General features: G+C 69.1%; 51 protein-coding genes and 1 tRNA gene (2 of these 52 cut by a window edge). 34 read left to right on the plus strand and 18 right to left on the minus strand.

Annotation, left to right across the window (positions count from 1 at the left end):
- On the plus strand, positions 1-1,449 hold the 3' portion of the coding sequence (locus C1746_RS05010) for an outer membrane protein assembly factor BamB family protein (protein ID WP_162867410.1). It extends 201 nt beyond the left edge of the window; only the last 1,449 of its 1,650 coding nucleotides appear in the window; its start codon lies beyond the left edge, outside the window; the stop codon is at positions 1,447-1,449.
- Between the two features lie 38 nt (positions 1,450-1,487).
- Here the strand turns inward: C1746_RS05010 and C1746_RS05015 are convergent, their stop codons facing one another.
- From C1746_RS05015 to msrB, 3 genes are all read right to left on the minus strand, one after another.
- Positions 1,488-1,940, minus strand: a complete 453-nt coding sequence (locus C1746_RS05015; protein WP_116713574.1) for a pyridoxamine 5'-phosphate oxidase family protein — start codon at positions 1,938-1,940, stop codon at positions 1,488-1,490.
- A 62-nt stretch (positions 1,941-2,002) separates the two neighbouring features.
- On the minus strand, positions 2,003-3,052 hold the full coding sequence (locus C1746_RS05020) for an HpcH/HpaI aldolase/citrate lyase family protein (RefSeq protein ID WP_116713575.1): 1,050 nt from the start codon (positions 3,050-3,052) through the stop codon (positions 2,003-2,005).
- 104 nt (positions 3,053-3,156) lie between these two features.
- Positions 3,157-3,582, minus strand: coding sequence for a peptide-methionine (R)-S-oxide reductase MsrB (msrB, locus tag C1746_RS05025; protein WP_116713576.1), 426 nt, complete (start codon positions 3,580-3,582; stop codon positions 3,157-3,159).
- Between the two features lie 70 nt (positions 3,583-3,652).
- On the opposite strand from msrB, the gene C1746_RS05030 reads away from it, so the two are divergent.
- From C1746_RS05030 to C1746_RS05055, 6 genes are all read left to right on the plus strand, one after another.
- A complete protein-coding gene (locus C1746_RS05030) occupies positions 3,653-3,940 on the plus strand; it encodes an MGMT family protein (RefSeq protein WP_205711718.1) in 288 nt (95 codons plus the stop codon).
- A 4-nt stretch (positions 3,941-3,944) separates the two neighbouring features.
- Positions 3,945-5,021 carry a 5'-3' exonuclease gene (locus tag C1746_RS05035; RefSeq protein WP_116713578.1) on the plus strand — a complete coding sequence of 359 codons (1,077 nt, stop codon included), beginning with the start codon at positions 3,945-3,947 and terminating at the stop codon, positions 5,019-5,021.
- Positions 5,022-5,098: 77 nt separating this feature from the next.
- Positions 5,099-5,773, plus strand: coding sequence for a DUF2461 domain-containing protein (locus C1746_RS05040; RefSeq protein ID WP_116713579.1), 675 nt, complete (start codon positions 5,099-5,101; stop codon positions 5,771-5,773).
- Between the two features lie 93 nt (positions 5,774-5,866).
- Entirely contained in the window at positions 5,867-6,229 is a 363-nt protein-coding gene (locus C1746_RS05045) for a hypothetical protein (RefSeq protein ID WP_116713580.1), read from the plus strand.
- Positions 6,229-7,815, plus strand: a complete 1,587-nt coding sequence (locus C1746_RS05050) for a GMC family oxidoreductase (RefSeq protein WP_116713581.1) — start codon at positions 6,229-6,231, stop codon at positions 7,813-7,815. Before C1746_RS05045 ends, C1746_RS05050 begins: the two co-directional genes overlap by 1 nt.
- 106 nt (positions 7,816-7,921) lie before the next feature.
- Positions 7,922-9,985: a CHRD domain-containing protein gene (locus C1746_RS05055; protein ID WP_116713582.1), complete on the plus strand. Its 2,064-nt coding sequence runs from the start codon at positions 7,922-7,924 to the stop codon at positions 9,983-9,985.
- Here C1746_RS05055 and pdxR read toward each other — a convergent pair.
- Positions 9,982-11,391, minus strand: a complete 1,410-nt coding sequence (gene pdxR / locus C1746_RS05060) for a MocR-like pyridoxine biosynthesis transcription factor PdxR (RefSeq protein WP_205711719.1) — start codon at positions 11,389-11,391, stop codon at positions 9,982-9,984. The two genes, C1746_RS05055 and pdxR, sit on opposite strands and share 4 nt — an antisense overlap.
- A 28-nt stretch (positions 11,392-11,419) precedes the next feature.
- Here pdxR and C1746_RS05065 point away from each other — a divergent pair, with 28 nt between their 5' ends.
- Genes C1746_RS05065 through C1746_RS05075 form a run of 3 tightly spaced genes read left to right on the plus strand, consistent with a single transcriptional unit; the run spans position 11,420 to position 13,054 of the window.
- Positions 11,420-12,112 (plus strand): AzlC family ABC transporter permease, encoded by a 693-nt coding sequence (locus C1746_RS05065; RefSeq protein ID WP_116713583.1) that lies wholly within the window; start codon positions 11,420-11,422, stop codon positions 12,110-12,112.
- Entirely contained in the window at positions 12,109-12,399 is a 291-nt protein-coding gene (locus C1746_RS05070) for an AzlD domain-containing protein (RefSeq protein ID WP_116713584.1), read from the plus strand. Before C1746_RS05065 ends, C1746_RS05070 begins: the two co-directional genes overlap by 4 nt.
- 43 nt (positions 12,400-12,442) lie before the next feature.
- Positions 12,443-13,054 carry a PH domain-containing protein gene (locus tag C1746_RS05075; protein WP_116713585.1) on the plus strand — a complete coding sequence of 204 codons (612 nt, stop codon included), beginning with the start codon at positions 12,443-12,445 and terminating at the stop codon, positions 13,052-13,054.
- On the opposite strand, the gene C1746_RS05080 is transcribed toward C1746_RS05075, so the two are convergent.
- Positions 13,055-14,671 carry a copper amine oxidase gene (locus C1746_RS05080; protein ID WP_116713586.1) on the minus strand — a complete coding sequence of 539 codons (1,617 nt, stop codon included), beginning with the start codon at positions 14,669-14,671 and terminating at the stop codon, positions 13,055-13,057.
- Between the two features lie 137 nt (positions 14,672-14,808).
- On the opposite strand from C1746_RS05080, the gene C1746_RS05085 reads away from it, so the two are divergent.
- The 7 genes from C1746_RS05085 (at position 14,809) to C1746_RS05115 (ending at position 23,572) form a co-directional block, all read left to right on the plus strand.
- On the plus strand, positions 14,809-16,227 hold the full coding sequence (locus C1746_RS05085) for a cation:proton antiporter (RefSeq protein ID WP_162867411.1): 1,419 nt from the start codon (positions 14,809-14,811) through the stop codon (positions 16,225-16,227).
- Positions 16,228-16,301: 74 nt separating this feature from the next.
- Positions 16,302-17,444, plus strand: a complete 1,143-nt coding sequence (locus tag C1746_RS05090; RefSeq protein WP_116713588.1) for a phospholipase D-like domain-containing protein — start codon at positions 16,302-16,304, stop codon at positions 17,442-17,444.
- A 139-nt stretch (positions 17,445-17,583) separates the two neighbouring features.
- Positions 17,584-19,167, plus strand: a complete 1,584-nt coding sequence (locus C1746_RS05095) for a hypothetical protein (protein ID WP_205711720.1) — start codon at positions 17,584-17,586, stop codon at positions 19,165-19,167.
- A 10-nt stretch (positions 19,168-19,177) separates the two neighbouring features.
- Positions 19,178-19,645: a hypothetical protein gene (locus C1746_RS05100; RefSeq protein WP_116713589.1), complete on the plus strand. Its 468-nt coding sequence runs from the start codon at positions 19,178-19,180 to the stop codon at positions 19,643-19,645.
- A 53-nt stretch (positions 19,646-19,698) separates the two neighbouring features.
- A complete protein-coding gene (locus C1746_RS05105; protein WP_162867412.1) occupies positions 19,699-20,517 on the plus strand; it encodes a serine/threonine-protein kinase in 819 nt (272 codons plus the stop codon).
- A complete protein-coding gene (locus C1746_RS05110) occupies positions 20,514-22,280 on the plus strand; it encodes an FHA domain-containing protein (protein WP_116713591.1) in 1,767 nt (588 codons plus the stop codon). The genes C1746_RS05105 and C1746_RS05110 overlap by 4 nt, the downstream gene beginning before the upstream one ends.
- 2 nt (positions 22,281-22,282) lie before the next feature.
- Positions 22,283-23,572, plus strand: coding sequence for a Glu/Leu/Phe/Val family dehydrogenase (locus tag C1746_RS05115; protein WP_116713592.1), 1,290 nt, complete (start codon positions 22,283-22,285; stop codon positions 23,570-23,572).
- Positions 23,573-23,597: 25 nt separating this feature from the next.
- Here C1746_RS05115 and C1746_RS05120 read toward each other — a convergent pair whose 3' ends face one another.
- Positions 23,598-25,070 carry a sensor domain-containing diguanylate cyclase gene (locus C1746_RS05120; protein ID WP_116713593.1) on the minus strand — a complete coding sequence of 491 codons (1,473 nt, stop codon included), beginning with the start codon at positions 25,068-25,070 and terminating at the stop codon, positions 23,598-23,600.
- Between the two features lie 32 nt (positions 25,071-25,102).
- Positions 25,103-25,885: an NAD kinase gene (locus tag C1746_RS05125; protein WP_116713594.1), complete on the minus strand. Its 783-nt coding sequence runs from the start codon at positions 25,883-25,885 to the stop codon at positions 25,103-25,105.
- 140 nt (positions 25,886-26,025) lie between these two features.
- On the opposite strand from C1746_RS05125, the gene C1746_RS05130 reads away from it, so the two are divergent.
- The gene (locus tag C1746_RS05130) at positions 26,026-26,322 is read left to right on the plus strand and encodes a hypothetical protein (RefSeq protein ID WP_116713595.1); all 297 of its coding nucleotides are present in this window, start codon (positions 26,026-26,028) and stop codon (positions 26,320-26,322) included.
- Between the two features lie 92 nt (positions 26,323-26,414).
- Here C1746_RS05130 and C1746_RS05135 read toward each other — a convergent pair whose 3' ends face one another.
- Positions 26,415-29,795 (minus strand): cell wall-binding repeat-containing protein, encoded by a 3,381-nt coding sequence (locus C1746_RS05135; protein WP_162867413.1) that lies wholly within the window; start codon positions 29,793-29,795, stop codon positions 26,415-26,417.
- An 88-nt stretch (positions 29,796-29,883) separates the two neighbouring features.
- On the opposite strand from C1746_RS05135, the gene C1746_RS05140 reads away from it, so the two are divergent.
- From C1746_RS05140 to serS, 6 genes are all read left to right on the plus strand, one after another.
- Complete coding sequence (locus tag C1746_RS05140) at positions 29,884-30,171, plus strand: antibiotic biosynthesis monooxygenase family protein (RefSeq protein ID WP_116713597.1); 288 nt, start codon at positions 29,884-29,886, stop codon at positions 30,169-30,171.
- 56 nt (positions 30,172-30,227) lie between these two features.
- Entirely contained in the window at positions 30,228-31,145 is a 918-nt protein-coding gene (locus tag C1746_RS05145; RefSeq protein WP_116713598.1) for a DUF4446 family protein, read from the plus strand.
- Positions 31,142-32,068 carry a prephenate dehydratase gene (pheA, locus tag C1746_RS05150; RefSeq protein ID WP_116713599.1) on the plus strand — a complete coding sequence of 309 codons (927 nt, stop codon included), beginning with the start codon at positions 31,142-31,144 and terminating at the stop codon, positions 32,066-32,068. Before C1746_RS05145 ends, pheA begins: the two co-directional genes overlap by 4 nt.
- A gap of 89 nt (positions 32,069-32,157) precedes the next feature.
- Entirely contained in the window at positions 32,158-33,564 is a 1,407-nt protein-coding gene (locus C1746_RS05155; RefSeq protein ID WP_162867414.1) for a M23 family metallopeptidase, read from the plus strand.
- Between the two features lie 11 nt (positions 33,565-33,575).
- Complete coding sequence (locus C1746_RS05160; RefSeq protein WP_116713601.1) at positions 33,576-34,517, plus strand: mechanosensitive ion channel family protein; 942 nt, start codon at positions 33,576-33,578, stop codon at positions 34,515-34,517.
- Positions 34,514-35,776: a serine--tRNA ligase gene (gene serS, locus C1746_RS05165; protein ID WP_116713602.1), complete on the plus strand. Its 1,263-nt coding sequence runs from the start codon at positions 34,514-34,516 to the stop codon at positions 35,774-35,776. The genes C1746_RS05160 and serS overlap by 4 nt, the downstream gene beginning before the upstream one ends.
- An 18-nt stretch (positions 35,777-35,794) precedes the next feature.
- On the opposite strand, the gene C1746_RS05170 is transcribed toward serS, so the two are convergent.
- Positions 35,795-36,949 carry an acyl-CoA dehydrogenase family protein gene (locus tag C1746_RS05170; protein ID WP_116713603.1) on the minus strand — a complete coding sequence of 385 codons (1,155 nt, stop codon included), beginning with the start codon at positions 36,947-36,949 and terminating at the stop codon, positions 35,795-35,797.
- Between the two features lie 63 nt (positions 36,950-37,012).
- On the opposite strand from C1746_RS05170, the gene C1746_RS05175 reads away from it, so the two are divergent.
- Positions 37,013-37,537, plus strand: a complete 525-nt coding sequence (locus C1746_RS05175) for a type II toxin-antitoxin system PemK/MazF family toxin (protein WP_116713604.1) — start codon at positions 37,013-37,015, stop codon at positions 37,535-37,537.
- Here C1746_RS05175 and C1746_RS05180 read toward each other — a convergent pair.
- Positions 37,534-38,763 carry an MFS transporter gene (locus C1746_RS05180; protein WP_116713605.1) on the minus strand — a complete coding sequence of 410 codons (1,230 nt, stop codon included), beginning with the start codon at positions 38,761-38,763 and terminating at the stop codon, positions 37,534-37,536. The two genes, C1746_RS05175 and C1746_RS05180, sit on opposite strands and share 4 nt — an antisense overlap.
- 70 nt (positions 38,764-38,833) lie before the next feature.
- Between C1746_RS05180 and C1746_RS05185 the strand changes: the two genes are divergently transcribed.
- From C1746_RS05185 to C1746_RS05195, 3 genes are read left to right on the plus strand one after another with little or no spacing between them, the layout of a single operon-like run.
- Positions 38,834-40,549: a dynamin family protein gene (locus C1746_RS05185; RefSeq protein ID WP_116713606.1), complete on the plus strand. Its 1,716-nt coding sequence runs from the start codon at positions 38,834-38,836 to the stop codon at positions 40,547-40,549.
- On the plus strand, positions 40,546-42,099 hold the full coding sequence (locus C1746_RS05190) for a GTPase (RefSeq protein WP_116713607.1): 1,554 nt from the start codon (positions 40,546-40,548) through the stop codon (positions 42,097-42,099). Before C1746_RS05185 ends, C1746_RS05190 begins: the two co-directional genes overlap by 4 nt.
- Positions 42,096-42,998, plus strand: a complete 903-nt coding sequence (locus C1746_RS05195) for a hypothetical protein (protein ID WP_116713608.1) — start codon at positions 42,096-42,098, stop codon at positions 42,996-42,998. The genes C1746_RS05190 and C1746_RS05195 overlap by 4 nt, the downstream gene beginning before the upstream one ends.
- A gap of 126 nt (positions 42,999-43,124) precedes the next feature.
- Here C1746_RS05195 and C1746_RS22935 read toward each other — a convergent pair whose 3' ends face one another.
- A complete protein-coding gene (locus C1746_RS22935) occupies positions 43,125-43,253 on the minus strand; it encodes a hypothetical protein (protein WP_276309953.1) in 129 nt (42 codons plus the stop codon).
- Positions 43,254-43,446: 193 nt separating this feature from the next.
- On the opposite strand from C1746_RS22935, the gene C1746_RS05200 reads away from it, so the two are divergent.
- Entirely contained in the window at positions 43,447-43,947 is a 501-nt protein-coding gene (locus tag C1746_RS05200) for a hypothetical protein (RefSeq protein WP_162867415.1), read from the plus strand.
- A gap of 122 nt (positions 43,948-44,069) precedes the next feature.
- Here the strand turns inward: C1746_RS05200 and C1746_RS05205 are convergent, their stop codons facing one another.
- The 5 genes from C1746_RS05205 to C1746_RS05225 all read right to left on the minus strand — a co-directional run bounded on the left by C1746_RS05205 (position 44,070) and on the right by C1746_RS05225 (position 47,600).
- Entirely contained in the window at positions 44,070-44,510 is a 441-nt protein-coding gene (locus C1746_RS05205) for a hypothetical protein (RefSeq protein WP_205711721.1), read from the minus strand.
- 34 nt (positions 44,511-44,544) lie between these two features.
- A complete protein-coding gene (locus tag C1746_RS05210; RefSeq protein ID WP_116713610.1) occupies positions 44,545-44,796 on the minus strand; it encodes a GlsB/YeaQ/YmgE family stress response membrane protein in 252 nt (83 codons plus the stop codon).
- Between the two features lie 42 nt (positions 44,797-44,838).
- Positions 44,839-45,672, minus strand: coding sequence for an ABC transporter permease (locus tag C1746_RS05215; RefSeq protein WP_116713611.1), 834 nt, complete (start codon positions 45,670-45,672; stop codon positions 44,839-44,841).
- Positions 45,669-46,661 (minus strand): ABC transporter ATP-binding protein, encoded by a 993-nt coding sequence (locus C1746_RS05220; protein WP_116715576.1) that lies wholly within the window; start codon positions 46,659-46,661, stop codon positions 45,669-45,671. The genes C1746_RS05215 and C1746_RS05220 overlap by 4 nt, the downstream gene beginning before the upstream one ends.
- Before the next feature lie 75 nt (positions 46,662-46,736).
- Positions 46,737-47,600: an alpha/beta fold hydrolase gene (locus tag C1746_RS05225; protein WP_116713612.1), complete on the minus strand. Its 864-nt coding sequence runs from the start codon at positions 47,598-47,600 to the stop codon at positions 46,737-46,739.
- A gap of 78 nt (positions 47,601-47,678) precedes the next feature.
- Between C1746_RS05225 and C1746_RS05230 the strand changes: the two genes are divergently transcribed.
- Positions 47,679-47,767 (plus strand) — tRNA-Ser (locus C1746_RS05230).
- Positions 47,768-47,878: 111 nt separating this feature from the next.
- Positions 47,879-48,232, plus strand: coding sequence for a VOC family protein (locus C1746_RS05235; protein WP_116713613.1), 354 nt, complete (start codon positions 47,879-47,881; stop codon positions 48,230-48,232).
- Between the two features lie 87 nt (positions 48,233-48,319).
- Here C1746_RS05235 and C1746_RS05240 read toward each other — a convergent pair whose 3' ends face one another.
- On the minus strand, positions 48,320-50,902 hold the full coding sequence (locus C1746_RS05240) for a cell wall-binding repeat-containing protein (protein ID WP_162867416.1): 2,583 nt from the start codon (positions 50,900-50,902) through the stop codon (positions 48,320-48,322).
- 191 nt (positions 50,903-51,093) lie between these two features.
- On the opposite strand from C1746_RS05240, the gene C1746_RS05245 reads away from it, so the two are divergent.
- Genes C1746_RS05245 through C1746_RS05255 form a run of 3 tightly spaced genes read left to right on the plus strand, consistent with a single transcriptional unit; the run spans position 51,094 to position 54,228 of the window.
- Entirely contained in the window at positions 51,094-52,191 is a 1,098-nt protein-coding gene (locus C1746_RS05245; RefSeq protein WP_162867417.1) for an alpha/beta hydrolase, read from the plus strand.
- 25 nt (positions 52,192-52,216) lie between these two features.
- Complete coding sequence (locus C1746_RS05250) at positions 52,217-52,969, plus strand: esterase family protein (protein ID WP_116713616.1); 753 nt, start codon at positions 52,217-52,219, stop codon at positions 52,967-52,969.
- Between the two features lie 11 nt (positions 52,970-52,980).
- The gene (locus tag C1746_RS05255) at positions 52,981-54,228 is read left to right on the plus strand and encodes an ATP-grasp domain-containing protein (RefSeq protein ID WP_116713617.1); all 1,248 of its coding nucleotides are present in this window, start codon (positions 52,981-52,983) and stop codon (positions 54,226-54,228) included.
- Between the two features lie 43 nt (positions 54,229-54,271).
- On the opposite strand, the gene C1746_RS05260 is transcribed toward C1746_RS05255, so the two are convergent.
- A protein-coding gene (locus C1746_RS05260) for a S41 family peptidase (protein ID WP_116713618.1) crosses the window boundary here: on the minus strand, positions 54,272-57,671 show its 3' portion. It continues 173 nt past the right edge of the window; the window shows 3,400 of its 3,573 coding nt (coding positions 174-3,573); its start codon lies off the right edge, out of view — the gene reads right to left on this strand; it ends in the stop codon at positions 54,272-54,274.

Below are 57,671 nucleotides of genomic sequence, written 5' to 3' on the forward strand. Positions count from 1 at the left end.
CGCGTGGCCTTTCCGGGTGCCTCGACACCCACCGCCACGGACGTCGGCGTCGTCGAGACCGTCGACCTGCGGCAGGAGCCCGAGCCGGCCGAGGAGGAGGCCCCGATCTCATCGGGGTGGGAGACACCCGGGGTGCTGACCTTCCGCGGCAGTGCCACCCGCAGCTACCACGGCACCGGACCGATCCCCGACCAGGCGAGCCTCGCGTGGAGCTATCCCGACCGTGCGATGTGTGGCCCGTCAACAGTGGGGGAGGAGACGACCACGTGGTGCGGGACCGGCTGGACCGGTCAGCCGGCCGTCTTCGAGCGCGAGGGCCGTACCTGGGTGGTGTTCGGGGCCTACGACCACCACGTCCACTTCGTCGACGCCGCCACGGGCCTCGATCTGCTTCCGCCCTTCCCGACCGGCGACATCATCAAGGGGTCGGTCACCGTCGACCCTGATGGGTTTCCGATCGTCTACACCGGGTCGCGAGACGGCCGCTACCGGGCCATCGCCATCGATGGTGCGGAGGCCGAGGAGCTGTGGTCGCTGACCGCCGCCGACGCCACCGGGCCGACGCGGTGGAACGACGACTGGGACGGCTCGGGCCTGGTGATCGATGACCGATTGATCATCGGCGGGGAGAACAGCCGTGTCTTCGTCGTCCAGCTCAACCGAGACTGGGACGCCGACGGCCGCCCGACGCTGGACCCGGAGGTGCTGTGGGACGCCGCCGGCTGGGACACCGAACTGGACGAGGTGCTGGGTGACGGCAACGTCTCGATCGAGAACTCGGTCACGGTCGTGGACCAGACGGTCTACTTCTCCAACTCCGGCGGTCTGGTCCAGGGCTGGGATCTCGGTCCCCTGGATGAGGGGCAGGCGCCGGTCCAGACACTGCGCTGGTGGATGGGAGATGACACCGACGCCTCGATCGTCGCCGACGAGGAGGGGATGCTGTACGTCGCGGCCGAGTACGAGCGCTTCAACGACCGCTCTGCCGAGGTCGGGCAGGTGGTCAAGTTGGACCCATCGCGGCCAGACGACCCGCTGGTGTGGTCCTTCCACGACCCCGCTGCGGGGGCCGGTCAGGTCGCTGGCTCCTGGGCGACACCCGCGCTGTACGGCGACGTGCTGATCGCGAACACCACCGCAGGTGTCAGCTACGGCCTGGACCGTACGACCGGAGCGGTCCGGTGGGAGCTCTCCTTCCCCGGTCCGTTCTGGTCCTCACCAGTGGTCGTCGACGACGTCCTGATCCAGGGGGACTGCGCCGGCGACCTGCACGCCTTCGATCTGGACCCGGCAGTGGTTGCGGCCGCACCGGTCCATCGCTGGACGGTCAGCCTCGGCGGCTGCGTCGAGTCCACACCCGCGGTGTGGGAGGGCCACATCTACGTCGGCACCCGATCAGGACAGGTGCACGCGGTCTCGGGCGTGGACGGCGTCGTGACAGCGGGCTGACGGTCGCAGCACCCACGACCGAGTGGGCTCCGCGCCGCTCAGGTCGACGACGCGGACCAGCGCTGGACCCCTCCAGCGCCGTACTGCTTGAGCACCACCGCGCGTGAGGGTGTGACCGCGACGAAGCCGGTGCCAGGTGAGTTGTCCGGACCTCCCGGTGCGAAGGCGTTCAGGTCGTAGTCGAACACGTCGCCGTTCCAGAGTCGCCGCTTGGTGTCGGGGTCCGTGTGCATCTCCGCGGTACCCCACACCTCCACGCCGTCCCCGACCTCACTGACCTGCCAGTGGAGGGCCACCCGATCGTTGGCGCCCATGTTGCTCGCCTTCACGGAGTCGACGCCTGCCATGATCCACAGCGTGTCGCCCTCCCAGCAGGGATGGACCGGGACCACATCCGGTTCGCCGTCGGCGCCCACCGTGGCCAGGTGTGCCCAGGGGCTCAACTCCGTGGCGAAGGCCTTGACCTCATCAAGGCTGATCTGATCGCTCATGCTCGACCTCCTCGTCGTCCCCCGTCCGGTCGAGGAAGGCTACTGGCCGTGCATCAGGAGGTCTAGAGGTCGTAGGTCGCCGCCAGGTCCGGGTCCCGGGACGCCAGCTGCGACGCCAACTCCAGCACGACCTTGCACTGCTTCACGCTGGCGTCGTCCTCCATCTTCCCGTCCAGCATCAGGGCGCCGGTCCCGTCGCCCATGGCCTCCACGACCCGCTTGGCGTGCGCCACCTCCACTGGGTCGGGGCTGAAGACGGTCTTGGCAATGCCGATCTGGACCGGGTGCAGCGACCAGGCGCCGACACAGCCCAGCAGGTAGGCATTGCGGAACTGGTCCTCACACGCGGTGGTGTCGCGGATGTCGCCGAAGGGGCCGTAGTAGGGAAGTATCCCGTGCATCACGCAGGCATCCACCATGCGGCTGATGGTGTAGTGCCACAGGTCCTGCTGGTAGGTCGTGCGAGGTGCGTCGGCGTCGTCCGGGTCGGGGTCGGTCCGGACCAGGTAGCCGGGGTGGCCGCCGCCGACCCTGGTCGTCTTCATCCGCCGGTTGGCTGCCAGGTCGGCGGGCCCGAGAGAGAGGCCCTGCATGCGCGGCGACGCACCGCAGATCGCCTCGACGTTCGCAACACCGCGGGCGGTCTCGAGGATGGCGTGGACCATCAGCGGCTCGGTCAGGCCGGCCTTGGCCTCCAACTGGGCGAGCAGACGGTCGACGTAGTGGATGTCCTCCGGCCCCTCGACCTTGGGGACCATGATGACGTCGAGGGCCTCGCCGCCCTCGAGCACAGCGGCCGTCAGGTCATCCAGGCACCAGGGGCTGTCCAGCGAGTTGACCCGGGTCCACAGCTGGGTGTCGCCCATGTCGACGGTCTGGGCGACGTGGATCAGGCCGGCCCGCGCAGCCTCCTTGTCGGAGGCGGGGACGCCGTCCTCGAGGTTGGCGAGGAGCACGTCGACGGTCGGGGCGATGTCGGGCACCTTGGCCAGCATCTTCTCCACGGAGGGCGGGAAGAAGTGGATCATCCGGGACGGGCGGAAGGGCACCTCGCGGACGGGCTCCGGGGCACCGACGGCCAAGGGGCGGTAGAAATCTCGAGCGCTGCGCATGGCCGGGACGGTACGAAACGACCGACGCCCAGGGCAAAGCCGACGGCGCGGGGTGTGTCGCCTTCGCGTGCCGGGGCACGCAGACATGACACACCCCTGGACGGTCAGTCGGACTCGAGCTCCATCGAGACGGAGTTCATGCAGTACCTCGTACCCGTCGGGCCGGGGCCGTCGGGGAAGACATGGCCGAGGTGGCCACCACACCGAGCGCACACCGCCTCCGTGCGCACCATCCCGTGCGAGCGGTCAACCCGTTCCTCGACGGCGTCCGGCGAGATCGGCTCGGTGAAGGACGGCCAGCCCGAGCCGCTGTTGTACTTGGTCTCGGAGCGGAACAGCTCCGCGCCACAGCCCGCGCAGCGGTACAGGCCCGGGTCCTTGGTGTCCCACAGGGCCCCGGTGAAGGCCCGCTCCGTCCCGGCCTGACGCAAGACGTGGTACTGCGCCGGGGTCAGCCGACGCTGCCACTCCTCGTCGGTCAGCTCGACTCGGCCGCTCTCCGGAGAGGTCTTGGGGGTGACATCGGTCATGACTGGTCCTTTCCTTGCTGAGGGGGACACTCACGGTAGGTGCAGCGTGCTGTGCAACGATGACTATTCCGTGACATCCGACCCGCCACACTTGACCGAGTTCGCCCGGTCGGTGTACGCGGCGATCCGCACCGTCCCGCCAGGCACCTGTGCCAGCTACGGCGAGATCGCGCAGGAGGCCGGCCGACCCGGAGCGGCCCGAGGGGTCGGCAGCATCCTTGCGCAGTCCGGCGGGGCAGACCTGCCGTGGTGGCGCATCATCCGTGCCGACGGGTCCCTGCCCAAGGGGGCCGACCAAGAAGGCCGGTTGCGGGCCGAGGGCGTGACTATCATCAACGGGCGAGTACGGATGACGTGACGCGATGGGAGACCGCACCGGCATGGACTCGATGGCGCTGTTCGACACCGACCTGTCGGTCAACCCTGACGCCATCGCACCGCCGGCCCCGACGGCTGCGGCGACGCCGGCCCCTGCGCCAAGTCCGGTCCTGGGCGAGACGGTCCTCGCCGTCGACGGCAACTCGCTCGCCCACCGGGCCTATCACGCCTACGGCAACCGTCCGGAGGTCACCAACCCCGTCGGTGCCGGCCTCTACGGCTTCCTCGCCCTCCTGGCTGCGGTGGTCGACCTGGTGCGGCCCGCCGCGACGATCATCGGGTTTGACTGCCGCACGTCCTCGTTCCGCAAGGACCTGTTCTCCGAGTACAAGGGCCAGCGTCCCGAGAAGCCCGACGCGCTGGATGCGCTGCTCGACGAGATCCCCGTGGCCCTGGACGAGCTGGGCGCGGCCGTCAGGACCGAGCAGGGATATGAGGCCGACGACATCTGCGGGTCCGTCGCTGGAGCCAGCAAGCAGTCGGGCCGGCACTGCGTCGTCGCCACCTCCGATCGTGACGCCTTCGGGCTGGTCGGCGATGGCGTGGAGGTGCTCCGGATCCGCTCGGGGATGCACCGCGCCCAGCAGTACACCGCCCGCCGGTTCCGCCGCGAGCTCGGCATCACGCCAGGGCAGTACACCGAGTACGCGGCGCTCCGGGGTGACTCGAGCGACAACCTGCCGGGCATCCACGGGATCGGGCCGAAGCGGGCCCGAGATCTGCTGCGGCGCTTCGACACCGTCGCCGATGCGGTGGCCGACCCGCTCGGCTGTCGCAGCGTCCTCGGACCCGAGGTCGGTCAGGTGCTGATCGACGACCACGCCTCGTCGGACTCGGTCTTCCACCGCAACGTCCAGCTGATGACCATCGTGCAAGACCTGGACGTCGACTTGGATGATGGGCTGCCGACAACGCCGCCAACCGTGATCGATGAGTGCCTCCGGGAACGCCGGCTGGCCGGCCTCATCGGTCGGATGACCCTCTGCTTCGCCGATACCGCCCCGAACGCGCAGGCGCCACCTCTGACCGACGCCGACGTGCCCTCACTGGAGGTCGAGTAGCCGGGGCTGTCGAATTCGGGCCCGCAGGTTCGTCGTCGGTGGTAGGACCACTGCCACAACCACCGAGGAGCCCGATCATGTCCTTCGACGGCTGGCCACCGGCCATGACCCACTTCTACGCCGAACTCGAGGTCAACAACACCAAGGAGTTCTGGCAGGCCAACAAGACCACCTACGACGAGTCGGTCCGGGCGCCGATGGAGGCACTCGTCGCCGAACTCGAGGAGGAGTTCGGGACCGCGAAGGTCTTCCGGCCCTACCGCGACGTCCGCTTCAGCACGGACAAGACGCCCTACAAGACGGAGGTCTCGGCGGTGTTCATGACAGGCGATACGCCGGCGATGAGTACCAGTGGTCTCTACGTCCGGGCGAACGCGGATGGCCTTGGCGCCGGAGGGGGCTGCTACCAGATGGCGTCCGACCAGCTCGCCCGCTTCAGAGCGGCCGTGGAGCAGCAGTCGCTCGCCGACGAGCTGCGTGGTCTCATCAATGACCTGGAGGACGCCGGGTTCACGGTCAACTCCACCACCCTGAAGACCGCGCCGCGTGGCTGGTCCAAGGACCATCCGCAGATCGACCTGCTCCGCCGCAAGGACATCACCTTCATGCGCGAGGCCCACGTGGACACCCAGCCGGACCTGGTCCACACCGCAAGAGCCAAGGACTTCGTGGCCGAGACCTTCCGGCGGGGCCAGCCCCTGGTTGCCTGGCTGGACACCCACGTCGGGCCGACCACCAAGCCCCGGCGCTAGCGGGGCCAGATCGCACCATGGTGCACCTGCCCCACAGGGTGAGGTCCACCTGCAACATGTTCCTCCAGGGCGACGGGGGCTAGGCTCCCACCGATGGAACCGGCCAACGCGCGGAAGTACCTGGGGACGATCCGGATGGGACTGGGGGCGCTCTGGCTGACCCCTCGGGTGGGCGCCCGCTTCTTCGGCCTGGAACCGGAGAACGACGGAATCGCCTTCCTCGCCCGCCTCTTCGCCGCTCGGGATCTGGCCCTCGGTGCGGCGCTGCTGCAGGCCAGCGGCGCCGACGTCGCTAGGCAGGTCGACCTCGGCATCATGGTCGACAGCCTCGACCTGGCGGCGGTCCTCTTCGCCGCGCTCCGCAAGGACATCGGCGCCAGGACCCTCCTGCTGGCCGGCACCACCGCCGGAGCCGCCATCGCGCTGGGCCTCATGGGACGGGAGCTGGACAGCTGATGACCAGCACCACGGGATACGACTACGTCATCGTCGGGGCCGGGTCGGCCGGCTGCGTCCTGGCCGGCCGGCTGTCGGAGGACCCCGCCGCCCGGGTCCTGCTGATCGAGGCGGGGTCAGATGACACCCACCAGAACATCCACATCCCGGCCGCCTTCGCCACCCTCTTCAAGACCAAGTGGGACTGGAACTTCGAGACCGAGCCGGCCAAGCAGCTCCACGACCGCCGGATCTTCTGGCCCCGGGGCAGGATGCTGGGCGGCTCGTCCAGCCTGAACGCCATGATCTACATCCGCGGTCACGCCCGCGACTATGACCGCTGGCGCGACCACTGGGGCTGCACCGGATGGGGCTACGACGACGTCCTGCCGTGGTTCCGCAAGAGCGAGGACAACGCCACCCACGTCGACCGCTACCACGGCACCGACGGGCCCCTCCACGTGAACGAGCAGGTCGAGCCACGACCGATGACCCACGCCTTCGTCGAGGCCGCCCAGGAGGCCGGGCACGCGCTCACCCCCGACTTCAACGGCGAGACCCAGGAGGGCGCCGGGTTCTACCAGGTCACCCAGCACAAGGGCCGCCGCTGGAGCACCGCCGACGCGTTCCTCCGCCCGGCGCTGGACCGCCCCAACCTCGACGTCTGGACCGACACGCCGACCCACCGGATCACGTTCGACGGCACCACCGCGACCGGTGTGCAGGTCCGCCGCGAGGGTCAGATCCAGACCATCGCAGCAGGCGAGGTCATCCTCTCGGCCGGGGCCATCGGCTCACCCCACCTCCTGCTGCTCTCCGGGGTCGGTCCCGCCCACCACCTGGTCGACACCGGTGTCCCGGTCGTTGCTGACAGTCCCGGCGTCGGCCAGAACCTGCAGGACCACCTGACGGCCGGGCCCATCTACAACTCGCCCACCAGCGACAGCCTGCTCGGCGCGGACGACCCGGCCAATCTGCTCAACTTCCTCATCCGCGGCAGGGGTCCCCTCACCTCCAACGTCGGTGAGGGTGGCGTCTTCGCCAAGACCGACCCATCGCTGGACGTCCCGGACGTGCAGATGCACTTCGTGCCGGCGACCTACCTGGACGAGGGGCTGACCGAGCCGAAGGAGCATGGTCTCACCCTCTCCTGCTGCGTACTCCGCCCCCGGTCGGCCGGTTCGATCACGCTCCGAAGCGACAACCCCGAGTGGGCTCCCGCGATCGAGAGCAACTACCTCGACGACCCCATCGACGGCGACACGCTGATGGCCGGCTGGGCTCTGGCGGACGAGGTCCTGCACCAGCCGGCGCTGCGCCCGTTCCTGGGTGAGCGGATCGTCCCGTCGCCGTCGGCGACCACACCCGATGAGCTGCGTGATGCGACACTGCGGCAGGCGCAGACCCTCTACCACCCGGTGGGCACCTGCGCGATGGGGACCCACGAGGAGGCCGTGGTGGAGCCAGAGGGGCTGACGGTCCGTGGCGTCGACGGCGTCCGCGTGGTGGATGCCTCCGTCATGCCGGACATCGTCGGCGGCAACACCAACGCCCCGACGATCATGATCGCCGAGAAGGCAGCCGCCGCGATAGCCCGCAGCGGCTGACGGCGAGGGAAGGCCGGCCACGCCGGCCTTTCGCGGATGCGCTGAGCGGAGTACCGTTGTCGGCGGACTGGCGCTCGTCGCCGCAACCACCGCAGTAGGGCTGCACATGCGCACACGATTCTTCTCCACCGGACTCATCCTCACGCTGCTCGTCGGCCTCCTCGCCGCCGCTCCAGCCGCGGCCCAGGAACCTGACGCGAGCGTGGAGGTCGTCGACAACGACTTCTCTCCCAACGACGTCACCATCGATGTCGGCGGGACGGTGGAGTGGGAGTGGACCGGCAACAATCCCCACACCGTCACCAGCAACGATGATGCCTGGGAGGCCTCGCCCGTCCAGATGTCCGGCACCTTCGAGGTGACGTTCACCGAGCCGGGTACGTACGACTACTTCTGCAGCATCCACAGCGGTCAGGTCGGAAGCGTCACCGTTCGCGGCGACGAGGGCCCCGTGGGTCCGGTCGACCCCGAGAACGTCAGCGGTGACGACCCGGTCGAGACCGCGCTGTCGTACAGCGCGACCCTGCCGGACGGGTCCAGTGCCAACGCCATCATCGGGACCTCCGGCACGTTCCCCGACTCGCTGGCCTCCGGCTCGCTGCAGGGCTTCCTGGACGCGCCGCTGCTGCTGACGCCGACCGACGATCTGGACGACCGGGTGGAAGCGGAACTGCAGCGCCTGCAGGTGACCGACGTCACGATCCTCGGTGGGGTCGACGCCGTCTCACAGGCGGTGGAGGACGAACTGGCGGCGCTGGTCTCGCAGGTCACGCGATTGGAGGGCCCCACGCGCATCGAGACCGCGCTCGACATCGCGACGCAGCTGAACACCAGCCAGCCGGTCGACACCGTGATCCTGGCCCGCGCCTTCGGCGCTGATACGGGCGGCGGGCCCGAGGGCTCGGACGCCTTCGCCGACGCGCTCGGTGGCGGTGCCGTGGCCGCCCAGAACGAGATCCCGGTACTGCTGACCCGGACCGACGTGCTGGAGCCCGGCGTGTCTGCCTGGCTGACCGACAACCAGGTCCAGACGGTGATCATCGCCGGCGGAACGGCGGCCATCTCCGACGGCGTCGCCAGCGGGATCACCGACCTCGGCATCACCGTCGAGCGTCGCGGCGGCAGCAACCGCGTCAGCACCGCCATCCGGCTGGCGCTGGGTGGGGCGGAGCCGCTCCTGGAGCCGCTGGCTGACGTCACCCAACCCGCCACCGTGGTCCAGGGGGAGGGCGAGTTGGCCTGGGCCTCCGGCTTCGCGGCGGCACAGACCTCACCGGGCGGGATCCTGCTGGCGACCGGCGACATCATGCCGGCGGACACGCTCAACTCGGTGTTCGCGACAGGTGCGGTCAGATGTGGCGCCACGCTCAGCGACGAGCTGTGCGGCCAGGCGCAGGCCGCCGCGTCAGTCGACGGCAAGGTGCCGGCCCAGTACATCGCCGTGATGGACAGCGATCAGGAGACACCGCCGAACGACACCGGTGCATCAGGGACTGCTGCGATCTATGCGGCCGGTCCTGAGGGTCTGTGCTTCACCGTCCAGACGTTCGAGCTGTCGGGACCGATCACGGTCTCCCACATCCACGACGGCGACTTCGGCGTGGCCGGGCCGCCCACGATCACGTTCACGACCGCTGCCGCGGAGCTCGCTCCGGGGACTCGTACCGGCTGTGTCAACGGCATCCCCCAGGAGCCGCTGGCGGCGTTCACCGCCGATCCGGCAGCGCACTACGTCAACATCCACACCGACGCGAACCCGGGTGGCGAGATCCGGGGCCAGGTCTTCGAGCCCGAAGGTCTGCTGGTGGCCGGCCTGAACGGGGACAACGAGGTCCCCGAACCCGGTGACCCCGACGCAGAGGGTGTGGCCGTCGTCTGGGACACCGGTGTGGCCGACGAGCTCTGCTACGTCGTCGACCAAGGCGGCCTGACGCCGGCGGCATCGATGGCTCACATCCACCGCGGCGCAGCGGGTGAGAACGGCGACGTCGTCGTCCCGCTCGACCTCGGCGCCGGTGGCAACCTGTTCGCGCACTGCGACCGGGGGCTCGACACCGCCCTGGTCGAGGAGATCCTGACCACCTCGTCGGAGTTCTACGTCAACGTGCACAACGAGCCCTTCCCGGCCGGCGCCATCCGTGGTCAGCTGGCCGAGGAGTCTCGCGACTAGGAGACGCCGAGCGCCCGGGCCAGGCCGCCGATCCCTCGATCGATCTGGTCGGGGGTGACGTTCCCGTAGCCCACGACCCAGCCGGGTCGTTCGGGCGAGCCGGTGTAGTGGTCGGCAAGCGGCACCATGCCGACGGGAGCGGCGCCGCGCTTCACCGCGTCGGTCCACGGCGCGGGCCGGCCCCTCGGCGGATACAGCGCGGCGTGGATGCCGGCGGCCACGCCTTCGACGGTGTAGCCCGGAAGGTGGCGCTCCACGGCTCGGAGGAGCCTGGCGCGCCGCTCGCGATAGCGGCCGGTCACCCGCCGGACGTGCCGATCGATGGCTCCTGACTCGAGCAGGATCGCCAGCGCAACCTGGTCGATCGCGGGGCTCGCCACATCGGAGACGAACTTGAGGTCTTCGAGTGTCCCCACGGCCCACGCCGGAGCGACGACCCAGCCCAATCGAATGGCCGGGGCCAGGACCTTCGACACGCTGCCGCCGTAGACCACCCGGTCGGGCGCCAGTCCTTGCAGCGCGCCGACGGGCGAGCGGTCGTAGCGGAACTCTGCGTCGTAGTCGTCCTCCACCACCACGCCACCGGCAGCAGCCCACGCGAGCAGGTCGGCCCGTCGCTGCGGCGACAGCACGGCACCGGTGGGGAACTGATGCGCGGGTGTGACGACCACGGATCGTGCCGGGCTCGCGGCGAGTGCGTGGACGTCCAGCCCGTGCTGGTCGACGGCGATCGGCACGGTCTGCGCGCCCCCCGCCTGCATCGTCAGGGTCACTCCGACCGAGCCGGGATCCTCCACCGCCACCGGACCGGTGTCGTGCTCCACGAGCGCTTCGGCGATCAGCCGGCAGCCCTGTGCATACCCGGTGGTGACGATGATCCGGTCTGGTGGTGCGACCACCGCCCGAGTTCGGCCGAGATAGGCCGTCAGGGCTTCCCGCAGCCGGGATTGGCCACGGGCATCCCCGTAGGCCAGATCTCGGTCGGTCATCTCGGTCAAGGCCTGCTCGACCGCGCGGGACCACTCCCGCCGTGGAAACGACGCGAGGTCGGGAAGTCCGGGGTTGCGCGCCCGACTGCGGTCGACGCCGCGGCGGGCCGTGGTGGCCGCGCTGGCCACCTGACCGACCACGGTTCCCGACCCGGTCTGAGCCACGAGGTAGCCCTCGGCGGTGAGTTGCTCATAGGCCCGGACGACCACCCCGCGGGACACGCCGATGTCATCGGCCAGCGGCCGAGATGCCGGCAGCGTCGTCCCGACCGGCAGCCTGCCCGTTCGCACTGCCGCTCGGATCTCCTCGGCCAGCGCGGCCGAACGACCACGAGGTGGGGCCTGTGCAACTCGCTCGACCATCATCCGACGGCCGAAATTGGTCCCGTTGTTGGGAGACGATTCGGCATCACTCACGGGGCCATACTGCCCCTATCGTGATCGCATGACCACACCAGACCGCCACGGAGAGGTTCGCCCCGCCCTGATCGAAGCACTTCCCGTCGCCGCCGCCATCGGTGTCTTCGGCGTCATCTACGGTGCAACCGCTACCAGCGTGATGACGCCTGCCCAGACGGTGGCCAGCTCGGTCCTCATGTTCTCGGGCGCTGCGCAGTTCACGTTGATCGGGCTACTGGATGCCCAAGCGACGGCGGTCGCCGTCGTCATGGCCGTGGCCGCACTGGGGCTGCGACACCTGCCGCTGGCCGCGGTGCTGCTGCCCCGGCTCCCTTCGGGCCGCGTCGGCCGGGCCGGCTTGGCACTGCTCCTGGTCGACGAGAGCGCGGGTTTGGCCGTCGCATCACCCCGATCGGCGCGGTTGACCATGCTGACCGTCGGTCTGAGCGCCGGTGGCGCCTGGGTCGTCGGCACGATCGTGGGGGTGCTGGGTGGCAACCTGCTCGGCTTGGCAGGGGTGGCGTCGGCCGTGTTCGTGATCCTGTTCATCGGCCTCAGTGCGCTGACGACACGAGACCGCTCCGACGGCGTCCGAGCCGGGATTGCGGCCGGTGTCACCGCCGTGCTGCTGACGGTGGTGCCACAGGTCGGGGCCATCGGTGCGGTTGCCGTTGCGACCCTCGTCGCGCTGACCACGCGGCGGGGTGCGACGCGACCAGCGGCGGAGGTCGGCAGATGACCTGGCCGCTGCTTGGCGGGCTCGCCCTCGTGACCATCGCATCACGGGTCCTGCCGATGACGCTGTTGCCGACTCCGACGGGTCGAGCCGCGGAGGTGCTGGCCGCCCTTCCCGCCCCGCTCTTCGCCAGCCTGTTCGCGCTGTCGCTGGTGGGGGACGGACCCCCCGACGTGCCGCTGCTGGCCGCATCCGTGGCCGCGCTGGCTGGCGCCCGGAGCCGCTCCCTGCTGCTGGTCCTGCTGTGCGGGCTGGCCGGCTACGGCGCGGCCGGGGTGCTCGTGGGCTGATCCTGGTGGCCGGGCGCGTCGTGGGCTTCGTAGACTCCTGCTCATGGGCTACCCACGGCGGCTGCTGAACGACAACGAAGAGATCGTGCTGGACCTGAACCCCCATTGGCGGATCTTCCTGGCACCGGGGTTGCTGCTGCTCATCGCACTGGCGGCCCTCGTCGCCGTTCCCTCACTGATCGAGGATGCGGAGTCGTGGGTCACCATCGTGTCGGCGATACCGCTCGGCCTCGGACTGATCTGGTTCGCCTACCGGTACGCGACCTGGCGGACCACGCACTTCGTCGTCACGACGGACCGGGTGATCTACCGCTCGGGGATCATCTCGAAGGCCGGGCAGAACATCCCGCTCGAGCGGATCAACAACGTTGCGTTCAGCCAGACCGCCATCGAGCGACTGCTCCGCGTCGGCGACCTCGCGATCGAATCGGCCGGGGAGACGGGGCGGCAGACCTTCGAGGACGTGCTGAACCCCAGCAAGGTCGAGAACCGCATCTACGCCGAGATCGAACGGGCTGCTGAGCGGGACGACACGCGGGCGGCGCGCGCGGGCATCTCGGTGGCCGACGAACTCACGAAGCTCGAGGACCTCCGCCGCCGTGGCGTGATCACCGTCGAGGAGTTCGAGGCCCAGAAGGCCAAGCTGCTCAGCTGATCACTGCTGCCGGACGAAGTGGTCCACGGGGAAGTGGACCTGGAGCCGGACGCCCGTCGAGTGCCACAGGTCCGGCCCCTCGTCGGCCGTGTGGGGCAGGAACCCGCGGTACCACAGCACCACGTCCTGCCCGTCGATGGGCTCCTCCTCGTTCCCGGGGATGTAGTCCAGCGCCGGCCAACGCCACGTGCCGGCCTCCGAGTTGGCGTACTGCCGGCCGTAGACCCGGTTGGTGTCGTACAGCACCTCGGGGATCACGACGCCGGGCACGTTCCAGGTTCCGTCGTCGAAGGTCAGGTCGACCGTCACACCCGTCGCGCGGTCCCTGACCCGCCAGTCGTGCTCCACGGCCTCGGCCGCGGATCGGTCGAACTCGACCGGCTCGTCGACCAGGAAGCCGTCCGCGGCCCGACGCGAGATCACGTCATCTGCGGCTCCGTTGATGTCGAAGTCGAAGCGCCAGAAGGGGTAGTGGACGTGATCGACCACGCACTGCAGGCCCTTGGCGAAGGTGTGGGCGTCGATCTGCCCGTCCTCGCCGATGTAGTAGTTCTGGTACAGCACGTACTCGCCCAGGATGTCCAGGATCCCGAGTTCGAGCCACTGCTGCCCGTCCTGCTCGAACTCGCGGAGCACGATCTCGGCATCGTCGGCCCACTCGACGGCGAAGAGCTCGCCGCCGAGCCGGTCGACGAAGGGCCCGCAGGCATCGTCGTCGTAGAACACCGTCATCGAGGGCATGCTGGCCCGATCCATGATCGGGACGTCCTGATAGGTCACGTCGTTCAGCGAGATGCCGTCGTTCCGTCCGCTGACGTCGTAGACGAAGCTCCAGCCGTTCCACTCGACCATCCCCTGCCGGGGGGTGCCGTCCCCAGGGCCGTCACCGAAGCCGAGGAACGAGGTGTCCATCGCATGGGTCGGCTCAGCCGGCGCCGGACCTGAGGCGTCGTCCTCCCGCGAGCGCTCGACCGTCCCGGAGCTCAGGTCCACCCAGGTCAGCAGCTGCGGGCGCGCATCGACGTGCTCGGCGAACGTCACGTAGGCCAGGCGGCGGTCGGGGTAGCTGCCGTCGGTCTCCATGGTGTGCATCACGAAGCCCTGCAGCCCGGCAGCCCGCTCGCCCCAGTGCTCCCGCCCGATGGCGATGGCGGTGTCACCCTCCGCGGCCGACAGCGGCGGCTGCCACTCGCTGGCGGCCGTGCGGACCACCTCGGTGACCGACCCCTCTACGACCACGGCCTCGACCGTCTCGTTCGCGGCGGTGTCGAACCAACCCACCCGATGTGAGACCTCGCCGTCCTTGGGGTCGACGGTCTCCACACCCAGCAACTCCGCATCCGGGCCGAGTTCCGCCTGGACCGCCGGGTCAGCGGAGGCAGCGGCAGCGATGGCGTCCGGTGTGGCCGACGCTGTCGCGAACGTGACCGGTTGCACCGGACGGATGTTGGTCGCGTCCCGCGGCTGCGGCGGGTACGGCGCGTCCTGGGTGGTGAAGCGACTGTGCTCGTTGTGCTGGCCGGGCGTCGGCGGCTGCGTCGATCCCGACACGGCGATCAGCAGGACACCAGCAGCAACGAGGCCGATGACACCGGCTCTGGTGATTCGTCGTGGCATGCGGTCAGACCCCTCAGGTTGCGACCCACCAATCTATGTCGGCTCGATGACGGATGCGAGGTCCGGCCGATCGTGCCCGGGCAGGTGCTATCGTCACGCCGTTCAGATCAACTCAACATGAGGGCAAAGGGGTCACGATGTTGAGTGGCAGTCAGGTCATCGCCTTCGTCCTGTTCGACTTGGCCGTCATCCTGGTGGCGGCGCGGGCCTGCGGAGCGGCGGCGCGTCGAGTCGGCCAACCGGCGGTCGTGGGCGAGATCATCGCGGGCGTCCTGCTGGGCCCCACCCTGCTCGGTCCGGCCCTGGCCGGATTGGACAATCCCCCCGGCTTCCTCGACTGCGAGGCCGCGTTGGCCCTGGTCGAGGTGGCGCCGAGCGTGACGTCCTGTCTGTTCCCACCGCAAGCTCAGGGCGTCCTGAACGGCTTCGGGCAACTGGCTCTGCTGCTGTTCATGTTCCTGGCCGGTCTCGAGCTCGACTTCTCCCAGTTGGCCGGCAAGTACGTGCAGATCGTGACGGTGGCGGTGGCCGTCGTCGCCGTTCCGGTCGTCGTCGCATTCGGCATCAACCCGATCCTGTACACCGACGTCTTCATCGGGCAGGACTCGGTCAGCAGCGTCGCGTTCGCGCTGTTCGTCGCGGCGCTCATCTCGATCACCGCACTGCCGATCATGGTGCGGATCCTGCAGGAGAAGGGGATCGCCACCAGCGATCTCGGGGCAGTCGGCATCGCCGCTGCGGCCGTGGTGACCGTTCTCATGTTCCTGCTGGTCTCGTTGGCGTCCGGCGTTGCTGCGGGTCGGTCCACCGCGGCACTGGTGGGCAACGTCGGATTGGCCGGGGTGTACCTGGCGGTGATGGTCTTCCTGGTCCGACCGGTGCTGGCACGGCGACTGGGTGGGCCCTACATGGACCGGGTCGATGAGTTGGGGCTGCTCACCCCCACGGACGGGCCGGTGCGTGACCGCGACGACGACGCCTGGTCCCAGATGGACGAGTTCGCGCCGGCTGGTGCAGGGACGGCGATGAGTCACGCCATGTTCGCGTGGATCCTCGTGCTGGTGCTCCTCAGCGGGTGGGTGGCTCATCTGCTCGGCATCAACGTCATCGTGGGCGGGTTCGTGGCCGGTGTGATCCTCCCGGTGCGCAAGGGCTTGGTCCGAGACATGACCACCGAGCTGTTCGACTTCACCGTCGTAATCCTGCTCCCGGTCTTCCTCGCCTTCGCAGGGCTGAACACGGACTTCTCCGCGCTGACCGTCGGGGCTCTCCCCGGCCTGGTGGTCTTCCTGGTCGCGTGCGTCGCCGCGAAGTGGGGTGCCGGCGCGCTGGTGGGGCGGACGGTGGGCTTGAGCGCAGGCGAGAGCAACCTGCTCGGAATCCTGATGAACTGTCGGGGACTCCTCCCGCTGGTGGTCGCACTCATCGGGGTGCAGCAGCAGGTGATCAGCCCGGCCCTGCAGGTCGGCGCCGTCATCATGGCCCTCGTCACCACGGCGATGACCGGACCGCTGTTCGACCGGTTCAACAGCGCTGAGCCGGTGACGACCGCCTGAGCCGGCCGTGTGAAGGCGATGCGGATGAGGTAGGTCCGCCTGACATCGAACAACGACCCGGAGGTACCAGCACCGTGGAGAAGGCAGAAGCCGTCCTTGAAGGCGTGACCGGGTCACACGTGATCCCTGGGAACGAGGTGGAGGTGCTGCGCAACGGCGAACAGATCTTCCCGGCCATGCTGGAGGCGATCCGGTCGGCCGAACGGACCGTCGACCTGCTGACCTACGTCTACTGGACCGGGGACATCGCCCAGGAGATCGCCCACACGCTGGCGGAGCAGGCGCGCAAGGGGTTGCGCGTCCGGGTGATCCTGGACTGGCAGGGCAGTTGGGCGATGGACAACGCCCTGGCCGATGAGATGGTCGAGGCCGGCTGCCTGGTCGAGCGCTTTCGTGAGTCAGATGAACGACCGACCCGCCTTCACCATCGCACGCATCGCAAGCTGCTGGTGTGTGACGAGTCGGTTGCCTTCACCGGCGGCGTGGGCATCGCCGAGGAGTGGGAAGGCGACGCCCGGAATCCCGAGGAGTGGCGCGAGACCCACTTCCGCGTCACCGGACCCGCGGTGCGGCCGATGGTGTCCTCCTTCATCGAGCACTGGGTCGAGTGCGGTCACCCCTCCTTCTCCGACGACGACCACTTCCCGGACCTCGAGCCCGCCGGCTCGACGAGCCTGATGGTCCTGCGAGGATCGTCGGGACCCTTCTGGCACGACATCGGCCTCGCAATGGACGTGCTGCTCCGGGGCGCCCAGGACACGATCAACCTGACGACCGCCTACTTCGCGCCGGGCGAGCGGATGCTCGGTCTGCTGGCCGAAGCGGTCGGCCGTGGCGTCACCGTCCGGGTGCTGCTGCCCGGCAGCCACATGGACCGTCGGGTCGTGCAGCTCGCCTCCGCCGACGAGTACGAGCAGCTGCTCGACGCCGGTGTGGAGGTGTGGCACTACGAGCAGACGATGCTGCATGCCAAGATCGTGACCGTCGACGGGCACCTGTGCCTGTTCGGGTCGGCCAACGTGGACGAGCGGAGCATGCGTCACAACGAGGAGTTGGCGGTCGTCGGGTTCGACACCGCGCTGTGCGACACCCTGGACGAGCACTTCGAGGCCGACCTCGAGGTCAGCGAGCAGATCGACCTGGAGCGCTGGCGCGACCGGCCGGCATGGCGAAAGCTGGTGGAGAAGGCGGTCGACCCGATCGAGCACTGGCTCTGACGAACGGCGCTGCTGTCATCAGATTGTCCTTGTCCCGACCACGTTCCCCCGTATCTTTCACACCGGTGAGACGTTCCCCATCGGGACAAGCCTCGGTGAGGCAGGCAGTGACGACGAACAGGTAGGACGGCAGACCATCGTGGACGCAAACGAGACGATCACGTTCAATCCCGGCAGCGGCCGGGCCGCCCCCGGGTCGGGTCCGGGCGACCTGACCGACCAGCTCATCGAGACGGACTGGTGGACCGACCAGATGATCGTCGATGCCGGGATCCCGATCATCGATGTGCCGTTCGTCTCCGTCGGGGGTGGGATCGGCTCCTTCGTGATGGTGGACTACCTTCGGGTCGCCGGGGTGCCACCGGAGCAGATCAAGGTCCTCACCAACATCGACCGGCCGTACCAGACGTACAAGTTCCTGTGCAAGAACTCCCAGATCCCCGAGCACGAGCGGCTGCGCTCGGACTCCGCGGCCACGCCGGACAACATCTGGGGCTTCCCCGGCTACGCCATCCGTGAGGGGTGGACTGACAAGTCGCTGAAGCCCTGGTTGAACGTGTTCGTCGAGCCGGTCGCCAAGGACTTCTACACCCCCCGGGCAGGTGACGTCTTCACCTCGATGGACCGAGAAGCAGCCCGGATCCGCTGGTCGTCGATGGTCGACAAGGGGCAGGTGCGGATGGTCCGGCGTCGCCAGGGCGGCGGGTACTACACGATCCTGACCCCGCCGCAGGGCACCTCACGGACCAAGCGGATCGCGTACCGGTCGACCTGGGTGCACGTGAGCGTGGGCTACCCGGCGCTGCGATACCTCAAGGACCTGCAGACCTACCGCGAAACCCACCAGGACTTCCGCCACGTCGTCAACGCCTACGAGCCACACGAGCACGTCTACGACGACCTGAAGCGCCGTCCCGGCGTGGTGATGGTCCGGGGCGCGGGGATCGTGGCCAGCCGGATCCTCCAACGACTGGTGGACGACCGGGATCACAACGGCGCCCAGACCCTGATCATCCACCTGTTCCGGACCTATCGGACCGAGCCGAAGTACGACAAGAAGTGGGGCGGCGGCCAACAGGAGGTCCGGCACGGCTGGGCCTACCAGGGGTTCAACGTCACCAAGGCCTCGTGGGGCGGCCAGCACCGCTTCAAGCTGCTCGAGCTCGAAGGCCAGGAGCGCAAGGAGTTCCTCGACTACATCGGCGGTGGCGCCCACACGCCCCGGCGTGAGGACTGGCGCGAGCAGATCGACCGGGGTCTCTCCCAGGGCTTCTACCGGCAACACGTCGGGACGGTCGACACCGTCGAGCCCGGCGAGAACGGCGACGGTGTGATGGTCCGGGTCAGCGGTCAGGACGGCTCGACCCAGGACTTCCCCGTCCGCTACGTCATCGACTGCACGGGCCTGGTCGGCAAGCCCCAGGACCACCGGCTGCTGAACGACCTGATGACCCACGGCGGAGCGGGGGAGAACGTCATGGGCCGGCTGGACTGCGAGCGCAACTTCGAGGTCCGCGGGGCGCAGTCACAGCCCGGGAAGATCTACGCCGGAGGCGCGGCGACCGCGGGGGCGTACTACGGCGGCGTCGACTCCTTCCTCGGGCTGCAGTACACCGCTCAGCAGATCTACCTCGATCTCGTCAAGACCGGCTTCTGCAAGAAGATCGGTGTGGGCCGCAGCCTCAGCCAGTGGCTCAAGTGGGCCAACAACACCCAGATCTAGGACCGCACCGATGACTCCCACACTGAACGGACGAATCCAGTCCAAGCTCTTCCTGCTGCTCGTCGTCGCGCCGCTCTGGACGGTGGTCATCACCGTCCTGCTCGTGCCGCTGGTCCGCGGGGCCGATGCGACCATGACCGCCTCCTACGGGGTGGTGCTGTGGAACGCCATCCAGGTGCTGCTCTGGACGGCCCTGTTCGGCGTCGGCTGGGAGTTCCTGTGGCACGCCCTCCAGCAGAGCCGCTGGGAGAAGGACTGGCCGATCCTGTACGGGCTCCTGCAGTTCATCCCGGAAGGCATCCTCATCTTCTTCCTCGTCAACCCGCGGTGGGGAGGCCTGACCACCGGGGGTGGTGTGCCAACGGCCGCTTTCCTGCTTCACTACATCTCGACCGTCCTCGTCACCTGGACCTGGATCAACGGCCCGCACCGGATCCTGTTCCTCAAGTGGCGCTTCGAAGGAGGTCGCTTTGTGTAAGGTCCCGGTGACACAGTAGAAGGCACAGTTGGACAGGTATGACAGGAACCACGATGACGCGAATCGCTGACTACCGGGTGCTGGAACCACTGGGCAACGGCAGTCATGGGCAGGTCCACAAGGCGTTCCCGCCCGAGCGACTGGGGATGGGCACGGAACTGGTCGCGCTCAAGGTCTTCGACCGGTCGACGGACTACGCCGAGTACCAGCGAGTCGTCGAAGAGGTCCAGGTCTACGCGGCCGCTGCCAACCAATCTGATGAGCTCGCCAACATGTTCGACGTCGGTCGGCACGGCGAGCGCCTCTTCATCTCGATGGCCTACTACCCCGAGGGGTCATTGGCCGCCCGCGCACGTGGTCTGACCAAGAAGCAGGTCGTGCAGCTCGTTGCATCCGCCGCCCGTGGCGCCCACGCGCTCCACGAGGCCGGCGTCGTGCACCGCGAGATCAAGCCGACCAACATCCTGCTCGCCGACACCGAGCACGGCGTCCTGTCCGACCTGGGTCTGGCTCACGTCGTCTCCCCGGGCCAGACCGTGACCGGGCTGGGCGTCTCCTCCCTCGAGACGATGGAGCCGGGTCTGGTCCGCGGTGAGAAGAGCGCCCGCGCCTCGGACATCTGGTCGCTGGGGGCCTGCCTCCACTGGGGTCTGACCGGGCTCGGGGTGTTCGCGGACCTCCCGGACTCCAGTCTCATCGCGGTGCTCCGTCACATCATGACCGCCTCCCCCCGGATTGCCGATGACGGCATCCCGCCGCCGATTCGCGAGGTGCTGGCCCGGTGCCTGGACCAGGACCGCATGGAGCGCTACGGCACGGCTCTGGAGTTGGCGGATGACCTGCAGACGATCGTGGAGGGCATTGGCCGATGAGCAGCGAAGACGTCCACGTAGCTCTTGTTCCCGGCGACGGTGTGGTGGCCCGTCGCGGCGTCGGCCTGATGGTGATGTTGCCTGGCGGGGCCGACGAGGTGCGCGAGCAGCTCGTCGCTGCCTTCGAGGAGGCCTGCACCGACGAGGCAACTCCCGGACGCATGATGGCGCGGAAGCTGGTCGGCCTGCTCAGCCAGAGCGATCCCGATGCCCTGCCGCCCTTCGGTGCCTGCGCGCCGAACGAGCGTGGCTGGGCCGTCATCCTCCATCAGGGGGTGGCGCTGCACCTGACCTCCGCCGGCGAGACCGAGGTGGTTTCGGGCTACGACGCCTCCACCTGGGTCGACCGCATCGTGGATGGCGAGTTCGACGCGATGTCCTTGCTGGCCGACGGCAGCACCCCTCCCGAGGTCGACAGCCGCTTCCGGCTGGACAGCGGGGTGGTCCCGGGTGCCGGCGCCACGATCGTGCCGCGCGATGCGGTGCCCGGCGCACGCCCGGCCGCGCCCGCAGCCCAGATGGCGGTGCCGGCCGCGCAGCCAGCCGCGGCGATGGAGGAGACGGCTGACGAGCCAGCCGAGACCAGCACGGCACCGTCGATGCCGCAGGCCGAAGCTGACACGGCTGCCGACGTCCCCGCGGACGCGGGTGCGGAGCCCTCGGCCGACGAGCCCGCGGCGGGGCAGCAGACGACCATCGACTCGGCGCAGGACGAGACCATCACGAGCATGCCGGAGGCCCCGCCGGTCGACGCGGACCCCGGTCTACCAGGCCGACAGCCTCCGCCGGCCACCCCACCCCCGGACGAGCCGTCGGGTGGGATCTTCACCGCCGGTCCCGCACCGGCCCCGCCCGCCCCCGGCCTCGCCGAGCAGACACCAGCCGTCCAGACGCCGGCCGCACCGCCGCCGCTCCCGAGTGGCTTCGCGCAGGCACCGACGCCCACGGACAACCCTGAGCAGCAGGGCGTCTTCGAGGCGACTCCGGCATCACAGGACATCCCCCGATCGCTCACGGATCCCGCCGCCGCCGACCCTGCGGACAACGCTCCGCAGCACGAGGAGGAGGACGAGCCGCCGACCTTGATCCAGGCCCCAAGTCGTGAGGCGGCCGAGCCCGCCCCGATCGAGGGGACACCGGAGCCGGAGGCGATGCCTGATGCGGACGTCGCCTTCGAGTCCGTCCCGCTGGCTGACATCGGCATCGACGGCAAGCGCGAGGCCCTCCCGGTCCTCACCGTCGACACGCCGAAGGAGGAGACCGAGGACAGCGACGCGCCGTTGGTCCACGGGGTGATGTCTCCGGCGGGGTACTTCAACCACCCTGACGCCCTGTACTGCGCGGTGACCGGTGTGGCGATGCTGCACCGCACCCACGTGCTGGTCGAGCGGCCCCGCCCACCGCTCGGGGTGGTCGTCGCCGACGACGGGTCGACCTTCACCCTCAACGCCAACTACGTCGTCGGTCGCGAGCCGGAACGTGACCCGCTGGTCGACGGGGACGATGCGCGTCCCCTCAAGCTGCAGGACACCGAACGGTCCCTGTCACGCGTTCACGCGGAGATCCGTCTGCAGGACTGGGACGTCTTCGTCGTCGACCGCGGGTCGGCCAACGGCACCTACGTGCTGCCGCGGGGCGCCCAGCAGTGGAAGCGACTGGTCGCAGACGTCGAGGAGAAGATCGTCCCCGGCACACGCGTGGCGTTCGGCAAGCGGGTCGTGACCTACGAGTCCCACCACCAGATCAACCAGGCGGCCGGCTGACCATGACTGACCTGTTCGAGGGCGCAACCGGCATCATCGACGAGGCGCTGACGTACGCCTCCGTCTCGGAGGACACGGTCGAGCGTCTCAAGCACCCGCAGAGTGCCCTGGCTGTCTCGATCCCGGTCCGCATGGATGACGGGTCGCTCCGCACCTTCCGCGGGTACCGGGTCCGGTACAACGACGCCCGTGGTCCTGCGAAGGGTGGCATCCGCTTCCACCCGGACGTCACGATCGAGGAGGTCCAGACGCTGGCGTTCTGGATGACGATCAAGTGTGCGGTCGTCGACATCCCCTACGGCGGCGGGAAGGGTGGCGTGACCGTCCAGCCCAAGGACCTCTCCATGGCTGAACTCGAGCGCCTCAGCCGCGGCTTCATCGATGGGATCGCCGACGCGATCGGCCCTGACATCGACATCCCGGCACCCGACGTCTACACCAACGCGATGATCATGGGCTGGATGATGGACGAGTACGCCATCATCAAGCGGGCCAAGACGCCAGCGGTGATCACCGGGAAGCCGCTCAGCCTGGGTGGCTCCCTGGGCCGGGACACCGCGACGGCAGACGGCGGCTTCTTCATCACGCAGACGCTCGCCCCGAAGATCCTGGGTGACGCGTCCGGGCCGCGGACGGCCGCCGTCCAGGGGTTCGGCAACGCCGGCATGACCATGGCCGAGTTGCTCCACGACGCCGGCTGGACCGTTGTGGCCGTCAGCGACTCCAAGGGTGGGATCCACGCCCCCGAGGGTCTGCACATCCCGTCAGTCGCCAAGGTCAAGCGCGAGTCGCGGGCACTGAGGGGTGTCTACTGCGAGGGCAGCGTCTGCGAGACCGTGGACCACAAGGTCATCACCAACGAGGAGTTGCTGGCGCTCGACGTCGACCTGCTCGTCCCGGCGGCGCTCGAGAACGCCATCACCGAGGACAACGCCGCTGACGTGAAGGCCCGCATGATCGTGGAGTTGGCCAACGGCCCGATCACCCCCGAAGCCGACGAGGCCCTCTACCAGCGCGGGATCACCGTCATCCCCGACGTGCTGGCCAACGCCGGCGGCGTCACCGTGTCCTACTTCGAGTGGGTCCAGAACCGGCAGGGCTACGCCTGGACGGCCCAGCAGGTCCGCGACCGACTGCAGGACCGCATGGTGGAGCAGGCCATGGGCGTGTGGGAGCGCTCAGGCGGGGGGCACAACATGTCGTTGCGTGTGACCGCCTACGCCCTCGCGCTCGAGCGGATCGGCGCTGCCGTGGACGCCACCGGCCACAAGGAGACCTTCCAGGGCCGGTAGTGCTCTGCCGTCGGGCGGAGGACGTTCAGACCTGCAGGATCCGAGCCGTGAACTTGCCGGCCAGCTTCGCGGCGTACAGGGCCTGGTCGGAGCCGCGGACCAAGTCCTGCGGTCTGACCTCGGCATCGGTGCTCCAGGCCGCACCGATCGACAGGCGGCAGCAGATCTCCTCGTCGATGCCGGCCGACCGCACCAGTGATGCGACCAGGTCGCCGTCGAAGGCCTCGAGGATCCGATCCGCCACGGCCCGCACGTCGACGCCGGAGGCGATGCCCGGGATGATCAGCATGAACTCGTCCCCGCCCCACCGGCCCACGATGTCACCGGCACGGGTGAGGCGTTGCAGGCCCGTGGCCACGGCACGGATGACCTCATCACCCACGTCGTGACCGAGTTGGTCGTTGATCGGCTTGAAGTCGTCGATGTCGATGAAGAGGACGGCCACGCCGGCGCCATCGGCAGCGGCGGCCGCCACCGCCTCGGCCAGCGAGGCCTCGAGCTGTCGTCGGTTCGCGATGCCGGTGAGACCGTCGTGCATCGCCAACTGCCGGTAGGCCTCACGCTCCTGCAGGAGGGCTGACTCCAGCTCACGACGTCGCACCAGGTCGGCGATCAGTCGGCCGAGTACGGTGGTCATCTCGACACTGGTCGCGTCGAAGGCGTCACGGTCATCGAAGTTGTCGAGGCTGAGGAAGGCCCGCGGCTCACCGCCGATGAACACCGGCGACGAGACGTTCGACTCGATCTCTCGGATCCGACCGACCTCGATCATCCAGGTCTCCTGATCGGGCGGGAGGGGCATCTCCGAGACCGATCGGTTGATCGCAGCTTCGGGCGTGTCGACGTCACGGAACATCATGTTCTCGTAGAGGCAGCGCTGCTGGAGTCCCGCGAGGTCGAAGCCGCGGGCTGCCACGAAGTGGTACTCGTCGGTCCCCTCCTTGTTGAGCAGGATGCTGCCCGCCTGGGCGCCCGGAACGACGGCGACGGCACGGTCGATCAGCGCGTCGAAGAAGGCGTCGTCATCGATCAGCGAGTGGGAGAGTTCGCTCAGCTCCAGCAGCGCCGTCCGGAAGGCCCGCTGCTGGGGGTACGTCGCGCCGGAGGCTGACTCCGCCGGGTCCGTGAGTTGGACCACGACGGTCCCGTCCGGGACGCGGCCGGCATGCATGGTCGCGACATCGGTCACACCGGGCCACAGCGCAACGTCACGACGGCGGATCGTGGGTGCTGTGGCGTGAACGGCGTCCCCCAGCGCCGCTTGCACGACGACCCGTGAGTCGGCGTTGACCAGGTCCGAGAACCGTTGCCCCTCGAGGCTTCCGGCGCTGTCGCCGAGGATGTCCTCGGCCGCGATGTTCGCGGTCAGGATCAGACCCTCCGCATCCAGGACCACTCCGGCGACGGGCGCATGGTGAAAGGCCAACGCGAGCCCAGCATCCTGGGCACGAGGTCGAACCGGGTCGATCGTGCTGGCCATCACCTCGGTGATCGGCACGCCCCGGACCGAGGTTGAGCGTTACTGGCGGATCAGCCGAAGCTGAACTGCTCGGTGAGGATGCGCTCCTCGAGGTTGTGGTCGGCGTCGAACAGCATCCGGACCTCGGCCTCGGGGTCCTCGGCGATCTCCACGCTGATCACGTTGCGGGCTTCGTTGTGGTCGGCCACGGCGCTCACCGGTCGCTTCCACCGCTCGATCACCTCGACACGGATGTGGGCGGCGGCAGGCAACAGGGCGCCGCGCCAGCGTCGCGGGCGGAACGGACTGATCGGGGTCAGGGCCAGCATCGGCGAGCCGATCGGGATGATCGGACCGTTGGCCGACAGGTTGTAGGCCGTCGACCCGGCAGCCGTCGCGACGATGATCCCGTCGCAGATGAGCTCATCCATCCGCTCGCGGCCGTTGATCAGGATGCGAAGCTTCGCCGCCTGGCGCTCCTGCCGCAGCATCGAGACCTCGTTGAACGCGACGGCCTCCAAGCGGGCCCCGCCCTCGGACTCAGCCGTCATCTTCAGGGGTCGCAGGGGCTGCAGATGAGCCTGCGCGACACGCTCGGGCAGCGAATCCGCGTCGTAGGCGTTCATCAGGAAGCCGATCGTGCCCCGGTTCATCCCGAACATCGGTGTGCCCAGGCCCATGTAGCGGTGCATGGACTCGAGCATGAACCCGTCCCCACCCAGCGGGATGATCACATCGGCCTCGTCCGGGTCGTGATTGCCGTATCGATCCGTCAGCTGACGACGGGCGGTCTGCGCCGACGAGCTGCTGGAGGCGACGAAGGCAAACCGGGCTGGGGCAGGGGCTGGGGGCACGCGTCCAGCCTGCCAGACCCGGGCCAACCAGGTCAGTTGAGTTGGCCTCGTTGTCGGTGGCTGGGTGCCACTTCGACTACATTGCGTTTGGCGCGGACGGCTGCCGGGGTCCGGGTGTCGACACAAGCAGGTGAGCGGGCGTGGAGAACAACACCATCAAGGACATCGTGGCCGCAGCCCTCGGTGTCCTGGCGCTGGCTCTGGGGGTCGGTGCCATCCGGGGGGTGCTCGTTCCCGTCGACGGCGTCCAGCCCAGCAACCTGCCGTTTATGGCCGTGACCGGCCTCATCAGCGGCGTCGCCGGCCTCTACATCGGGCCCATGCGCGGCCGGTTCGGGCGCCAGGTCGCCGTCATCGGGACCGGGGTTGCCCTGATCGGCATCGCGGTGTTCGGTGGCTCGATCGCCCTCGAATTGATCCTCGAGGCTGGGAGCTAGCGCGAGTTCAGCCCCCTGGGCCGTGCTTCTTGGTCGCTCGCGCCGAGTCGCCGGCCTCCGAGCCGGTGGGATTCTCGGCCGGCTGCGCGAGCTCAGCCCCCTGGGCCGTCGTTGCCGCAGAACTCCGCCGCACACACCTCGATGCGCTGGTAGCGACCGTCTTCCTCGAAGTCGTCCAGGTTGTGCCGCAGCCGGATGACGGAGCCGTCGAAGCTGAAGTTCGCGTCCGCTGAGATCTCGTGCCACCGGCCCCAGCCGTCGTAGGCGTGCGCCTCAGCGTGCGGCCAGGGGATCTCGAGGTCCACGAAGCCCTCCTCCCGACCGGACAGGATGATCTCCAGGTGGCCGCTGTGCGGCGTCGCGGAGGACACCGCATAGGCGCGGTCCATCAGGACGTCGCCCTCCGCTGTCTCGCCAGGATCAGGATCACCGAACGCTGCGGAGAAGCCATCGCTGCGCGTCAGCGTCGCACCGCTTATCCCGCCGTTCATGTCGACGATCTTCAGCCAGGCCAGCCGGTTCTGCGGCGCGCAGGCGTGGGCGCCGAACTCCTCCCGCCAGGTGCAGCTCGGCTCGTAGACCAGCGGGTGGTTGCTTGCGAGCACCGCGGGTGCGCCGGAGATCGAGCCGTCGGCATCCCGGATCGCGGCTGAACGATTGTCCGGGCCGTCCTCGGGGTCGTCCGGTCTGGTGATCTGGAGGCGGTTGGCGTTCAGGAACGACGCACCGGTCACCACGGAGATCTCGTTGCGGTCGTTGGCGATGAACTCCATCGCGAGGCCCTGGCGCATCCAGTCCCGCGGGCGCTGCCCGAAGTTGATGAACTGGACGTCGCTGATCTCGCTGCGCTGGTGGTAGAAGCCGACGCCGGTCAGACGCCACGGCACGTCACCCGAGTCGTTCAGGGTGCTGCCGACGACCGTCGAGTCGCGCAGGGCCGCACGCAGGCCGAGGAAGCCGATCCCGTTGCCCGACAGCATGGTGTCGTGCAGTTCGGTGCCTTCGATCCACGCGCCGAAGCTCCCGTTCTTGTAGGAGGTGTTGCCCGTCATGATGGCGGGCTCCGGCGGGAAGTAGTCCTCGACGAAGATGCCGACGCCGTTCTTGAAGCCGTCGTCGTCGCTCGAGTGGGCGACGTTGCCGTCGAAGGTGCCGAAGGGCAGCGAGCGGATGTCGAGCTCGACGCCCTCGCTGTCCCCGGTCGGCGCCTCGGGCAGGTCGTACCAGAAGCCTGCCGACTCCGAGCCCGCAGCGACGTTCTCAGTGAAGTGGTTGGAGGGGTTGGAGATCCAGTAGGTGGCCGGGGTGAGGTCGGACTCGAGCAGGGCCAGGCCCTCCTCCGGCGCACGGGTCGTCAGGCCCAGGTTGCAGTGGAAGGTGTTGCCGGTCTCGACCCCGTCCTCGAAGAAGAAGCAGTGGCCGATCGTGTCGTAGCCGATGGTCTCCTGCAGGTCGACGTGGTGGGTGCCGTGGACCGTCACGCAGCGGTTGAAGCTGTGGTGCACCGCGGCGCCGTGGATGTAGGAGCCGCTTGCGCTGTCCATCATGTGGAAGTGGATGGGGTAGCGGGCCAGTTCGCCCACCTGACCCAGGCCGGTGAACTCCGCACCGCTGATGCGGCCGACGGAGCCGTGGAAGATCTGCACGTGACCGCCGCGTTGCTGCTCACGGGCCTCGGGCGTGGACGTGACCACGATGTTGCGCGACAGCGAACCGACCTCGGCGAACTGCTCGACGGTCTCTCCGCCGACCTGCTCGGCCTGACCCCAGTGGATGTGCTCCAGCGGCCGGTCGAGCGTGACGGTGGTGCCGTCGATGGCGGTGACGATCCGCTCCTCGGCCTCCTCGAAGTTGAGGCTGGTGGCGGCGATGACGATCCGGTCGCCCACGCTCCAGCCGGGCGCCTCCTCCAGTTGGATCTGGGTGGTTCCGGCCCCTGCCGTCGCCGCCAGACGGGTCCAGGTGTGGGTCGGCGACTGTCCGTGGATGTCCAGGGTCCCACCTTGGACGGCGATCGGGCCCTCGCCGGCGCCCAGGATGTCATCGCCGGGCTGGGGATCGAGGATCACGGTGACGTCGCTGGTCAGCGGCGCCTCCTCGGTGCCGAGCGCCAGACGGCCGGTGACCGTGATCCACTCGACCTCGATCGTCATGTCGATGTCGTCGGCGACCAGCAACCCGTCGATCTGGATCCCCTCGAGGGCGGGTGGGTCGACGTCGAGGAGGACGGCCCGGTCGCGTGGGATGGTGACGACGTCGCCGGCTGCCGGGACGGTGCCGCCCCAGGTCGCGGGATCCGACCACGGGGTCGCGGCGCTGATCGGTGGTGCGGTGTTGCGGGCGGGGACAGCTGGCGGGCGGTCCAGGCTGGCGACGGGTGTGGCGCCGGGGTCGGTCTCCTCGGACTCGGCGCCGGGCAGTTCACCGGTCTCGACCGTCGCGGCAACGTCCTCGGAGATGACGGCCGTGCCGCCGACCAGGTGGGCGTTGGCGGCCCAACCGCGCTGCCCGTTGATGAAGGTCAAGGTGGCAGGGGAGTGCTCCATGGATGCTGGGTCGGTCAGCACCAGGACCCCGCCCATCTTGGCGACGGCGGGCCCGGCGACCAGGGCATCCGGCCAGCTGCGTCCCGACGCGACCCAGATGCGCGAGGTGTAGCCGAACTCGTCCAGGCCTTCACGGGCAACGGCGACGCCGGTGTCGTAGCGGCCGTCCCCGGCCACGCGATCAATCTCCTCGCTGGTCAGCTCGTCGGCTTCGGCGGCGACGTCAGCACTCACGGCTGCCTCGCCACCCACGACGGTGACCTGGGTGATCCCGTTGCGGGTGATGGCCTCACCGGTGGCGGCCGGGAACGCGTCGACCTCGGTCATCAGGACCGGCATCTGCTCGGTTGCGGCCCACGCGGAGGCCGTCAGCGCATCGGGCCAGCCGCGGGCGTCGTCGGGGTGCATGCCCTCGACCAGCAGGGCCTGGGTCGTGCCGGACTCGGCCACGACGGCGTCGGCGATCGCGGCGTACGTGGTCCAGGCGTCCGTGCCGCGGATGCGCTCCACGGTGACGCCGAGGCCCTCGATCGTGTCCGTGACGGCATCGGAGAGATCGCCGAGGACCACCGCCGTGGTGGGCGCAAGCCGCTGGATCTCACCCTCCGTGAACTGGTCCATTGCGTCGGTGTTGGACAGCAGAACGGGCGCGTCGAGCACGGCCGCCAGCGGTGCGCCGGCCAGGGCATCGCCGTAGGCGTCAGCCCGGGCGATCACCACGGTGTCGGCCCCCTCCGGATAGGCCAGAAGCGAGACCTGTGCCGCGGTCTCGGTCCGCGACGCACCCGCGTGGCGGGTGACGGTCATCGGCTCCTCCTGGGCCTGTACCGGCGGCAGGAGCGTCACGAGCAGCGACACCGCCAGGAACAGGGAGGCGAGCGCACGAGCGGCGGTCGGCGGGCGGGACAGAGCGATCGCAGAAGTCACGGAGTGTGATGTCGGCAGGTACACGTAGAACATTGAGTGCTTCCGGCGCATCGGTCAGGTGTCTGTTCGGACGGGGTACTGTGCGCGCATGGTTCTCGAGGTTGCGCTGATCGACGTCACGCCGGGTGCACAGGCTGATTTCACTGTCGCCTACCGCGAAGCCCGTGCGCAGGTGGCGGCGGCGGACGGGGTCGGGCCCATCCGGATGACCCAGGGGGTGGAGACGCCGACGCGCTTCGTGCTGCTCATCGAGTGGCCATCCGTCGAGGCCCACCAGGCGTTCCGGGACAGCGAGGCCTTCGCTGAGTGGCGGCGGCTGATCGGTCCGTTCTTCGCCGGGCCACCACACGTCGAGCACTTCGTCGACGTCGAGTAGACCGGGGGTGGTTCGACCCACGTCCGCGTTGGGCCCGCGTAGACTCACCAGCCACCATGGAACTCAGTCCCGGACTCGTCGGCACCCTGTTGGTGGTCTCGATCCTGCTCTCCGGCGCGGCGTTGATCGCCGGCATCATGGCTGTTCAGGCGCAGCGCAAGGTCACTCGCACCTACGGCCGGTTCGCCCGTGGGCGACGCGAGGACGTGGTGACGCTGCTCGAGATGCACATGGACGAGGTGAAGCGCCTGCAGCGGCTGGTCCGCTCCCAGCAGGCCTACGCGCGGCAGTTGCGCGGTGTCCTCAGCCGATCCCTCAGCCGCATCGGGACGGTCCGCTACGACGCCTTCGACGACATGGGCGGACGTCTGAGCTTCTCCATCGCCCTGCTCGACGAACACGGTGACGGCAGTGTCATCACCGCCATGAACGGTCGGGTCCAGACCCGGACCTACGCCAAGCCGGTCACCGGTGGCTCCTCCAGCCACAACCTCAGCGAGGAGGAGGTCCAGGCGATCGCCCAGGCCATGGACGGTGGCGCGAGGCGTGCCGCGGAGGTGGCAGCGGCCTTGCCGATTCCCGACGAGCACTTGTTGGAGGGCGAGCAGGCTGATGAGGTGCCCGCTGCGGCCGTCGGCGCCCCGCCCGCCCCGGAGCAGGTGGCAGCCGCGTCCGAGGTCGGTGAGCACGCTGGCCCGCCCCGGCGATCCGCTACGCCCGGGCCGGACGATCCACTCGAGCGGGATGTGCCGGAGGAGGCCGCAGTCGAGCAACCCGCCCTGCAGGGCGCTGGCCTCACTCCGCGGCGGCGCCAGTCGGTGGTGCCGACCGACTTCAACCCCGCGGACCGCCCACGCCCAGCGGCAGAACCCGCAGCCGGTGAGCCGCTGCCACCGGCAGACGCGCTGCCGTCGACGGGAATGCCCGCCGATCAGGCAAGCCAGGCTGCTCAGACGGAGCAGGCCGAGGCGTGAGGCTGCCGGACACGCCCGTGGCCTTCCTGGGTCCGGAGGGCACCTTCACCGCGCTCGCCGCCAGCGCAGCAGCGCCTGACCGCTCCCGTCTGCCGCTGACGACGATCCCGGACGTGGTGGACGTGGTCCGCAGCGGCGAGGTGCAGATCGGGGTCGTGCCGATCGAGAACTCCATCGAGGGTGCGGTCAATCTGACCCTGGACACGTTGGCGTTCGGCGACCCCGGGGTGTACATCCGCAGCGAGATCACCGTCCCGATCACGATGAACCTGCTGGCGCGCCCGGGTGTGGAACTGGACACCCTGAAGGAGGTCCGATCACACGTCATGGCCATCCCGCAGTGTCGGGAGTGGCTCAACACCAACCTGCCGGACATCCACCTGCGAACCACCGCGTCAACTGCTCGTGCGGCGGAGGAGGCGGCCGAGAGCGACGGCACGATCGCGGCACTCGGCACCACGATGGCGGCCGAGCGCTTCGGGCTCGACGTGCTGGTCCCTGACATCCACGACTTCGACGGCAACACCACCCGCTTCGTCTCGCTGGGCAGGCGCATGACCGGCCCGACCGGAGCCGACAAGACCTCGATGGTCATCTTCCTGGGCGAGGACCGCCCGGGCCTGCTGATGCAGGTGCTCGACGAGTTCGCCTCTCGCGGCATCAACCTCGTCAAGATCGAGTCACGGCCGACGAAGCAGAAGCTCGGCGAGTACTGCATGTTCATCGACGCGCACGGGCACATCACCGAGGCGCGGATGGCCGAGGCGCTGCGCTCCGTCCACCGGCACGTCGACGAGGTCAAGATCCTGGGCAGCTACGCGCGGGCCGACGGCGTGGAGGATGCCAAGGAGTTGGCCGACTCGGAGGACGCCTACGCCGGGGCGGGCCTGTGGTTTCGGCAACTGCTGGACCGCATCGAGTAGGTCGACGAGGCCGCCGCGGCGCCCAAGAACCACCCGGCCGATCAGACCAGTTGCTCTGACCTGCGGATACGGGCACGATGTAGCCCTACATGCGCGAGAGTTCTGGTGCCATCCGGCGCCGACTTCCCCGGCTGCTCGCTGCACTCGTCAGTCTTGTCCTGTCGTTTGCTCTGTTGCCACTGGTCGTCGGCGGGCCGGCCCATGCGCAGTCGGTGGACGATCTTCGTGCTGAGCAGGAAGAGGCCGAGCGGGCCGCAGAGGAGGCACGCGACGCCCAGGCCGGTGTCGAAGCCGACCTGGAGGAGGCCGAGGAGCAACGCGATGCGGTCGCCGAGGAACTCACGGCAGCCACGGCCGCCGTCGACGCGATCCTCACCCGTGTCGATGCCGTCACCGCAGAGCAGACCGCCCTCCGCGCCGATGTTGCGGAGCTGACCGAAGAGGCCGAGGAGGTCCGCGCCTCACTGGCCGGCCAGATCCGCCAGCTGTACATGCAGGGCGCCGCCGAGGATCTGGTGCTGGCCCTGGACGTGGGTGCTGCCGCCGATGTCAGCAGCCGGTCCCACTACCTCACCGCCTTGTCGCGGTCCGAGACCGCCAACCTCGAAGAGCTCACGGTCGTCACCACCACACTCGAAGGACGTCAGCGGCAGCTGGTTGCCGTCGACGAGCAGCTCGCGGAGTTGCGTGCCGACGCCGAGGAGACCCAGCAGGAGCTGGACCGGCAGCTCTTCCTCGCTGCTGGTGTGGCCGATGACGTCGCGGAAGAGCTGGCCGCTGCCGAGGCGAATGCTCGCGCGCGAGCCAACGAGGCCGACCAGGCAGCGGCTGCCGTCGATCAGGCGGTCGAGGCTGAGCGTCAGGCAGCCATCGCCGCGGCGGAGGAGGCGGCTCGCCGGGCGGAGGAGGCCGCGGCCGCCGCGGCCGCTGCTGCGTCTCGGGAGTTCGCCGCTGCCGACGACGGCGACGGGCCAGACGTCGTGGAGGCCCCCGATGGCGCAGCGGACGGTGGGTCAGACGGTGGGTCGGAGGGTTCGGACAGCTCAGGGGAGCCGGCCCCGGACGTCGCGGCAGCTCCGGCGCCCACGACTGGCAGCGGAGGCATGGTCTGTCCCCAGGACAACCCGCGATCCTTCACCGACACCTGGGGTGCCCCGCGGTCCGGTGGACGGACCCACAAGGGCACCGACGTCTTCGGGACCAGGGGCGGTGACGTGTTCGCCATCACCTCCGGCACCGTCACCCGCACCAGCGTCGGCGGGCTGGCTGGGCTGTTCCTGATCCTGCGCGGTGACGATGGCAACGACTACTGGTACATCCACCTGCAGGACTTCGTCGCCTCCCAGGGCGACCGGGTCTCGGCGGGCCAGCTGATCGCCCACAACGGCGACACCGGCAATGCGCGTGGCACGACGCCACACATCCACTTCGAGCTGCATCCTGGCGGTGGCGCGGCGGTGAACCCCTACCCGCTGCTGGCGGGCCTCTGTCTGTAGCCTTGCGGGCGATGAACATCCTTCTCGCCCAGTCCGAAGGGCCGTCCGTCGACCTGGAGGGCGCCGTCGACATCGACCAGGCCCCGACCAACCTCGAAGAGGCCGTCGACGTCGTCGTGACGAAGGTCGGAGAGCTGTGGACCGGCCTGCTGCTCAGCCTGCCGATCATCCTGATCGGCCTGGTGATCTTCGCGATCCTCCTGGTGATCGTGTTGACCGTGGCGCGGACCTTCCGACGTGGCATCTCCCGAGCGGGCGTCGAGCCCACCGTGGCCGGCCTCCTCCACCGCATCGTCCGGACCGGCTTGATCTTCGGTGCGCTGCTGTTCGCCCTCTCCATCACCGGAGTCCGGGTGGGGGCGGTGCTCGGCGCCCTGGCGGTCCTCGGGTTCGTCGTCGGGCTGGCCGTTCAGGGGATCCTGGAGAACTTCGTCGCGGGTGTGATCCTGCTGATCAGGCAGCCCTTCAAGATCGGTGATCAGATCATCAGCGGCGACTACGAGGGCACGGTCAAGGAGATCGACTTCCGCGTCACCCGGCTGGTGGCCTACGACGGCACCCTGAACCTGGTGCCCAACTCCGACGTGTACGGCACCCCGATCATCAACCTCACCCGGCGGGGGAAGCGACGGACCACGGTGGGGATCGGCGTGGACTACCGCGATGACCAGGACCAGGCGCGAGAGGTGCTGCTGGAGGCCTTGAGATCGGTCGATGGGGTCATGGAGGATCCGGCCCCGCAGGCCCTGCTGAGCGAGTTGGGTGACTCCAGCGTGAACTTCGAGCTGCGCTACTGGACGGCGCCGGACATCGCGACTGTCGTCGTCGTCCGGGACCGGGTCCTCTCGGCCGCCAAGCGGGCGGTGGACGAGGCTGGCCTGACGATTCCCTGGCCGATCCGGACCCTGATCGTGGATGGGGACTCGCAGATCCAGGTGGGGCAGCGACCATGATCGACCTCAAGGCCCTGCGCAAGAACCCCGACGACTTCCGCGGTCCCCTCGCCCGTCGGGGCATCACCGAGGACATGATCACCGAACTCCTCGGCTTCGATGCACAGCGGCGCGCCCTGATGACCCAGGCCCAGGAGCTGCGCGCCGAGCAGAAGCAGTTCGGCCGCAAGATCGGTCAGGCCGGCCCCGAGGACCGGCCCGCCCTGATCGAGGAGTCCGGCACCTTCAGCGCCCGCATCGACGCGCTCGAGGAGCAGGAGAAGGCCATCGAAGCGCAGCAGCAGGCGATGCTGCTGGCCATCCCGAACCTCCCTCATCCGGCGGCGCCCGACGGCGATGATGACGACGATGCCGTCGAGCTGAGCCAGTTCGGCACCAAGCCGACGTTCGACTTCGACGCGAAGGACCACGTCGCGCTGGGCGAGCGGTTGGGCATCCTCGACGTCGAGCGGGCGGTCAAGGTGTCGGGCAGCCGGTTCGCGTTCCTGCTCGGCGACGCCGTGTTCCTCGAGTTCGCGCTCGTCCGATACGCCCTCGACGTCATCGCCGGCCACGGCCACAAGCCGGTCATCCTGCCCTCGCTGACCCGTGAGGAGGCCCTCTTCGGGACCGCCTTCCTGCCAGGCAGCGCCGAGCAGATCTACCAGGTCCCGCAGGACGATCTATACCTCGTGGGCACGTCGGAGGTGCCGTTGGCGGGGATGCACGCCGATGAGATCTTCGAGGCCGCGGACCTGCCGCTGCGTTACGGCGGCTTCTCCACCTGCTTCCGCCGCGAGGCCGGCACGTACGGCAAGGACACCGCCGGCATCTTCCGAGTGCACCAGTTCGACAAGGTCGAGATGTTCAGCTGGACCACGCCAGAGCAGTCCGAAGCCGAGCACGCGCGGATCCGTGGCATCCAGACCGAGATCCTCCAGGGGCTCGAACTGCACGGCCGGGTGGTCGACATCCCCGTCGGCGACCTCGGCGACTCAGCCCAGCGCAAGTTCGACCACGAGGTGTGGCTGCCCGGACAGGGCCGCTATCGCGAGCTGACCAGTGCGTCCAACTGCACCGACTATCAGGCCCGGCGCCTGCAGGCGCGGTACCGCGTCGAGGAGGGCACGAGGACGGTCCACACCCTGAACGGCACCGCCTGTGCGGTCGGCCGCACCATCATCGCGGTGCTCGAGACCCATCAGCAGGCCGACGGGTCCGTGCTCCTCCCCGAGGTCCTGCACGGCTACATGGGCGCCGAGCGCATCACCGCCGCCTGAGGTCTTCGCCTCGTCGCTCTACAGCCCCATCGAGCGGCCCACGATCTCCTTCATGATCTCCGTCGTGCCGCCGTAGATCGTCTGGGCGCGGGAGTCGACGTAAGCCCGCGAGATCGGGTACTCGGTCATGAAGCCGTACCCGCCGTGCAGCTGGAGACACCGGTCGATGACCTTCAGCTGCATCTCCGTCGTCCACCACTTGGCCATGGCAGCGTGTTCGATCGACAGCGCTCCCGCGGCGTGCTCGTCGAGGCAGCGGTCGATGAACGTCCGCGCGAGCTCGATCTCGGTCCGCAGCTCGGCCATCACGAAGCGGCTGTTCTGGAACGAGCCGATCGCCCGGTTGAACGCGGTCCTGGTGGTGATGTACGCGTGCGTCTCCTCGAACGCCGCCTCGGCTGCTGCGACGGCGCTGGTGGCGATGGAGAGGCGCTCCTGCGGCAGGTTGCCGACCAGGTACGCAAATCCCGCCCCCTCCTCGCCGAGCAGGTTCTCAGCGGGTACCCGGCAGTCGTCGAAGAACAGCTCGGAGGTGTCCTGGGCCTTCATGCCCATCTTGTCAAGGTTCCGGCCGCGCTGGAAGCCGGGAGTGTCCGCGTCGATCAGCAGCAACGACAGGCCCTTGTGGGGGTCCTCTCCCGTGCGGACGACGGTGATGACCACGTCGGCCATCTGCCCGTTGGAGATGAAGATCTTCGAGCCGTTCACCACGTACTCGTCGCCGTCGCGGACCGCACGGGTCTGGATGCCGGAGAGGTCCGAGCCGGTCCCGGGCTCTGACATCGCAATGGCGGTGATGCACTCGCCGGTGACCATCTTCGGCAGGTAGGTCTTCTTCTGGACGTCGGTGGTGTACTCCAGGAAGTAGGGCAGGTTGATGTCGGTGTGCACGCTGAAGCCGGGACCACTGGCGCCAACGCGGATCAGTTCCTCGTTGACGATGGCGTTGTACCGGAAGTCCTCGACCCCGACCCCGCCGTACTCCTCTGGAACCGCCATGCACAGCAGCCCGGTCTCGCCAGCCTTCAGCCACACCTCGCGGGACACCTGACCGTCGGCGGCCCACTGCTCGTTGTGGGGCGCCACCTCTCGCTCGCAGAACGTCCGGACGGTCTGGCGGAACATGTCGTGCTGCTCATCGAAGCCGGTGCGGGGGAGCCAGGTGATGGTCATGTCGCAGAGCGTACGTGCGCCCGATCTCGGTTCCCAAGCCCGTCCCACCTACGATCAGGTGCCATGGCAGGTCGGTCCTCACTCAGGCGGCTCGCGCTCGACGTGCTCGGCAAGGTCGTGCGGTCGGCCCTCGGCAGTCGTGACTCCGCCCGTACGACGGCAGCCCATCGGCCCGACGCGACGACCCAGAAGCCACCCCGTCGCGATGCACGCCGTGGGGAGATGCAGACGGCACAGGCGCGGCCTCGGATCGCCTACGCCCCGGTGCGCGACGACGACGCCGATCCGGGTGAGATCGTGTGGGCGTGGGTGCCCTACGAGGACGATCCGTCGCAGGGCAAGGACCGGCCGCTCCTCGTCATCGGCCACATCGAGGACGACGTGGCCGCGCTGGCGCTGACCTCACGCGAACACGCCGACCGCCACCACCACCCGCTCGGCTCCGGACCGTGGGACCGGCAGGGACGACCGTCGTGGATCAAGTTGGACCGGCTCCTGCGCTTGGATTCGGACGAGATCCGCCGTGAGGGCGCGATCCTCGACGAGCGCAGGTTCCGCGAGGTCGTTCGGGCCTGGGAGCGCTACTAGGCGGCGCCCGGCGCGATCACCCGGTTGCGCGCGGACGCCAGCCCCGCCGCCGTCATCGCCACGTTCACCGCCAGCAGCAGGATCAGCGGCACCGTCCAGCCACCGGTCCACTCGCTGATCGCACCCCACAGGATCGGCCCGGCGGCGCTGATCAGGTACCCCCAGGTCTGTGCCATGCCCGACATGGCGGCCGCATCCGCCGTGGTCTCGGTTCGCAGTGCGAAGAAGGAGAGGGCGAGTGCCAGCAGACCCCCGGCTCCAGCCCCCAGGGCGAAGGCACTCAGCGGCGTCAGCGCGGTGCCGGGCACCAACAACGTCACCACGCCCAGCAGGCTGGCCGCGCAGGCAGCGGCCGTACTCCGACGTTGGTCCTCCCGACCGCGGTGCAGCAGGGGGAAGGCGAGAACGCCGACCAACCCACCGGCGTTGAACACCGAGATCAGCGTCCCCGCCTGCAGTTCCGTCAGTCCCTTCGAGATGAGGATGTCGGAGAGCCACGCCAACGTGATGTAGAAGGCCGCCGACTGCAGGCCCATGAACGCGGTGATCTGCCAGGCCAGGGGACTGCGGTAGAGCTCACGCGTGCTCATGCCCTCCGTGGACCGGGTGGGGGCAGGGGTTGCGGGGGTGCGCCGCTCGTCGAGCAGGACCGAGACGCCGACGACGATCGCTCCCAGTCCGGCCGGGACCGCCCAGATGCCGGCGGACAACTCCCAGCTGAACGCATCGGCCAGCGGCACCGCAACGGCGGCTGCGGCGGTTGCGGCGAGCACGAGCACCGCGGTGTAGGCCGTGGACAGCTGGCTGACCCGGTCGGGGAAGACCGACTTGATCAGGGCGGGCAGCAGCACGTTGCCGATGGCGATCGCGATGCCCAGACCGACTGTCCCGACCACCAGCCAACCGAACCCGCCGGCTGATCGCAGCGCAACGGAGGCGGCCAGCAGCACCAGCGATGCCCCCAGTGACCGACCGATCCCGATGCGTCTGCCGAGTCCGGCGGCCAGCGGTGACACCAGACCGAAGGCCAGCACCGGGATCGTGCCGATCAGACCCAGGCCGATGTTGGAGGCACCGAGGTCCGCCCGGATGATCGGCACCAACGGCCCGACGACGTTGATCGCCGTCCGCAGGTTGAAGGCCACGGCCATGACGCCGGCCAGAACCAGCAGGCGGCCGGCGAGCGGGCGCGGACGGGTCAGCATCGCAGCGGGGTTCGGCTCCACAACCGCCCCAGGGTAGTGGTCTGTCTCTCACATGACGCGCGTTGCCGCGGGCCCTCTATCGTGGGCCGTCATGACCAATGACGCCCTGGTGGCGAGCCTCGGCAGTCTGCGCGATGCGCTGCGGTCGGCTGCGCTGGTCCTGCCGCTCGACGGGCTCGAGGAGGCGACGGCGACGCGGGACGAGGCCGTCGCGCAGATCGAGGACTACCTGCTGCCGCGTCTGGCCGACATCGACGCCCCGCTCCTGGCCGTCCTGGGTGGCTCGACCGGCGCTGGCAAGTCGACGCTGACCAACTCGCTGGTCGGGGAGGAGGTGACGACGGCCGGTGTTCTGCGGCCGACGACCCGTGCGCCGGTCCTGGTCCATCATCCCGACGACGAGGCGTGGTTCATGGGCGAGGGGGTGCTGCCGGATGTTCCCCGCTCCACCGGCGCTCAACCCGCGGAGGGAGACTCCCATGGGCTCGGAGCGGGCCCCACCTCGGCGCTCCACCTGGTCCCCTCAGCTTCGCTCCCTGTAGGCCTGGCGCTGCTCGACTCGCCGGACATCGACTCGGTCGAGACCGCCAACCATGAACTGGCAGCCCAGCTCCTGGGCGCAGCAGACCTCTGGATGTTCGTCACCACGGCCGCCCGGTACGCCGACGCGGTCCCCTGGGAGGTGCTGGCCAAGGCGGCTGAGCGGGCGGCCGCCGTGGCGCTGATCGTCAACCGGATCCCGCCTGATGGGGACGCGGTGCGGATGATCTCGGAGGACGTCCGGCGCATGCTCGATGCCAAGGGCCTGGGGAGCGCGACGCTGTTCGCGCTGCAGGAGGTCCCCCTCATCGATGGTCGGCTGACCGGCGGTGAGACCGCGATCCGCAACTGGCTGGGGGAGTTGGTGGCAGACGCCGAAGCACGTGCCGCGGTCGTCCGCGGGACCGTCCAGGGCGCGGTGGCATCGCTCGAACCTCGCGCACGGCGTGTCGCCGAGGCGGTGACCCAGCAGGCGCAGGCCGTTGACGCCCTGCGGCAGGCATCCCGAACCCGTGCGCGCTCAGCGATCACCCACGTCGACGCCCAACTCGGTTCGGGCGTCCTGCTACGTGGCGAGGTCCTGGATCGATTCCGGGAGCAGGTCGGGACGGCCGCGTGGATGGACAGCCTGCAACGTGGTGTCGGGCGGATCCGTGACCGCATCACCTCGCTCTTCACCGGCGACACCCCCGTGGTGGAGGCCGCCCGCGGCCGCCTGCAGGACAACCTGGTGAGCCTGATCGACGACGCCGTCGCCACCTCCGTCGAGCAGGCCGTCGGCGACTGGCGTGGCCTGCCAGGGGGCACGCACGCCCTGCGGTCCTTCCCGGGCTACCGGATGGCGCCCGATCGGATCGCGGACCTGGTCGATCGCTGGCAGGACGAGGTGATCGGCCTGGTCCGGAGCAAGGCCGAGGGCAAGGTCGCCACCGCCCGCTGGGCCTCCCTGGGTGTCAACGGCGCTGGCGTGGCCCTGATGACCTTTCTGTTCGCCTCGACCGGTGGGCTGACCGGCGGTGAGGTCGCCGTCGCCGGTGGGACGGCTGCGGTGTCCCAGGCGCTGCTGACCGCGGTCCTCGGCGAGCAGGCGGTCCGCGACCTGACATCCTCGGCTCGGCGCGGTCTCCTGGCCGTCGTGAGCGAGATCGCCGAGGCCGCACACACCGATCTCAGGGGGGCGCTCGACGACATCCCGGACGCGGACCTGGCCGACACGCTGACGGCCACCGCAGGTCAGGTGGCCTCGTCCGGGCGAGGCGGCCGATGAGCACGTCCATCGGCCGCCGACTCGACGCCTTGGAAGATGCGGCGACGCTGATCAGGCGACACGACCTCGGCGGCTCCGCGGCGGCCGACGACACCGACGCGCTGATCGCCCGTGCTCGCACCCGCATCCGGCACGGCACCGACCACACCGTGGTGGCGCTGGTCGGCTCGACAGGATCGGGGAAGTCATCGCTGCTCAACGCCCTGGCCGAGCAGGAGGTGGCCCGCACCAGCGTCACGCGCCCCACCACCTCGGTGACGCAGGGCGTCACGTTCGGCCTGCCTGCCGACGGCCTGCTGGACTCGATCGGCGTCTCCCGCCGGCACCATCTGGCCGAGGTCCCGGACCACCTGAGCGGACTGGTGCTGCTGGACCTGCCCGACTTCGACTCGGTGCAGCGAGACCACCGCCTCGAGGTGGACCGTCTGATCAGGTTGGTCGACCTGATGATCTGGGTCACGGATCCGCAGAAGTACGCCGACGACGCACTGCATCGGCAGTACCTGCAGCCGCTGTCCACCCACGCGGAGGTGATGCAGGTCGTCCTCAACAAGACCGACACCCTGACCGACGAGCAGCTGGCAGCCTGCCACGCCCATCTCGACCAGCTGCTGGACGAGGACGGCTTGGCCGACCTGAGCCCGGTCCCGGCGTCGACGGTCACCCAGGGCGGTGTCGAGGAGGTGCGGGGGATCCTGGCCGCCGAGGTCACAGCCAAGGAGGTCGCGCTCCAGCGGATCAGCGCCGACATCGACGGCGAAGCGGCGCGACTGGCCGCCTTGGCTGACCGATCCGGTGCGTCGGAGGCGAGCCAGTCGACCCGCATCGTCGACGGGCTGGCCACAGCGGCGGGAGTCGACATCATCGCTGGCGTGATCGCGGCTCAGTACCAGCGGGATGCCGTGCTCTCGACCGGGTGGCCCCCGCTGCGGTTCGTGCGTCGCATCCGACGGTCGCCCGTCGGCCGCCTCGAGACGACCGCAGAGAACCCGGTGGCTGGTGCAGAGGTCAGCCGGACGCTGCGCCAAGCAGGCGCGGCCATCGAGTCCCACGTCGGGAGCGCCTGGGGACAGGCGGCCCAGCTGGACCTGCGCGAGAAGATCCAGCCGGTGACGCAGGCACTCGACACCAGGATCAGCCGGCGCGTTCAGGCCATGCGCCAGCCGCCACCCTGGTGGCGGGCCGTCAGCGGCCTGCAGACGGCGTTGATCGGCGTGGCCGTGATCGGGTTGTTCTGGCTGGTCGGGTTGGCGCTGGCCGAGTCCCTGCTCCTCATCGATGTCGCCGAGTTCACCCCGAGGATCCGCGGTGTTGCCGTCCCGACGGCCCTGCTGCTCGGGGGCGGTGTGCTGGGCCTGGTCGTGGCAACACTCAGCCGGCTGCTGGCCTCGGTCCTGGGGCGGCGCCATGCCCGCACGGCGGTCAAGCGGTTGCGGGACGACGTGGCGGCCGTCGCGCACGAGCACGTCATCGCGCCGCTCGAGACGCTGCTCGCCGACGCTGAGCAACTCGACGAACTGCTCGATGTCGCCCGCAGCCGAGTGGGATGAGCACGCCCGCGAGCTTCGACGCGGTGATCATGGTCGACTACTCGGCCAAGCAGACCGTCGGCCGCCGGGGCGGGGAGCAGGACGGCCTGTGGCTCGCTGCGGGTGGCGCAGCCATACCCGGTGCACCAGGCCCGAGGCCGTTCCGGACCCGCCTCGACCTGCAGGCACACCTCGAGCAGGCGCTGGCCGGCCACATCGAGTCAGGCCATCGGGTTCTGCTGGGCCTTGACTTCTGCTTCGGCTTCCCCAGCGGCACGGCAAGTGCACTTGGTGCCCGTGCAGGCGAACCAGCCTGGTCGTGGATGTGGCAGACGCTCGGGGCGGCGATCACCGACACCGCCGATGCAGCCAACAACCGCTTCGACGTCGCTGGCGCCTTGAACCAGCGGGTCGGTCACGGGGCAGGGCCGTTCTGGGGACACCCGCCGAGCATGACGATCCCGGACCTGGCGCCGACGAAGCCGCCGTATCCCAGCAGCGGCCTGGTGGAGTGGCGACTGGTCGAGCGAACCCTCCAGTGGCGTGGTGCTGTCCCCAAGTCCTGTTGGCAGCTGTCGGGCGCCGGATCGGTCGGTGGCCAGAGCTTGGTCGGCATCGCGATGCTGGACCGCATGCGGCGCGGCGGCTTGGCCACCGCGTGGGATCACGGCGCCGTCGCCGTCTGGCCGTTCCAAGCGTGGTCGGACGCGCAGGTCGTGGTGGCTGAGGTCTACCCCAGCCTGGTCGATCCGTCTGGGCCGCCGACGCTGGTCCACGATGCCCGGCAGGTCCTCGGACTGGTGGGCTGGGCGATCGACCGGCAGCACGATGTCCGATCGCTCCTCGCTGCGCCCCTCGAACTCGAAGACCCCACGGTCATCGGGGAGGAGGGGTGGATCCTCGGCGTTCCGGCCAGCTGACCCGGCGACTCGTGGGGTGCCGCCTCATGGTCCGAAGTGGAGGCAGTCTGGCCCAGGCGAGCTCGAGCTCTGGAGACAGACAGGAGCCCCGCCGCGGGGACGGGGCTCTGCTGAGAGGGATGGTGGCTACTCGGTTGCTTCGATGGCGTCGTCGGCAGGTGCATCGGCGTCGTCATCGGTTCCTGAGTCGCTGCACGCAACGGCGCTGAGTGCCAGCAGTCCGGCCAACGCAGCGGCGGTGAGTCTGTTTCGCATTGGGTGTTCTTCCTTCGTCGTGACGAATCGGACGCCAACACCATGACGCATATGTGACGGAGGCACCTCGGACGACCGGACAGCCTCAGAGTTTCCACAGAAACCGCTCAACGATGCCTCAAGGTGCGCTCGCATCGTGTTGGGTGTCGCCGGAAGAACCGGCACCACCTCTACCGACAAGGACACGATCACCATGGAAACCAGTGCCGAATCAACCAGTACCACCACAACCCGCCCGTCCTTCATCACGTTGGCCTTGGCTGTCGGGCTGGCGGCGATCCTGACCGGCGCCTTGTTCCTCAGCCCCATCGGGCTCGCCACCGCGCAGGAGTCCGAGGAGGACACAACCGAAGACACCGCCCCAGCCGACGAGGACAGTTCAGGCTTCGGAGACCTGCCGGACGAGGAGCGGGAGGAGCGCCGTGAGGAGCGCCAGGAGCGCCGCGAGGAACGTGAGGCTGCGCGGGAGGACGCGCTCCAGCTGTTCGCCGACGAGCTCGGCGTGAGCGTCGAGGAGGTCGAGGCCGCCGGCCTTGCCGTCCTCGAGAGCATCCTCGACGAGAAGGTCGCCGAGGATCGGATCACCCAGACGATGGCCGATGAGATCCTCGAGCGGGCGGAGGAGCGCGGCGGAATCCCCTTCGTGGGTGCCCGTGGCCCGGGCGGTCACGGCGGTGGCCCCTTCGGCCGCTAGTCGAACTCTGACAGCCACATCGCCACGAACCTGACCCACCGCCCCCCCTCGCCGTTCCTCCGGCGAGGGGTTGGCACGTTGGCCGGGCGTTGGCCTGAGTGGGGCCTCCCCCATAGGCCCCCTCAGATCGAGTCGAACAGTTCCTCGGTGGCCTGGAGCAGGTGGTGGAGCGTTGCCAGTCCGTAAGCGTCGACGGCCTGCTCGGCGTCGAAGGAGTGCTGCTCCTCCCCGTCGGAGGTGACACACCGCCAGGTCCCGTCCCCCAGCAGGGTGAGGCTGACGAAGCGCGCTGCCAGACGGTCCCGCAACTGGTCCTCGCGCGGCAGCCAGATGACCTCGCCGTGCTCGATGGCGTCCAGCGCCCACTCGGGTGTCCCGTTGAAGGCGATCACCGGGCCGGCCGGTGTCTGACGTTGCTGCACGGTCATGTGGGAGATCGTGAACAGCTCGTCGTCCAGCAACCGGTCGGGGATGACGAACTGGTCGGCCTCAGCCGGCCGCCAGATCAAGCCCGCGTCGCGGAGGCGGCGGGCCAACGAGACGTCGATCAGTTGCTCGAACACGCGGCAATGCTGCCACGTCGTGGACGGTCACAGGTCAGGTGGCAGAGGTGTCGCGCGACTCCACGACGCCGATGAGGATGACGGCCGTGATGATGGCCACGATCGTCCCCAGGATGTTGAGTTCGAAGATGCCGCCGGTGCCGAGCAGCGAGGCGATCGTGCCGCCGACGACGGCGCCAACCACACCGAGCAGCAGAGTCCCCAGGATGCTGAGGTTCTGCTTGCCCGGCTTGAAGAGGCGAGCAAGTGCGCCGATGACGAGCCCTGAGACGATGAATCCGATCATGTGTCTTCCTTTCCCTACGTTGAGGACGGGGTAACTGGCCGGTCAGGCAACGTCTCGACGGTTGAAGGCGGCGGCACCGGCCAGCAACAGGACGAGGAGGTAGCCGAACAGGACCGCCGTTGCGTGTCCGCCGTCCACCAGGGCACCCCCGGGCGGGGTCAACGACTCCGGCGCGCTGGCGTTCTGAACAGCGGTGGCCAAGGCCCCGGAGTTGACGCCCGGCAGGAACTCGGCGATTGACTCGACGATGCTCGATGCCCCAGCGAAGCCGGCGAAGAGTGACTCGACCACCAGGACGTAGACCAGGCCCAGCCCGATGGCCAGGGCGGTCCCTCGCAGGAACAGGGCTGCCGTGGCGCCGATGACGATCGCCACAGACAGGATCAGCCAGCCAGCCGCCAGGCCCCGGACGATCTCGCCCGTCGGCGGCCACACCAGGGTTTCGTCCAACAAGCTTCCGAACAGCGCGGCACCGGCCGCGGATACGCCGAGGGCTGTTGTGGTCATGATGAAGGACTGGACCAGCAGTGCGCCGATCCGACCGACGTGGACCTGGAGTCGCGTCGGACTCTGGATGAGCAGGTTCCCGACGGTGCCCCAGCCGTACTCCGATCCGACGGACAGGGCTCCGAAGATCAGGGCCAGGGCAAACCCGAAGATGGAGAAGCCGCTGATGGCATTGGCGACGAACTGGTCAGGCAGGATCGAGGCGACGATGCCCTCCTGCACGTCAGGCGGGAGGCCGTCGGTGTTGCGGAACAGGTAGTTGGCCAGGTAGCCGAAGAGGAAGGTCAGCAGCGGCCAGACCAGGTGGATGACCGTCAGACCCGTGCGCTTGCGCATCTTGGTCAGCTCGGCGGTCAGGATGCCGGTCATGGGGTCACCGCTCCCTGGTCGGACGACTGCGGGTTCGTGGGGTGGGCGCCAACGGGCTGGGCGGTGCCGTCGCCCAAGGCATCCGCAGTTCCGGTGAGGTTGAGGAAGACGTCCTCGAGCGACTCCTCGTGGGTGCGGAGCTCGCTGACGGCGACCCCAGCCTCAACCAGAGCGCGGTTCAGGTCGGCGGCGCGGTCGGCATCCCCGGCGATCCGGATGATGTCGCCTCGGCTGGTGATGTCGGTCGGCGCGACGATCCGTCCCAGGACCTCGATGGCTTGCGCCGTCGGGGTGGCGCGGATCTGGATGGTGGCGGCGCCGCGCAGTTCAGCGACGGTGCCCTCCGCCAGCAGTCGCCCACCCTCGATCACGCCGACCCGATCGCAGACCTGCTCGACCTCGCCCAGGAGGTGGCTGGACAGGACGACCGTCCGCTCGCCTTGGGCCAGCCCGCGGATGAAGCTGCGCATGGTGGCCATGCCCTGGGGGTCCAGACCATTGGTCGGCTCGTCCAGGATCAGCAGGGCTGGGGATTTCAGCAGGGTGCTGGCCACGCCGAGACGCTGCCGCATCCCCATCGAGTAGCCGCCGACCTTCTCGTCAGCCCGTTCGGTGAGTCCGACCTCGGCCAGGGTCTCCTGGATGCGACTGGCCGGCGCTCCGGCGTAGCGGGCCAGTACGGCGAGGTTGGCCCGGCCGGTCAGATAGGGGTAGAAGGTCGGTGCCTCGACCAGCGCCCCGAGCTGGGCCAGACCCGCCGGGTGGCCAGGCTCGTGTCCCATCACGGTGGCCGTTCCCGACGTCGGCCGGATCAGGCCCAGCAGCATCCGCATGGTGGTCGTCTTGCCGGCACCGTTGCGTCCCAGGAAGCCATAGACCTCTCCCGGGCGCACGGAGAGGTCCAGCCCGTCGACGGCGGCGACCGAGCCGTAGTGCTTGGTCAACCCCTGCGTCCGTATCACCAGGTCGTCACTCGCGGCGTGATCCATCGGGATCACCGTGGCATCCAGCTTCCTGGGATGCAATGGGGGATGACCCCTACATCGCTCGGACGAGAGGACGGGTCAGTTGCCCTCGATCAGCTCCGCCACGAGGCGGACGATGGCGGAGGCGTGGTCCTCCTGGAGGAAGTGCTTGCCCGGCACCTGGTGGACCTGCCCGACGTCGGCGACCCGCCTGGCGGTCAGCGCGTGAGGATCGAAGGGGAGCGCAGGATCTCGTTCGCCCCAGATGACCTGCCGCTTGGGGACGGAGCGGATGGCGGCCTGGTACTCGGCCGACTTGAGGGGTGTCCGTTCGAAGCCCTTCATGATCCGGAGGAAGGCCCGGCCGCCGTCGTCGCTGATGAGCAGGTGGCGATAGGCGGCGAGCTCGGCGGCCGAGACGGCGCTGCGGTCGGCCACACCCTGCAGGCGCATCAGCTGGACGAACAGCCAATCGGTCATCGAGCCCAGCCAGACCCGGTCGATGCCGCGGTGGAAGAAGGGGCGCATGACCCACGGCGGAGTGAAGGCTCCAGGGTCGGTGATGGTGTTGAGGATGGTGAGGGAGGCGACCCGCTCCGGCAGGTGGTCGATCATCTCGAAGGTGACCGGGCCGCCGATGTCATGGGCGACCAGGTGGACCCGGTCGAGGTCGAGCGCATCGATCGCGGCAGCCGACCAGCGGCCCAGGCCGGACCAGGTGTAGTCGAACGCGCCAGGTCGCTCGGCCAGACCCAGACCGGGCAGGTCGAAGGCGATCCCGCGAAGCCCGTGTCGGGCCAGCTCCATGACCACCTTCCGGTAGAGGTAGGAAGAGGCGGGGACGCCGTGCATGCAGACGACGGCCTCGCCCTCCCCGTGGTCGCGCACGAACGTGCGGGTCCCCCGCACCACGAGGTGACGTCCGGCTCGCTCGTGGGCCGTGATGTGGTCGGCGACCTGCATGGTGCTCACGGTACCGAGGCGATGGTGTCGTCCACCACTGCAAACCCGGGGACCCCGCCGGTACACTCTCGCCCCCTGGGAGACGTCGCATAGTACGGCCTAGTGCGCTTCACTGCTAATGAAGTTGGGTGTAACAGCCCTCGAGGGTTCGAATCCCTCCGTCTCCGCGCGAGCGCCCGGCGGGCGTCCTGCCCCCTTTCGAACCCCCGGGTGCGGCAGTCGGTCCAGAGGTTCGATCATGACACCCGCATCCGCCCTCACCAGCGTAATCTGACCCCATGACCCTCAGGTGGGAGCAGCTTGTCGTCCAGGCGCTGGACCCGTCGACGCTGGGCCGCTGGTGGTGTGAGGTGCTCGACTGGGTGGTCGTGAACGACGACCCGCTGGAGTTCGAGATCCGACTGTCGGCGGATCAGACGCCGGGGCTCCTCTTCCTCCAGGTCAGCAGCCCGAAGCGTGCTCAGAATCGGCTCCACCTGGACTTCCGCCCGGATGACCAGGCGCAGGAGGTCGAGCGGATCCTGTCGCTCGGCGCGCAGGTCGCCGACGTGGGGCAGGGCGAGGCCTCCTGGCGCGTGCTGCTGGACCCGGAGGGCAACGAGTTCTGCGTCCTCAGCTCAGGCGGCTCCTAGACGCGCCGGTCCCCGGGCTGGCCCCGGCCTGGCGGGTGGACTTCCCACCCGTGAGGGCTGGGAAGTCCACCCACCCCCTGGCCAGGCTCAGCAGGGCTGCGCGAGATCCGTTGCAACGTCGGCCGAGGTCGTCGCCGTCGGCGAGACCACCAGGGTGGGGAGGCGGTCGCCGCCAGGACAGGTCGCCGCCGCCGTCTCGGCCTGCAGGCGGTCGAGCTCGATCAGCAGCAGTGGCCAGTTGAGGTCGGCGGACAGGCCGGCCGCGGCCAGGGTGTAGGCCCAGCCATCATCGGACCCGCCGGGGGCCAGGATGTGACCGGCCGGCACCGCAGGCCACAGCTCCGCACTGACTGCTGCTGCCGTCGCGAACCGGTTCGGCCCCTCCACGCGGGAGTCGGCCCCCAGCCCGTCGGCTGCCGCCTGACTGACCGCGGCCGCACCGCCGACCACCACCACGTCCGTCGAGGGGTGTCCCTGCAGCCAGGCCGCCGTGGCGGGGTGGGCACTGGCTGTCTGGGTCAGCAGGATCGGCTGGCCGGTCGCGGCCGCCCAGCCACCGGAAGCCACCGCGTCGGCCCATGCCGCAGTGGGGTTGTCGGCCGGCGCGTCGGCTCGGGCGACCACGGCCATCTGGGGCTGCCCGAAGAGGCTGGCTGCCTGGTCCGCAATCGCCACCGCGGTCTCGACCCGTGAGGGTCCTGCCAACCGAATGGGGGTGTACCCCGCCGCCTGCAGCGACTGGGAGACCGCGGGCGAGATGGCCGTCTCACCGCCCAGCAGGAACACGGTTCCGGAGCCGGCCAGCAACCGGTCGATCTCATCCCGGGTGCGCGGGTCCAGCGTGCCGGTCGGCGTGTACAGCAGCGGACCGTCACCGGTCAGCACCGCCCCTGTCAGGCTGTCGGCGAACACGTCGTTGCGGGAGAGCACCACGATGCTGGCCCCACCGGTGGGGAACCGCTCGTTCGAGATCTGCACGGCGGCCTCGATGGGCTCGCCGATCGGAGGTGGGGGGATGGTCCCGGTCGCTGGCGAGTCGAAGTCTGCGCCATCCACCTGGACCTGGAGCGGTGTCAGCCCGGTGGCGGTGAGTGCGACCGTCGTGGTCAGGGTCCCAGCGGCCTCGACGACGCCTGGTTGACAGTCGACGCCACCCGTCACCGCAACGCAGCCATCCCCGGTCGCGGTCCCGGCGCCATCCAAGCGGACCTCGACCGGGCCAGCCGTACCGGCCATCAGCCCGGTGTTGGTTATCGTGATCTCGACCTGCCCGTCGGCCACAGCCGCGGTGCCGGAGAGGACGGCGATCGGCGTGACGGTCACCGTGACCGTCGCCGTCGTCACCTGACCCTCGTCATCCACAGCGGTCACGGTCACGCTGTACTGACCAGGCTGCAGCCCGTCGGCGTCGAAGGTGGCGGTCTGACCCATCACGTCGGTGACCTCGTCGCCGTCGAGGTCCCAGAACAGCTCCACGGGTCCACCGTCGGGGTCGGTGGCCGTCGCGCTCAACTCGACCGAATCGTCCTGCTCCACCTCGGCCGCGGCGGCGACGTCGATGACCGGGGGTTCGGTGCCGTTGCAGAACCGGCTGGTGCAGACCAGGACCTTCAGGTCATCGTTCGTCGAGTCCTGGTAGCTGATGACCGGGTGGCCGGCTGGCGTGAGCGCGATCGACGGGTGGTCGCCCACCTCACCGACCGTGTCGGGGAATTGCGGCTGGGGCGTGTCGCTGCAATCGGGTTGCAGGCAACGGAGGACCGCCAGGTCCCGCTGGTTCCCCTCGGTGTAGGTGATCGCCGGAAGGCGTCCCCCCTCCAGAGCGATCTCGGGGGTGTAGAACGAGGTGACCCCCGAGCCCGTGACCACGGGCTGGGCGGTCTGGGCGCCGCTGCAATCGGACGTGGTGCAGGCCACCAGGCGAAGTTCGGCGCCGCGGACGTACGCGACGACCGGGTTGCCATCCTCGTCGAGGGCCATCGTGGGGGAGTGGCTGTTCTCCGACTCGACGGTCTCCGTCTGCTGCGGGCCGGTGCAGTTGGGGTTGGTGCAGTGGACCAGCTGGATGCCGCCGCGAGCGAACGCGACCACGGGATTGCCGGAGGCGTCCAACTCGACCCAGGGCGTGTAGGCCACGCCGGCAGTGGTGATCGGCCGGGGCTGCTGTGACCCGGTGCAGCTCCGGTTCGTGCAGTGCACCAGCTGGATCGTCTCCGCATCGTTGTCGCGGTAGGCGATCACGGGGTTGTCGTCGGCGTCGAGGACCAGGGAGGGCGTGGATCCGACGTCGCCGTCACTGTCGACCGCCACGCCCGTCTGTGCCCCGGAGCAGTCGAGGGTGTCGCACCGAACGAGTCGCAGGTCGTCGTTAGCGGAGTCTCGGTGCGCGATGACCGGGTGGCCGTCGCTGTCCAGCGCCAGCGACAGGGTGAATCCCGAATTGCCGACCGTCTCGACCGTCTGGGGTGTTTGCTGACCGCTGCAGGACGGGTTGGTGCAGCGGATCAGCTTCAGGTTGCCGTTGGTCCCGTCGTAGTAGGCGATGACGGGATGACCCTGCTCATCCAGGGCCACCGAGGAGTAGTTGCCGACGATTCCGGCGGTGTCGAGTGTCCTGATCGAGTCCGCCGCCACTGGCGAGGCCGTCACGACGACGGCCAGTACCAGCATGCCAACGAGAAACCACCAGTGTCGTACCGTGCCACAACTGCTCATGAGACTGTCCTCTGCGCCGGTCAGGACGGTCCGTACCCGTGCCTGATCACCTGCGAGACGGATGGCGAGGGGTGCCTGATACGTGACGCCCTGTTGCACGACCGACCTGACGGCAAACTGGGGTGGTCATGATGACCGCTACGGCTGTGAGCCCCGTACTCACTGACGCGGAGATCACCTTCGTCCTGCCCGACCCTGACCGGCGGTATCAGGAGGTGACGCTGTATCAGGAGCTCCAGCGTCCGCGCGAGAGCCCGGTTGCAACGTGGGCCGACGGGGAGTGGCGCGCTCGGCTGCCGCGAGTCGATCAGGCCCCCAAGGGACCGAAGCGGATGGAGTACGCATTCGTCGTCACCCACCCCGACGGCGGCAAGGAGTTCATCACCGATCCTGGCAATCCGGTCGTCGCGGATGGCCCCTTCGGCGCGAAGTCGGTGCTGCAGTTCCCCACCTACCAGCCCCCGGCATGGCTGCAGGCCGAGGCGCCGGCAGGCGGATTCGGCCACATCGAGTGGAGCGAGATCCCCCTCTCCCGCTACAGGTCGGCCGTGACCTGCGGCGTCTGGACCCCGGCCGGTCACAACCGAGACGACGAACTCCCACTGCTGCTGGTCCACGACGGCCCCGAGTTCGACGAGCTCAGCCGTCTAACCCACCTGCTGGCACTGGCCGTGGCCGAGGGGCGGATCCCCCCGATGCGTGCGGCCCTGCTCGCGCCGGTGCCGAACCGACGCAACGAGACCTACTCCGCCTCGGCCCACTACGCCGACGCCCTGGCAACCCGGGTGGTCCCCCACCTCGACCATCACGCCCCCAGCCCAGCCGACGACCGCCCAGCCGTCATGGGCGCAAGCCTCGGTGCCCTGGCGGCCCTCCACGCGGCCCACCGCCACCCCGCCACGTTCGGCGACCTCGTCCTGCTCTCCGGCAGCTACTTCCGCATGCGGTCGGACCATCAGGAGCGTGGGTTCGCCCACTTCAACCGGATCTCCCGCTTCGTGGGCCGGGTCGCGACCGGACGCGCGACGCTGCCGGTGAGGACGATCGCGATCAGCGTGGGAACCGTGGAGGAGAACTACGTCAACAACCAGATCATGGCCAGCGGCCTGGAGGCTGCCGGCCACGACGTGCGGTTGACGACCTTCGCAGACGGCCACACCTATACGGCCTGGCGGGACGCGCTCGACCCGGTCCTGCTCGACGTCCTGGCTGACGGGATGAGTGCACGACGCAGCACCCTGTAGGACCAGCAAAGTGTAGAACTCCAGCATGAACCAGCGAGAGCCGCGCCGCGTGTCCATCGACGCGCCGAGCATCGGAGGAGCTGGCCAGGTCTGGGCCTACGGACACTACGGCCGTCCCGTCCTGGCCTTCCCGTCCCAGCAGGGCGAGGTCTGGGACTTCGGCAACAACGGGATGGTGGACGCCATCGGCTGGCTGATCGACGAGGGCCGGATCAAGCTGTACTGCGTGGAGTCCTTCGATGGGGCCAGCTGGTTCGACGACTCCATCCCGTTCGAGGAGCGCGCTCATCGCCACAACGCCTACGTGGGTTGGATCTACGACCGCGTGGCCCCCGCGATCGCCGGGGACGCCGGCGGACGGCAGGACATCATCGCCACCGGGTGCAGCTTCGGCGCCTACCATGCCGTCAACGCCACCCTCCAACGGCCTGACTTCTTCCCCATCGGCTTGGGCCTGTCCGGGGTCTACGACATCCGCACCATCGGTGCCTGGGGTGAGCAGGGCCAGGCGGTCTACTTCGCCAACCCCGTCGACTACGTCGCCAACCTGCATGGCGACCACCTCGACTGGTTGCGGGGCAACAGCCATCCGGTCCTCGTGGTCGGCCAGGGCCAGTGGGAGGACACCACTGGGGCCCTCGAGTCCACCACGTCCTTCGGTCAGCTCTGCCGTGACAAGGGCCTGAACGTCGAGGTCGACCTGTGGGGTCACGACATCCCGCACGACTGGCCGTCATGGCGCAGGATGCTGGCCCACCACCTCCCCCGATTCTGCTAGACCCTCTACTCATGGCGAATCAGCTCATCGGACTGTTGCTCGGCACCGAAGAGGACTGGCCGGCGATGTTCGAGCGCATATTCGCCGAGCTGGACCTCGCCATCGAGCACGGCGGCGAGACCCACACGTTCGAGGTCGAGCGGATCACGATCGAGCCGTTCGACCTGCGGAGCGTCCCCGACTACGACCTGGTCGTCGACCGGCTGGCCCACTGGTACTACCAGCCCCGCGAGTGGCTGAAGAAGGTCGCGTTGATGGACGACGTGTACCTGATGAACAACCCGTTCACCTTTCAGTCGATGGAGAAGCACTCCGCCTACTGCATGCTGATGCGCCTGGGGCTGAAGGTCCCCGACACCTGGCTGGTGCCGACCAAGGAGCCGGTCGACAACGAGCGGTACGCCTACACGGCTGCCAAGTACAACACGATGTTCGACCTCGAACAGGTCGCCGAGAACATCGGCTACCCGCTCTTCATGAAGCCCTTCGACGGTGGCGCCTGGGTGGGCGTCAGCCGGATCACCTCTCCCGAGCAGTTGCACCAGGCCTACGACGAGTCGGGGCAACGGCTCATGCACCTGCAGGCGTCGGTGGAGGGGTTCGATGCCTTCGCCCGGAGCCTCACCATCGGCCCCGAGACGATGGTCATGCGGTTCGACCCCGACAAGCCGATGCACGAGCGGTACCAGGTCGACCACGGCTTCCTGTCCGCGCGGGCGGGGGAGGAGGTGCTCGCGATATCCCGGCTGGTCAATGCGCTGTTCCGCTGGGAGTTCAACAGCTGCGAGTGCCTGGTCCGCGGGGCAGACGTCCAGCCGATCGACTACGCCAACGCCTGCCCTGACGTGTCGCTCATCAGCCTGGGCTACTACTTCCCGTGGGCCATCTCGCGGCTCGTCAAGTGGGCCGTGTACTGCACGGTGACCGGTCGCAAGATGCGCGTGAGCCTGGACCTGCAGCCGTGGTTCGAGGTCGCGGACGACGAGTCGTTGTCCTACCAGGACAAGCTGGCCGAGTACGACCGGCTGTCCCGGGAGTACTTCGAGGCTGAGGCATACCAGGCCTTCTGCGACGAACACCTGTCACAGGTGGACGACGTGACGCACGGCATCGTCACCTCCGCGTGGTTCGACGGCTTGCTGGTCGACACGGTCACGCGCACCTTCCCCGAGTACGAGCACGACGAGATGATCGCCCGTTACCGCGGCCTGTCGGGCGCCTGGGCCGCCGATCAGTCGGCGACGTCCACGGCCCCGTAGGCCCACAAGCCGTCACGACCTGGGTCCAGGTTCGGATTGGACCTCACGGGACTGAGGCGACCTTCCGTGTCGCCACCACCTCACCGTCCCGCAGGCCGGTGATCATCAGCGTCTCCTGTTCGGTCTCGCCGAGTGCCACCTCGACCGGGGTGCCCGCGGTGGTCGCTCCGGCATGGATGGTCCGGGCACCGACCTCGACCTGGAGGTGATCGATCCCGGTCGTGTGGACGGTCAGCCGGGTGTCGGTCCTGCTGGCGGTGAGTGCCACGGCCGTTCGTGTGACGGCATCCAAGGCGGCCACGGCTCCTCCGATGAGGTCGACGTTGTCCTCCAGCAGGTCGCGCCTGGTCAGGTGATGCCGGATGTCCGGCACCACGCCGAGATCCTCCACGACCTCGCCCTCGTGGTCGCCCACCCGAAGGGTCCGTCGGACCGAGACGTTGAACGACGCCCCGCCAGGGAGTCGCTGGAACGGGTTGTCGGATCTATCAGCGCCACCGAGCAGCCACAGCAGGTGGTGGGACCAGACGTTGGCGCCTCCGGCTCCGGTGGTGTCGGCGGTGCCGATGACCGGGCCGATCCCGTGGTCCTGGAACCCCGCGGCGAAGATGTCGGTGGCGCTGTAGCACAGCGCATCCACGATGAGCACCGCGGGGCCGTAGTAGCGCTGTCCCAGTCCGTTGGCGAAGTCCTCCGGTGTGATCGAGTGGCCCCGTGAGTAGGCCGCACCTGTGGCCGTGGCCTGCTCGACCGAGGCCAGCCACGGCCCGAGGTCCAGCTCGGACACCGCTGCGGAGGGGGCATTGCGGCGACACAGCTCCGCAACCAGTTCGGTGGCGGCGAACTGCGTCGGTTCCGGCCGCACCGGCTTGGACGTGAGCGTCTGCAACAGGCCCTCGGCGGCGAAGATGTGTCCGCCGCTGTTGCCGCGCACGTCGATCACGAGTCCGGCCCCGGGAAGCTGTTCGGCGAGGCGGATGAACTCGTCCACGAAGCCTGCTGGGTCCTCGGTCTGGAACGTGAAGATCCGGATGTAGCCGTACCTGCCGTTGGGTCCGATCCGCTTGGCCCGGAAGACCTGGGGCAGCCGGGAGTCCAGCGGGTCGGCCTCGTCCGCGGGCGCCGCACCGGACCCAGCAGCCAAGGCTGCCAAGGGGGCGTACAACTGCTTCTTCATCTCGTTGACCCGGTCGGTCTGGATGTCAAAGCCTCTGGCCGTGTCGGCCAGCGCCGCCGTGAGCTCGGGATCCGGTCGGTGATCACCCGCTGGCTCCACGCCGGTGTCCGGCGTCCAGATGAGCCAGTCGTGACGGAGTTCGCGCCGAACTCCATCGGAACCGACGTAGGTCAGCGTGATCCAGTCAGCCAGCGGCGGCAGGGTTCGCACCAGCGGCCGGGTGGTCAGCGCCGCCAGACCGCGGGCGTGTCGGGCCGCGGCGTTGCTGCCCGCCTGCCGCCGGGCGTTGTCAGCGATCGCGCGGTCGATCGGCATGCCGTTCCAGTGGGTCACCTCGACCCCGGGGACGAACGCCGGATGGTCGGCCAGATCTCCAGCCGTTCGTGAGACCAGGTAGCGGCGTTGCTGCGCCCCGTCGTGGTACTCCTCGATCAGGAACGGCACGAAGGCGATCCGCTGGGCGTAGGGCTCGGGGAGCAGGTACGTCGTGTGGAGGTCCCGCAGCGAGGAGAACACCTCGATCATCTCTGCGTGGAAGGCCCGGTCGTCACCGGGAAGGCTGACGGGGTCGCCCGCGGCCGACCGAAGCCGGTAGTCCAGCAGTCGCAGCCGCTGCACGGGGTCGACGGCGTGCATCGAGCGCTTGAAGTCCAGGTGGACGTACACGCCGTCCAGGAGCTGCTGGGCCGCCGCGACCAACCGTCGTCGGGCCGCTACGTCCAGCACACCGGTCTGGTCGTCCAGGACGACCACGTCCGCCTGCGGCTCGCCTCTGGGTCGCAGCGTTCCGCGCTCGGAGGGAGGGACGGGATCCTGCCCGTACAGCTCCGGCAGATGGTCCTTGACGAACTCCGGCAGGTTGCCCTGCCGGGCGATCAGCGGCAGGAAGTCGGGGTCGTCGGCCACGGTGAGGGGGTCCAGACGGAGCGGCGTGACGATCTGGCTGAGCGGCACCGCGGCCGCGACGGGGGAGACGTCGGCATGGGCGGCAAGTGGTCGCAGCGCGTCCTCTTCGCCGGCCTCATGGTCGAGGTCGAGCACCCAGCGGTCGGTGGCACCATCGACGGTGGCCAGGGCGCCGTTCAGGGCAGAGCTGCCACGCTCCAGCTCAGCGGCGACGGTCGGCAGGTTGGCCAGGCCCTCCAGCAGCCGGTCTCGAGCCTCGGTGAGGCTGAGGTCGGCCACCAGGGGGTGGCTGGCGGCGTGGCTGATGTTCAGTCGACGGCTCCGTCCACCGACGGTGAAGCGCTCCAGACCGTCGATGCCTCGCATGAGGTTGTAGGTGCCGTAGCGACGCACGCCGTTGATGACCACCAGGTCGATGTCGGTCTCGAGGGCCTGGATGAGGCCGAGGTGCGGATCCCGGGTGGTGTCACCCACGACCAGCAGGTCGGCCCGCTTGCCCGCCTCGATCGCCCCCAGCTGGCCACCCCAGTTCACGATCTGGGCTGCGTCCCGGGTGGCCATGGCCACCAGGTCCCGGGGGGTCAGGGCACCGCCGAGGGCGTGCTGACTGACCACGTGGGCCGCCTTCAGCTCACCCAGCAGGTTCTTGCTGCCCGTCGGCGACCAGTCCGAGCCGAGGCCCATGGCAACCCCGGCCCGACGTGCCCGAACGACGTCGGTGGTGCTGCCGTAGAGCAGCAGGTTGCTGAGCGGTGACCACACGATCCGGCCGCCTCGGGAGCTCATGGTGTCGAAGTTGCGCCCCCGGAGCCCGGTGCTGTGGATCCCCACCAGCGCATCGTTGATGGCCCAGCGCCGACCCTCCACTCGCAGTCGTTGGAAGTGGCGGTTCGCGGTGTCGTCCACCCCCTCGGCCAGGTGCAGCAGGAAGGTGTGGCCCCGATCGGCGGCGTGTTCGATCCGCTCGCGGAACCGGCCCGCGTTCGTCACATCGGCCACGCGGGTCGTTGCCTCCGGCAGGTCTGGATCGTCGGTCTGCTCGACGTTGCGGACGATCCCGCGGTAGTAGGCCGGGACCTGGTTGAAGCTGAGCAGCCGGATGCCCTGGCTGGTGGTCACGCCCGCCAGCAAGGCCTTGGCCTCGACGTACCGGATGATGGCCTGCAGGTACCCCTCGGCGCGACCGAGCACCCGCATCGGCCCGCTGACCAGCGTCTTGTACTCGGAGTGGCCGGGCCACTGGCCCCGGTTGGTGAACAGGCGGGGCACGTCCCACAGGCGCAGGATGTTGTAGGCCATGTGGTTGTGCAGCTCGATCAGCCCGGGGTAGATCGTGCCGCGGGAGCGGATCTGGCGCGCC

It is taken from the genome of Euzebya tangerina, assembly GCF_003074135.1.
In the GTDB taxonomy this organism is placed as follows: Bacteria; Actinomycetota; Nitriliruptoria; order Euzebyales; family Euzebyaceae; genus Euzebya; species Euzebya tangerina.

Excerpts from the sequence above, each read along its gene's own strand:
- C1746_RS05225 (WP_116713612.1), bottom strand. The coding sequence starts at position 47,600 with ATGCAGGTCGCCGACCACATCACGGCCCACGAGCGAGCCGGACGTCAC.
- C1746_RS05155 (WP_162867414.1), top strand. The coding sequence starts at position 32,158 with ATGCGCGAGAGTTCTGGTGCCATCCGGCGCCGACTTCCCCGGCTGCTC.
- C1746_RS05235 (WP_116713613.1), top strand. The coding sequence starts at position 47,879 with ATGACCCTCAGGTGGGAGCAGCTTGTCGTCCAGGCGCTGGACCCGTCG.
- C1746_RS05035 (WP_116713578.1), top strand. The coding sequence starts at position 3,945 with ATGGGAGACCGCACCGGCATGGACTCGATGGCGCTGTTCGACACCGAC.
- C1746_RS05040 (WP_116713579.1), top strand. The coding sequence starts at position 5,099 with ATGTCCTTCGACGGCTGGCCACCGGCCATGACCCACTTCTACGCCGAA.
- C1746_RS05105 (WP_162867412.1), top strand. The coding sequence starts at position 19,699 with ATGACGCGAATCGCTGACTACCGGGTGCTGGAACCACTGGGCAACGGC.
- C1746_RS05200 (WP_162867415.1), top strand. The coding sequence starts at position 43,447 with ATGGAAACCAGTGCCGAATCAACCAGTACCACCACAACCCGCCCGTCC.
- C1746_RS05110 (WP_116713591.1), top strand. The coding sequence starts at position 20,514 with ATGAGCAGCGAAGACGTCCACGTAGCTCTTGTTCCCGGCGACGGTGTG.
- C1746_RS05185 (WP_116713606.1), top strand. The coding sequence starts at position 38,834 with ATGACCAATGACGCCCTGGTGGCGAGCCTCGGCAGTCTGCGCGATGCG.
- msrB (WP_116713576.1), bottom strand. The coding sequence starts at position 3,582 with ATGACCGATGTCACCCCCAAGACCTCTCCGGAGAGCGGCCGAGTCGAG.
- C1746_RS05250 (WP_116713616.1), top strand. The coding sequence starts at position 52,217 with ATGAACCAGCGAGAGCCGCGCCGCGTGTCCATCGACGCGCCGAGCATC.
- C1746_RS05170 (WP_116713603.1), bottom strand. The coding sequence starts at position 36,949 with ATGACCATCACCTGGCTCCCCCGCACCGGCTTCGATGAGCAGCACGAC.
- C1746_RS05210 (WP_116713610.1), bottom strand. The coding sequence starts at position 44,796 with ATGATCGGATTCATCGTCTCAGGGCTCGTCATCGGCGCACTTGCTCGC.
- C1746_RS05195 (WP_116713608.1), top strand. The coding sequence starts at position 42,096 with ATGAGCACGCCCGCGAGCTTCGACGCGGTGATCATGGTCGACTACTCG.
- C1746_RS05045 (WP_116713580.1), top strand. The coding sequence starts at position 5,867 with ATGGAACCGGCCAACGCGCGGAAGTACCTGGGGACGATCCGGATGGGA.
- C1746_RS05190 (WP_116713607.1), top strand. The coding sequence starts at position 40,546 with ATGAGCACGTCCATCGGCCGCCGACTCGACGCCTTGGAAGATGCGGCG.
- C1746_RS05145 (WP_116713598.1), top strand. The coding sequence starts at position 30,228 with ATGGAACTCAGTCCCGGACTCGTCGGCACCCTGTTGGTGGTCTCGATC.
- C1746_RS05050 (WP_116713581.1), top strand. The coding sequence starts at position 6,229 with ATGACCAGCACCACGGGATACGACTACGTCATCGTCGGGGCCGGGTCG.
- C1746_RS05220 (WP_116715576.1), bottom strand. The coding sequence starts at position 46,661 with ATGGATCACGCCGCGAGTGACGACCTGGTGATACGGACGCAGGGGTTG.
- C1746_RS05080 (WP_116713586.1), bottom strand. The coding sequence starts at position 14,671 with ATGCCACGACGAATCACCAGAGCCGGTGTCATCGGCCTCGTTGCTGCT.
- C1746_RS05175 (WP_116713604.1), top strand. The coding sequence starts at position 37,013 with ATGGCAGGTCGGTCCTCACTCAGGCGGCTCGCGCTCGACGTGCTCGGC.
- C1746_RS05215 (WP_116713611.1), bottom strand. The coding sequence starts at position 45,672 with ATGACCGGCATCCTGACCGCCGAGCTGACCAAGATGCGCAAGCGCACG.
- C1746_RS05115 (WP_116713592.1), top strand. The coding sequence starts at position 22,283 with ATGACTGACCTGTTCGAGGGCGCAACCGGCATCATCGACGAGGCGCTG.
- C1746_RS05020 (WP_116713575.1), bottom strand. The coding sequence starts at position 3,052 with ATGCGCAGCGCTCGAGATTTCTACCGCCCCTTGGCCGTCGGTGCCCCG.
- C1746_RS05075 (WP_116713585.1), top strand. The coding sequence starts at position 12,443 with ATGGGCTACCCACGGCGGCTGCTGAACGACAACGAAGAGATCGTGCTG.
- C1746_RS05100 (WP_116713589.1), top strand. The coding sequence starts at position 19,178 with ATGACTCCCACACTGAACGGACGAATCCAGTCCAAGCTCTTCCTGCTG.
- C1746_RS05070 (WP_116713584.1), top strand. The coding sequence starts at position 12,109 with ATGACCTGGCCGCTGCTTGGCGGGCTCGCCCTCGTGACCATCGCATCA.
- serS (WP_116713602.1), top strand. The coding sequence starts at position 34,514 with ATGATCGACCTCAAGGCCCTGCGCAAGAACCCCGACGACTTCCGCGGT.
- C1746_RS05085 (WP_162867411.1), top strand. The coding sequence starts at position 14,809 with ATGTTGAGTGGCAGTCAGGTCATCGCCTTCGTCCTGTTCGACTTGGCC.
- C1746_RS05240 (WP_162867416.1), bottom strand. The coding sequence starts at position 50,902 with ATGCTGGTACTGGCCGTCGTCGTGACGGCCTCGCCAGTGGCGGCGGAC.
- C1746_RS05055 (WP_116713582.1), top strand. The coding sequence starts at position 7,922 with ATGCGCACACGATTCTTCTCCACCGGACTCATCCTCACGCTGCTCGTC.
- C1746_RS22935 (WP_276309953.1), bottom strand. The coding sequence starts at position 43,253 with ATGCGAAACAGACTCACCGCCGCTGCGTTGGCCGGACTGCTGGCACTC.
- C1746_RS05065 (WP_116713583.1), top strand. The coding sequence starts at position 11,420 with ATGACCACACCAGACCGCCACGGAGAGGTTCGCCCCGCCCTGATCGAA.
- C1746_RS05160 (WP_116713601.1), top strand. The coding sequence starts at position 33,576 with ATGAACATCCTTCTCGCCCAGTCCGAAGGGCCGTCCGTCGACCTGGAG.
- C1746_RS05255 (WP_116713617.1), top strand. The coding sequence starts at position 52,981 with ATGGCGAATCAGCTCATCGGACTGTTGCTCGGCACCGAAGAGGACTGG.
- C1746_RS05140 (WP_116713597.1), top strand. The coding sequence starts at position 29,884 with ATGGTTCTCGAGGTTGCGCTGATCGACGTCACGCCGGGTGCACAGGCT.
- C1746_RS05015 (WP_116713574.1), bottom strand. The coding sequence starts at position 1,940 with ATGAGCGATCAGATCAGCCTTGATGAGGTCAAGGCCTTCGCCACGGAG.